Below are 56,076 nucleotides of genomic sequence, written 5' to 3'. Positions count from 1 at the left end.
AGACCGCCCGGCGTTCCGGCAATCGCGGGTCGCGTCGCCGCGTCGTCGGCGACAATCCGACCATGAACAGCATCCGATCCGGAGTCACGGCGGCTGTGCTCGCGCTAGCCGCCGCAGGTTTGTGCCTCGTGGCCGGAAGCGCGAACGCCGCGCCGTTCCCGGTGATCACGGATGCGCCGACCGCCATCGCCACTCGCTACCTGAGTCCGGCATCGGAGTCGCCCGCCGGCGCCAACCGCTTCGGCTGCCGCGACCGGGACGGACGCAATCCGGTCGTGCTATTGCACGCGACCGCCATGAACCAGAGCGCCAACTGGGCGTATCTCGCGCCGACCCTGGCCAACGCGGGGTACTGCGTGTTCAGCCTGACCTACGGCCAGACGAGCTGGAGCGGCAACACCGGCGGCCTGGGCAACAAGGAGCAGTCCGCCCGTGTGGTCCCGGCTTTCGTCGGACGGGTTCTGGCTGCCACCGGTGCCCAGAAGGTCGATGTCGTCGGCCACAGCCAGGGCGGCGCGATCGCACAGCTCGTCACCCAATTGCCCGGACGCGCCGAACAGGTGGGCACGATCGTCGGGCTGTCCGCGTCGAACCGGGGATACTCCCGCGTCGGGTCGATCACCGACCGCCTACCGGCCCGTGCCCCCGGTCAGAGCTACTGGGGTCCGACGCATCGCTCGATCCGATACGTGAACCTCGCGACGCGATTCGACGAGATCTCGACGCCGTACACCGTGACCTTGATGCCGCCCGGCCCCAACATCACCAACACGGTGATCCAGGACGTGTGCCCGGCGTCGAAGATCGGTCACGTCGGGATGGCCTACTCCCCGACCGTCGCTGCGCTCGTCCGCAACGCACTCGATCCGCAGCGTCGGGTGCCGGTCGTCTGCGGTTCCGACTTCCCGGGTTGACCTGGGCCCTCTGGCTTCGACGACCCGAGTTTTGTTCGATTCCCGACCCTCGCTAGACTCGTCTGCGCTGCCTCGCGTAGCACGCCGCCCTAGCTCAGTCGGTAGAGCAATTCACTCGTAATGAATAGGTCAGGGGTTCGATTCCCCTGGGCGGCTCCATCTCCTCCCGGCCACTCATGCCTCGGTTCTGGCCCACCCCTGCGTCGTCAGAAATCCGCCGCGCGGCCGCCTCGACGCACTGACCGCAGGCCGTTTAGTTCACTCGTTCAACCATGAACAGGCGGGCGTGTGGCAGCCCCGCGGTGCGCGACCCCCGTCGACCGACCCTGCGAACGCAGCCCTGGGCACCATTGGAACAATAGAGGCCACTCCGACTGTTCCTTATTTTATCTATCTCCGTCTCTGTATAACATAGGCCATACAGGCCACCCCGCTTTTGCGTATGGATGCGGAGATAGATCAAGTGTCATACAGAACGCTCAAGTCCGTCTTCCACCAGCACGATCAAGTCGGCGCCGACGCTGAGGAACGGGTCCGACGCGAGTCTCCCGCCGCCCTCCGCTGGGACTTGATGATCGGCGAGTACCCGATGTTCGCGCTGCTGACCCCCGAGATCGCAGTGCTGATCGAACGAATCATGAGCTTTGAGCCGAAGATTCAGTCCGAGTGGGAAGATCTGCCAGGACGAGCACGGACCCACTATCTCCATCGCATGGTCATCGACGAAATCCAAGCGACCAACGAGATCGAACAGGTCCGTTCGACCCGACAGGAGATCGGTGCTGCGATCAGGGCCGTCCGGGCGCGACAACCCATCGAGAACAAGCGCTTCGCGGAGATGGCGCGTCTTTACCTCGACATCGGCAACGACGAGGCCGAAAGTCCGCATACGCTGGACGACATCCGGGCTGTCTACGACGCGGTGACCGCGGGAGAGATCCGTGATGAAGACGCTCCCGATGGGCGGCTGTTCCGGCAGGGACCGGTATCGATCGAATCCGGGACCAAGATCGTGCATACCGGAGTCGTGCCCGAGTCAGCGATCGACGCAGCGCTCACCCTGATGCTGAGCCAGGCGCGCGACGATTCGGTCCCCCAACTCATCAGGGCCGTGGCTGCGCACTTCATCTTCGAGTACACGCACCCGTTCTACGACGGCAACGGCCGAACCGGGCGCTACCTTCTCGCACTCGACCTCCGACAGGTGATCGCTCCGTACGCGAGCCTCGCGCTGTCGGCGACCGTCGCCGACAACAAGGACCGTTACTATCGCGCGTTCGCGGACGTGGAGAATCCACTGAATCGCGGGGATCTGACGCCTTTCTTGATCAGAATGTTGGAGATCATCGCCGAGGCACAACATCGGCTGCTGCTCGACCTCTCCGAACGTCGGCAGAGGATCGAGGCGCTCAGGGCACGCCTTCGCGATCTGGTTGATGACGAACAGTTTCCGCTCAGCGTAGGGCTCGACCGCGAGTCGTCACCGCCGATAAGTCCTGACGACTTCGGCGCGATCTTGTACACCCTCGGCCAGGCCTACTACTTCGATGTGAACCGCGCCGTCCGATCGAACACCCTGGCCGACGTGCTGGGAAGATCCAGTCAGTTCGTCCGACCGCGACTCCAGCGCTTGGACGACGCCGGGATCATCGAGACCGTCACGAGGAAACCGCTGCGTTTCCGGCTCACCCAGCGGGTGGCCGCGCTGCTGGATCTGGAAGGACCTTGATCTCCAGTAGCTGACCCTCCGAGTAGATGTCCCGATTTGTGTCATTCAGACGACAGCGAGCAGCCCACTCGTCGTCTAATATCTGATCGACAAAGAGGGGGCCCAGGGGTGGCAGGATATCGGCGCGGCACGCGACGCGCCGTCGAGAACGACGGCGTCGGTCCTCTTCGACGACCCTCGGGCCTCTCCAACGCCTCTCTCACCCTCGGCGCGCTCTCGCTGGCCACCGTCATCCCGACCGCGGTCGCATCGATCAACGTGACCACCCTGGTCCACGCTCTCGCCACGCCGGACACCGTCCAGGTGGCCACCGAATCGACCACAGGGTGGAGCCAACCGATCCCGTTGTCGCCGGGCGCCGGCGGCCCCGCCGCCCCGTCCGTCGCTGCGACACCGACCGGCGGTCCGGCCGCTCCCATGACACGCGACCTGTCTTCCACGGGTACACCGAGAACGCTGGTCATCGACTTTCCGCACTCGGTCGGACCCATCATCGCCGGCGGTCCCCGAACCCGCGCAGTGTTGTCGACGGAGCTCGACGACGAACTCAAAGAACGTGCGGTGCAACAGAACCTGGCGGTCATGACCGTCATCGCCGGACTCGACGCGAACAGTCCGTTCGTCGTCTACACCGGCGACGCCCAGGGCTCCGGCGGGCCCGGCGCGCCCGGTGTACCCGAGGGCGGCACCAGCCTGACTCCTCCCCCGCCGGGTACCGACGGGCCGGTCATCGTGCTGGTGTCGGATCCGCGCGGGCCGTGGAGCATTCGAGTCTGGCTGGAGACCGTCCCGCTCGTCTCGGCACTCCTGAAGTCGATCGGATGGAAGGTCGACCCGCCCCGGACGGACCGCCCTGTCGAGACGCCACGTCCCGATGCCGGCACGGGCAGCGAGCCGGAGGTCACCGAACCACCCCGCGGCCGGCCCATCGAGCCGACCACCGACCGTGGCAACACCACATCCGACGCCGGAGCCGATGCCGAGACGCCCAGGGACACCGTCGAGACACGGGACGTGGGCCGGGAAACCCTGCGGGACATCGTGGTCGACGATGACCAGGACTTGCCGACCGAGTCCGCCGATGTCGACGACGACGGGGACACCGGATCGGACTCAGGCGAAGCGGGCGACGACGGTACGTCCGAGAGTTCAGGCAACTCCCGATCCGACTCGACGAGCGGTGACCGTTCCGGCGCGGGCGACGACAGCGACTCCTCCGACCGCGGTGGTTCCGGCAGCGAATCCTCGGACTCCGACGCCTGATTCGTCGTCGTAGATCAGGTCCTCAACCGAACACCGACGCGAGTGTTGCTGCCGAGTCGGGCGACAACGGCGAGGTCAGCATCACCGGCCCCTGCGCCATGAATCGTGGAGTCGCACCGCGATGTTCGTCGGCCGCGTGCACGGTGAACGGATGGACCACGTAGACGTCGCCGGGACTGCCGGTCGCGTAGGCGACGCGACGCTCGCGACTCGCGGCGTCCAGTAACGGACCGGCGTCGAAGGGGCTCATCCCATCGTTGTCGAGAACCGCGACAGCGTCGAGATGTGACCCCACCCGGATGCGGGTCGGTGCGTCGGTCGGTCCGACCTCGGAGAGCAGGGTCAGGATCAGCACGGTGTGGGGCCGTCGACTCACCACCCACGATCCGTCCTCGCGCGGTGTGTTGGCGTCGATGTGCCAGCCGCGGTCATCGACCGTCGGCGGCAGCGGGAAGCGGACCGGTATGTTGCCCAGGGCGCCGCGCGGTGTCCAACCGCCGACGCCACAGATCGCATCGAGCGCCTCGGTCAGCTCCGGACTGTTCGCGAGCAACCCGAATGGGCCGGCCCCCACCATGTCCGACGCCCAGCGCACCGGATCGGTCCAGGCGTCCGGGTCGTCCTCGGACAGACCCAGCTGAGCCCACAATCCTGCCCGCGCCCGGTCCGCGGCCTCGCGCAGCAACGGGCGCTCGATCTTGAGGAAACCGTCTGCGCTGAACCTGTCGACGTCGATCACCGTCGCAGCCTCCCACCATCGGGCGTCTCCCGCGAGCGATTTTCGCCGCACCGAGGGCGACAGATCACCAACCGTCGAGAAGCTCACGGCCGCAGCACTTCTGGAATCGACTACTGGAGAGCCTGGTCGATCAGGACTTCGGCGGCGGCTCGTGCATCGTCGGCGGCACGCACCGAGCCCGCGATCGCCGCCGTGGTCTGGGCCCCCTCGGCGAGGATTGACAGCTGCGCGCCGAGGCCGTCGGGGCCTCCCAACTCCGCCACCAGACCCGCGACGTAACGCTGGAAATCGGCCTTCTGCGCACGGACCGCGGCGGCGACCGAGGGCATCTCGGCCCCGAGTTCGCCGTAGGCGTTGATGAACGCGCACCCGCGGAACTCGTCGGTGCCGAACCACTGGAGCAAGAAGTCGAACACGGCGAGCAACCTCTCTCGCGGTGATGACAGCCCCTCCGCGCACGCGGCGATCCCGCTGTTCCACTGCCGGGTCCGATCGTCGAGCACCGCGAGGATCAACGCCTCCTTCGACGGGAACATCGAGTAGATCTTCTTCAGCGACACCCCCGCCGCATCGCGGACCTTGTCCATCCCCACCGCGTGGACCCCGTGCGCGTTGAACAGCTGGTCAGCGGCACGGACCACCTGCTCGCGCGGGTCCACGGCGTCGGTCACCTCGATCTCCTTCACTGCCGGTTCCCGGCTGGGGGTTGCGCGGGGAACGTTCGTTCTCTAGTGTATCAATCACCGGTGAGAACGACCGTTCTCCCGCCCGCCGCATCGATTCCGATCCCGATCGGGTCGCCTCAACAGAGAGAAGTGATCGCAATGGGCTACATCAAAGTCGGCACCGAGAACTCCACCGACGTCGAGCTGTACTACGAAGATCACGGCACCGGCCAGGCCGTCGTGCTGATCCACGGCTATCCGCTCGACGGGAACAGCTGGGAATTGCAGGCGCGCGAGCTCATCGACGCCGGCTACCGCGTGATCACCTATGACCGTCGCGGGTTCGGGAAGTCGAGCAAGGTCGGCACCGGCTACCACTACGACACCTTCGCCGCGGACCTGAACACCGTCCTGGAGACGCTCGATCTCCGCGACGTCATCCTCGTCGGATTCTCCATGGGCACCGGCGAACTCGCCCGTTACGCCAAGAACCACGGCACCGACCGGGTCGCGAAGTTCGCGTTCCTGGCGTCGCTCGAACCGTTCCTGGTGAAGACCGACGACAATCCCGAAGGCGTCGACCGGTCCGTCTTCGACGGTATTGCGGCGGCCGCCAAGGAGAACCGCTACGCCTGGTACACGCAGTTCTACAAGGACTTCTACAACCTCGACGACAACCTCGGCACCCGCATCACCCAGGAGGTCGTCGACGCGAACTGGAACACCGCGGTCGGCAGCGCGCCGGTCGCCGCCTACTCGGTCGTCCCCGCCTGGATCGAGGACTTCCGCGAAGATGTTGCCGCAGTCCGCGACTCGGGCAAGCCGACCCTCATCCTGCACGGCACGGCCGACAACATCCTGCCGATCGACGCCACCGGACGCCGCTTCCACCAGGCCGTTCCGGACGCCGAGTACGTCGAGATCCCCGATGCGCCGCACGGCCTGCTGTGGACTCACGCCGCCGAGGTGAACGAGGCGCTGCTGGGGTTCGTTCAGAAGTGAGCGACCCGGGGTGAGTTCGCCCAGCGAGCACACCCGCGTGACAGCAGGACGGCCGCCGGATGGATTCTCCATCCGGCGGCCGTTTGCCGTCTGTCCCTACCGGGCGTCGTCGTCGACCCGTTCCGCGTCCTCGGCGGTCTCGTCGGACGCCTCGGCGTCCTTGTTGTCGGCGAGGGGGTCGTAGCCGGGGACACCCTCGAGCACCGTCAGTTCCTGATCGATGGCGGCCGAGACGGCCTTGGCATCTTCCTTGATCTTGCGGATGAAGTCCGACATCGCTCGCTCCTCGCTCATCGTCCGGCCGCGGCACGCGACCGTGACCTCATGATAGGTCGAGGCCCGCGTCACCCTCCGGCGATCGGAGTCCGGGCGCGCGACCGATCAGTCCCGGAACATGTCCGCGTACGACGACGACAGCGCCGGGTAGTAGGCGTCCCAGTCGACCTCGGCGACGCTACGGCCGGCCTCGGCCGCCACCAGACGGTCGAGGTAGTACTCCCATCCCGGGCCCACGTTCTCGGCCATGTCGGCCCGTGGCAGTCCCTGGGCGAAGCTCAGTGTCGTCGTTCCGTGGGCCTCGGCCAGGTCCAGTTCCAGCCGCCACACGTCCTCATCCCCGTCCTGGGCCGGGGATTTCGATTCGACGACCAACCGGCGCGGCGGATCGCATTCCAGGATCGTGAACCGCTCCGGCTCCACGTCGTCGCCCTCGGCGGTCATCCGAAAGTCGACGAAACCGTCGACGGGGTCGCCGGCCCATGTTCCGATCCAGCGTTCGAGGCGCGCGGGTTCGGTGATCGCCGCCCATACGGCGTCGATCGGCGCGGCGAACGCCCGCTCGAGCACCACGTGCGGCACGCCGGCCCGCACCTCTCGGCGGCCGGTGGCCGCGATGTCGGCAGTCATCCTGTCTCCCTGTGTCGTTTGCCTGAATCGGGCTGTGCAAGAGGGGAGTCCGCGGATTCCTCATCGACGAACTCGCGCACGGTACGTCGCACCTCGAGGTCGAGCGCGTCGAGATGACGCTCGTCGAATCTCGGCTGCACGGCGTCCGAGTCCACGGTGTGCGAACCCGCAACCGCCGAGTCCACCGCGTCGAGCCACGCCCGGACCCTGGCCAGCGCGCAGGACGCCAGCTCGTAGTGCCGCTCACGGCCGTGGTCGACGGCCGTCGTCACGCCTGCTTCGCCGAGCACGCGGAGATGACGCGAGATCGCCGGTCGGCTGATCGGGTGGTCGGCCGCGAGATCGACGACGCGCGCCGACCCGCGAGCGAGCCGCTCGATCAGCGCACGACGCACCGGGTCGGCAATCGCCTCGAAGTCGTCCACGTCCTATTGGTAACACACGAGTTACCAATAGGGAAGGGTGAAGCTGTCTACGCCCCGGCCGGGCGCGCGAGCGCGAGTCCGATCCGCGCGACCATGTCGTCGACCGCGAACTTCGGCTTCACGTTCATGTCGAGGGCCTCCCGGCACGCGAGCACGGCTTCGACGCACTGCAGCAGCTGCTCGGGCTTGGCGTAGCCGGCGAGCGGGTTCGCGAGGTCGTCGGCCTTGTCCGGATGCATCGCGGTGACCTGGGCGCCCACGCCGACGACGAGCGCGTCGCGGAACAGCGCGGCGAGATCGACCAGAGCACGGTCGAGGACGTCGCGTCCGACCCGGGTCGCCCTCGACTTCTGCCGCTTCTCCAGTTCCTTGAGCGCGCCGGCACTTCCGCGCGGCATCCGCGCGGTGCCCTTGCCCGTGCCGCCCGCCCCGAGCGCGGTCTTCATCTCCTCGGTCTCGGCCGCGTCTAGCTCGGCACTGATCGCCTTGGCGGCCTCATCGGCCGACCGAACGAGCTCCTCGGCAGCGGCATAGGCGGTCGAGTCGCGGGCGGCGGCACGCGCCAGCCCGAGCGCCTTCTCGCGTTGCGTGCGCGCTTCGGGATCCGTCGCCAGCCGACGCGCGCGCCCGATGTGGCCGCCACACACCGACGCCGCCCACCGAGCCTGCTCCGGATCGAGACCGTCGCGCTCGACGAGCACCCGCTCGATGTCGGCGGTCGTCGGCGTCACCAGTGCGATGTGCCGGCAGCGCGACCGCAGGGTCACCGAGATGTCCTCGGGATCGACCGACGGCGCGCACAGCAGGAACACCGTGCGTGACGGCGGCTCCTCGACGACCTTCAGCAGCGCGTTCGCGGCCTGCTCGGTGAGCCGGTCGGCGTCCTCGACGATGACGATCTGCCAGCGTCCCGTGCCCGGCCGGCGCGCGGCGGCCTGCACGATGTCCCGCATCGCGCCGACGGCGAGGCTCAACCCCTCCGGCACGACGTGGCGGACGTCGGCGTGGGTCTTCGCCATCACCGTGACGCACGCCCGGCATTCACCACAACCGACGTTCGTGGCGTCGGGCGCCTGACACTGGAGAGCCGCGGCGAAGCACTGCGCGGCCACCGACCGACCGCTGCCCGGTGGTCCGGTGAACAGCCACGAGTGGGTCATCGACGCCCGCGACCACCCCGCATCGACGGCCGGGATCTCGTCGTCGGCGAGGAACAGATCGTCAGACGCACCCGCGTCGAGCCTCGCCGCGAGAGCACGCGCTGCCCGGGCGGCGGCCCGCAGATCGTCGGCGATGGCCTCTTGCCCGGTCAGCCGATCGAAGACATTTGTCACAGCAACACCCTAATCCGCAGTTCGGACACGCCTGAGGCGCGGAACCGTGTTTAACGATTGCAAGCAGCCAGCTACCGTGGTCTCCGTGGTTCAACAACGGTCGCGGTGGTCAAAGGGCCTGCATCTGGCCCGATGGCTCATTCATACGCCGTGGCCGATTCTCGCGCTGGACATGCTGCGGGCGAACCTCGTGGGTGCACTGTTCACCTTCGCGTTCCTGCGCTTCGGCATGCCGATCCAGGATTCGATCAGCCTCGACGAGATCACCGCGCTGAACCAGGTCATCTTCGCGGCCTACCTGTTGATCGCGATGGTCATCGGCGGCTTCGCCAGCATCCAGTTGTCGCTACCCGTGCTCATCTGGCATCGGCGTCGCACCCGACTCGACAACGAGGCCGCACGACGCCGCGCCCTCGCGCTACCGATGCTGCTGACCGCGGTGAACGCCGCGCTGTGGGTCGTGGGCGGCACGCTGTTCACGCTCGTCAACCTGACCGTGTCGTCGAAGAACGCCTTCATCGTCGCGATCGCCAGCACGATCGGCGCGATGGTCACGTGTGCGCTCAGCTACATGCAGGCGGAGAAGGTCATGCGGCCGATCACGGTCGCGGCGATGGCCAACAATCCCGACAATGCCATCGCGCCCAGTGTCACCACCCGCATCACCGCGTTCTGGGTGATCAGCGTGGTCGCCCCGATGCTGGTGATCATCGGGATGATCGTGCTGCACCGGCTCGGCATCATCGAGGCCGACTCCACCGGCCTGGAGCGGCCGATCCTGTGGATGGCGATCTCGGCGCTCGCGTTCAGCGTGATCGCGATCGTGCGCGTTGTCGCCGCCATCAACGACCCGATCAAGCAGCTGCGGCGCGCACAGTCCAAGGTCAGCGAGGGCGACCTCAACGTCGCGGTGAAGATCTACGACGGCAGTGATCTCGGCCTGCTGCAGGCCGGGTTCAACGACATGGTCGCCGACCTGCGCGAACGCCAGCAGCTGCGCAACCTGTTCGGCCGCTACGTCGGCGAGGACGTTGCGCGGCGGGCCATCGAGACCGGCACCGAACTCGGTGGCGAGGAACGCTACGTCGGCGTCCTGTTCGTCGACATCGTCGGCTCGACGCGCCTGGCGGTGAATCGGCCGCCCCGCGAGATCGTCGAACTGCTCAACGAGTTCTTCCGGGTCGTCGTCGGCGTGGTCGGTCGCCACGGCGGGTTCGTCAACAAGTTCCAGGGCGACGCGGCGCTCGCCATCTTCGGGGCGCCGCTCGACCTCGACGACTTCGCCGGCCGGGCACTCGCGTCCGCGCGCGAGCTGCGGGCCGAGCTCTACGAGACCCTGGGTGACACCGACATCGGCATCGGAGTATCGGCCGGCAAGGCCATCGCCGGGCACATCGGCGCCGAGCAGCGACTGGAGTACACGGTCATCGGCGACCCGGTCAACGAGGCGGCCCGCCTCACCGAGCTCGCGAAGGACGAACCCACCCGCGTCCTCGGGTCCGCACGCGCGGTGTTCCTGGCATCTCACGAGGAAGCCGAGCACTGGGAGATCGGCGAGGGCGTCGAACTCCGCGGCCGCGGGATCGAGACGCTCCTCGCGCGCCCGCACCTCGAGCCGGACCGGCGGGACTGAGCTACCACCCTCCCCTGCCCCTGAGGCGACTCGCCTTCGCTTGTCCCCAGCGTTTATTGGGCGCATTTACTCGGCGTCCGGCGTCGCCTTCTTGGCCGCCGTCTTCTTGGCGGTCGACTTCTTGGCTGCGGTCTTCTTCGCCGTCGTCTTCTTGGCTGCGGTCTTCTTCGCCGCCGTCTTCTTGGCCGCTGCCTTCTTGGCGGGGGCCTTCTTCGCCGCCGCCTTCTTCGTGGTCTTCTTCGCAGCCTTCTTGGCCGGGCCACGTGCCCGACGATCGGCGAGCAACTCCATCGCGCGCTCCGGCGTGATCGAGGCGACCTCGTCGCCCTTGCGCAGGCTGGCGTTGGTCTCGCCGTCGGTCACGTACGGTCCGAACCGACCGTCCTTGATGACCATCGGCTTGCCGCTGACCTCGTCGTCCTTGCCGAGCTCACGCAGCGGCGGCGCGGCGGCCTGACGACCGCGACGCTTGGGCTCCGAGTAGATCTTCAGCGCCTCGTCGAGGGTGATCTCGAAGAGCTGCTCCTCGGTGCCGAGGGACCGCGAGTCCGAGCCCTTCTTGAGATACGGGCCGTACCGGCCGTTCTGCGCGGTGATCTCGTCGCCCGACTCCGGGTCTACGCCGACGACGCGCGGCAGCGACAGCAGCTTCAGCGCGTCCTCGAGCGTGACCGTCGAGATGTCCATCGTCTTGAACAGCGAGCCCGTACGCGGCTTGGGACCGGCCTTCTTCGCCGCCTTCTTCGCGGTCTTCTTCGCCGCCGGCTTCGTCTTGGTGGCCGTGCCCCCGCCGGGCGAGTCGAGCGGGACGACGTCGCCGTCGGCGGTGTCCGAACCTCCGGTGCCGCCGCCCGACCCGCCGTCACGCGGCGTCGGGCCCGCGGGAATGGTTGCGGGCGTGTCCCCGTCGTCGTCATCGTCGTCCGACGGCAGGACCTCGGTCACGTACGGACCGAAACGTCCTTCCTTGGCGACGATCTCGTGACCGGTGACGGGGTCCGTACCGAGCGAACGTCCCTCTTGCGGTGTCGCGAAGAGCTTTTCGGCAACCGCGAGGGTCAACTCGTCCGGGGTGATGTCGGCGGGCAGGTTGGCGCGCTGCAGATCCTCTTCCGCACCGTCCGCGGCGACATTGCGCTCGAGATACGGCCCGTATCGGCCGACCCGCACATAGATCGGGCGGCCCTCTTCGTCGTTGAACAGACGGATGGAGTTGACCTGCCGCGCGTCGATCTCCTCGAGATTGACACCGACGAGCTTCTTCAGACCGCCGTATTGCGCGATTGCCGAGTGGGCGGAACGGGTTTCACCGTCGGCACCGGAATGGTCGTCGCCGAAGTAGAACTCCGACAACCACTTCGTGCGGTTCTCGTTACCCGTGGCGATCTGATCGAGGTCGTCTTCGAGGGTCGCGGTGAAGTCGTAGTCGACGAGGCTCTCAAAGTACGCCTCCAGCAGACCGACGACCGCGAACGCGATCCACGACGGCACCAGGGCGTTGCCCTTCTTGACCACGTACCCGCGGTCCTGAATGGTGCCGATGATCGACGCATACGTCGACGGTCGGCCGATCCCGAGTTCCTCGAGCACCTTCACCAGCGACGCCTCGGTGAAGCGCGCCGGCGGGTTGGTGGAGTGACCGTCTGCGGTCAGGTCGGTGGCCGTCAGCGACTGCCCCTCGGTGAGCTGCGGCAACCGGTTCTCGGCGTCGTCGGCCTGGCCGCCGCTGAGCTCGTCGACCGTCTCCACGTAGGCCGACAGGAAGCCCGGGAAGGTGATCGTGCGACCTGACGCGGCGAAGGTGCAGCGCTCTCCTGACGACGCGGTGCCGGCGATACGCAGGCTCAGCGTGGTGCCCTTGGCGTCGGCCATCTGCGACGCGACCGTGCGCTGCCAGATCAGTTCGTACAGGCGGAACTCATCGGCCTCGAGCTGCCCGGCCACCTGGCCGGGGGTACGGAAGGTCTCACCGGCGGGTCGGATCGCCTCGTGTGCTTCCTGGGCGTTCTTGACCTTGCGGGTGTACTGGCGCGGCGTCGAGTGGACGAAGTTGTCGCCGTAGAGCTCGCGGGCCTGGGCGCGGGCGGCGTTGATCGCCGACTCGCTGAGGCTCGTCGAGTCGGTACGCATGTAGGTGATGAAGCCGTTCTCGTACAACCGCTGCGCGATCCGCATCGTGCGGTCGGAGGTGAACCGCAACTTGCGGCCGGCCTCCTGCTGCAGCGTCGAGGTCATGAACGGCGCGTACGGACGGCGCGTGTAGGGCTTCTCCTCGACCGAGGTGACGGTCATCCCCGCACCTCGCAGGCCGGTGGCCAGACTCTCGGCGCGGTCGGCGTCGAGCACGATGACGCCGTCGGACCTCTTCAGGACACCCGTCGACTCGAAGTCGCGTCCCGTGGCGACCCGGGCTTCGTCGACGTTGACCAGCCGCGCCTTGAAGGTCTGCGGATTGGAGCTGTCCGCACTCTCCGCGCTCGCGTCCATCGTCGCGGAGATGTCCCAGTACTCGGCCGACACGAACGCCATGCGCTCGCGCTCCCGTTCGACGATGATGCGCGTCGCCACCGACTGCACACGGCCCGCAGACAGCTTCGGCATGACCTTCTTCCACAGCACCGGCGACACCTCGTAGCCGTAGAGGCGGTCGAGGATGCGTCGGGTCTCCTGCGCGTCGACGAGGTCGATGTCGAGGTCACGCGGGTTCTCGGCAGCCGCCCGGATGGCCGGCTCGGTGATCTCGTGGAACACCATGCGCTTGACGGGGATCTTCGGCTTGAGCGTCTCGAGGAGATGCCAGGCGATCGCCTCCCCCTCACGGTCACCGTCGGTGGCGAGGTAGAGCTCGTCGACGTCCTTCATCAGCGACTTGAGTTCGCTGACGGTCGACTTCTTGTCGGGCGACACCACGTACAGCGGCTCGAAGTTCTCGTCGACGTTCACGCCGAGACGTGCCCAGGACTGCCCCTTGTACTTGGCCGGCACGTCGGCGGCACCGCGCGGGAGGTCGCGGATGTGCCCTCGGGACGACTCCACCACATAGTTCGCCCCCAGGTACCCGGCGATCTTGCGGGCCTTGGTCGGGGACTCGACGATCACGAGGCGTCGAATACCCCTGTTCGAGCGGGATGCGGTGCTGGTCTCTGCCACCGGGGCGTCCTTCGGTTGACTGGGTGGAGAACGTTCCTGCGTGTCAGTTCAGGTGTGTTCGATGGGTTTGTACCTTATGTATAGCGCCGTTTGCACATCTGAATTCCGTCTCGGACCCGGCGAGGTGACCGATCCGACACCGTTCCGACCCGTTGTAGCAGCTCAACGGCTCGAATGCGGGATGACTAATGCTCGTCGACCGGAGGCCAGTCGGCGACGGCCTCGGCACAGGGCGGGACGCCGACGTACTCGTGCAACCGGGACAGGCGCCGGTGGCCTGCGATCCGCAGGGCCGGGGAATGCCCGCGCGTACCGACGAGGGTTGGTGCGATGCCGACCCGCATCAGCGCCGTGGCGAGTGCCGCGTGCGACTCCGGAGCGTGGGGATCCAATCCGAGCTGGTAGCGGCCGGCATCCGAGTGACCGGCGGCGATCACCCACAGGCGCAGGGCCCGGAAACTCGGAACCCAGCCGGGGGGCATCGCCTTGACCGCTCCCGCGGACCAGGCCGCGTGCAGGGGATCGAGTTCATGGCAGGGCGCGGTCCGGGCCAGCGGCGTGCCCTCGTCCGAGACCGTCGACTCGGCTTCGAGGCCGGCCGCACGCATCTCGACGACGATCTGCTCTACCCGCCAGCGGTCGGCGACCACGATCGAGACCCGCGTACCGGTTTCGGAGCGGACGGCCTGTCCGTGCGCCGCGAGCAGCCCCGCGAGGTCGGCGTACGCGGGCTGTTCGGTCTCCGCGGAGAAAAACGACAACTGGCCCACGATTCGAGACTAGTGCTGTGTCTCGGAAATAGGTGGGCGGTTCAGGTGGCGCGTTCGCGACGCGCGGAGCGCTGCGGAACGGGAGCCAGACAACAAACCGCTCCCGCCTCGACGAATCGAAACGGGAGCGGTGGTTTGCCCCGACTGCTTGGTGCAGTCACACGCGGGTCTTCTCAGACAGCGCGGACGCCGGTGGCCTGCGGCCCCTTGGTGCCCTGACCGACCTCGAACTCGACCCGCTGGTTCTCCTCGAGGGTGCGGAAACCGGATCCCTGGATCTCGGAATAGTGGACGAACACGTCGTCGGAACCCTCATCAGGCGCGATGAAGCCGAAGCCCTTTTCCGCGTTGAACCACTTCACAGTTCCCTGTGCCATTCTTGCAATCCTTTACATATCAACTGTCGCGACACGATGGGTCATCGTGTCGTGGCCGGTCGACCGCCATACCTCAAAGAGCCCCGCGAAGATCTGCATCGATCCGCCAAACTAACCTCAGTACCACGGCTGCAACATGCTTGTCGCCCACCGGGCGGTGGGTCGCGAAAGCTGCGGCCGGAACCAGTCAATCATGTTCGGCCCCCCAGCGATAGTCACACGAACCAAAGTGAGTCAAAACCTCGTCAAACTTCAGACCAACGACACCAGCCGGTAACATCGACGCAGGTCGGAGACCCGTCGCTGCAACACTATTTCGAAGAGTTCTCACCAGAAGATGCAGTACTCCACATTCGGGACAGGCCTGTTGGCCCGCACCCTCGCGGGGTCCGACGCCGACCCCTCCCCGCTCACCCACCTCTCGGTAATCCCATCGCGCTCACCATCTTTCGACGCCTGGCCGGAGTGGGTGCCGCAGCCCCTGATCGACGCCTACGCCGACAACGGCATCGAGAAGGTGTGGACTCACCAGGCGCGCGCGGCCGACGCCGCATTCCGCGGCAATCATGTGGCTATTTGCACCGGGACCGCATCGGGCAAATCGATGTCGTATCAAATGCCCATTCTCACTTCTTTTCTGAACGAAAAGAATGCGACCGCGTTATACCTCGCGCCGACAAAAGCTCTCGGGGCCGACCAGATCCGGGCGGTGTCCTCGATCATCGCCGGGCGACCGGAGTTCGGGCACCTCCAGCCGTGCGCATACGACGGCGACACCGACCCCGAGATCCGGCAGTGGGCGCGCGCCCATTCGCGCTGGATCTTCACCAACCCCGACATGCTGCACATCGGCATCCTGTCCCATCACCACCGATGGCGTCAGTTCTTCCGGCATCTGCGGTTCATCGTCGTCGACGAATGTCACCACTACCGAGGCGTGTTCGGGTCTCACACCGCCCTGGTGATGCGGCGTCTGCTGCGGATCGCGCGGGCCGCCGGTGCCGATCCGGTCGTCATCGGCGCGAGTGCGACGGTCGCCGAACCGGCCGAGGCGCTGGGCCGGTTGATCGGTGAACCGGCCGTCGCGGTGACAGAGGACGCATCTCCCCGCGGGGAGCGGACCGTCGCCCTCTGGGAGCCCGATTTCCTGCCGGTGGTCACCGGCGAGAACGGTGCACCCGTCCGACGCTCGGCCGGCGCTGAATCCGCCCGACTGCTGGCCGATTTCGTGGTGGAAGGTGCTCGTACACTGTGTTTCGCCCGGAGCCGGCGGGGCGTCGAACTGACCGCACTCAGCGCACGACACCTGTTGTCACAGAGCGCCCCCGAGCTCGAGTCCCGGATCGGCGCGTACCGGGCGGGATACCTGGCCGACGATCGGCGACGTCTGGAGAAGGCCATCTCCGACGGCGAACTGCTGGGCGTGGCCACCACCAATGCGCTCGAACTCGGCGTGGACATCAGCGGACTCGACGCCGTGATCGTCAGCGGGTACCCCGGAACGGTCGCCTCGTTCTGGCAGCAGGCCGGGCGCGCGGGACGCCAGCGCGAGTCCGGCGACTCACTCGTCGTGCTCGTCGCCCGCGACGACCCGCTCGACACCTACCTCGTGCATCATCCGGAGTCACTCCTCGGCAAACCCGTCGAGGCCACGGTCACCGACCCCGCCAACCCGTACATCCTCGGTCCGCACCTGCTGTGCGCCGCCATGGAGAAACCGCTGTCGGACAGCGAGATCGACGCCTGGAACGCCCGCGACGTGGCGCAGGACCTGGCCGCCGACGGCCTGCTGCGCAAACGTAAGTCCGGCTGGTACGTCACGGCCGGAACCGAACCCCACGCCGACGTCGACATCCGCGGCGGCATCGGCGGGCAGGTCCTGATCGTCGACACCACGACGTCGCAGCTGCTCGGTACCGTCGACACCGGCCGGGCCATGTCGACGGTGCACCCCGGCGCCGTCCACATTCACCAGGGCGAGACCTATCTCGTCGACGAGCTCGATCTCGACGACGGTCTCGCGCTGGCGCATCCGGAGGACCCGGACTGGACGACGTCGGCGCGGGAGACGACGGACATCAGCATCACCGCGACGCTCGCGAGCCGGCGATTCGGCCCGCTGACGGTCGCATTCGTGGAGGTCGACGTCACCCATCAGGTCGTCGGTTACCTCCGCACGTTGCGCACCGGAGAGGTGCTCGACGCCGTCGAGCTCGACATGCCCGAGCAGACCCTGAGCACCCGCGCCGTGATGTACACCCTCACACCGGAGGCACTCGCCGACGCCGGTGTCGACGAGACCCGGTTGCCCGGTTCGTTGCACGCCGCGGAACACGCGGCCATCGGCCTCCTCCCTCTCGTTGCGACCTGCGACAGGTGGGACATCGGTGGACTCTCGACCGACCTCCACCCGGACACCGGTCTGCCGACGGTCTTCGTCTACGACGGGTACATGGGCGGTGCCGGTTTCGCCGAACGCGGGCATTCGGCGTTCCTGACCTGGATCGACGCCACCCGAGACGCCGTGGCCAGCTGCGGTTGTGAGAGCGGTTGCCCGTCCTGCGTGCAGAGTCCCAAATGCGGCAACGGTAACGATCCGCTCGACAAGAATGGCGCAGTAGCCGTCCTGGATCTTCTCCGTCGGGAATACTTGGCCCATGCATGACGAGGCATCCGACCGGGGGACCCACACGTATCGTCAGGTCACCCGACCCTCTCGTGCCTTCTTCCTGCTCGCCCGCCCGACGCAGAACACCGACCAGTTGCCGTCGTCCATCGGCGAGCGCGACGTGTTCTTCTCCGAAGACGAGGCGCTCGACGCCCTGGACCTCCACTACGCCTGGTGCGCGGCCCGTTCCGGAGGTTTCACCGATGTCGTGACCACGGCACAGTGGTATCTGCAGACGGCGATGGTCGGTCCGCGGGTCACCGCCTCCCTCGGTGAGGTCTATCTGGCGTCCACCGATGCCCACTCCGGTGAAACCTGGGCAGCAGCAGGCGGTTTCCTCACCGAGGGGGAACTCATCCACTGGTCGTCGTTCGTCCGGGCCGCCCGATCGTGGATTCCGCTGAACACCGGGACCGATGCGCTCGAACTCGCCTATCGCGGCGACACCGACGTGCACTTCCACCAATTGTGGTTCGCGCCCATGCAGTCCATCCGGGTGTACCCCAAGCGGATCTCCGTCGAATCCGACGGTCTCGGGTAGGGCCGCCCTTCGGCACGGGGTCAGTCCACCGGTCCCGCGCGCGCCTGGACGGTGGCGTCGCTCGTCCCGAAACTCCCGAGCGCCACCGGCACCCGAACCGTCACCACCACATCGTCTCCGGCGGTACGGCACTCCACGAGCTCGGCCCCCGAGTCCTGTCGGCGGCTCAGATCTCGTGCCGCCGCGCATGGATTCGGCTCACCCGCCGCATGCTCGATCGCCGCGGCCAGAGCGGACAGATCGGCCGCCGACTGGGCGCGGTGGCGGGCGAGCACCGCTGCCCCGACATAGATCACCATCACGAGAACCGCAGCCAGCGCCGCGATCACGAATGCGCCCAACACCGTTGCGTGACCGCCGTCGTCGGCGATCAGCCCACGACGGCGCGTCATGGCCCCACCCCCGGCGCGAACACCACCTGATCCGCACCTGTCGGCTCCTTGGCCGCGACCGCCCGGGCCGACACCGTGAGACCCGGCAGCATCGCCACACCCGATCGGACCTCGACCACGACGACCCGATCGTCCGCATCCGAGATCGACACGCGCGCACCGTCTCCGACCAGCCGTTGCGCGACCTCGCGCCCCGAAGCATCACCCGCAGCGGACAGGCGAGCCACCTCGCGCGCCGCATCGGTACAGCGGATCTGGGTGGTCACCGCGGCGACCGCACCCACGGCGATGAGCACCATGACGACGATCGCGGCGATCGCGTACGCGGCCTCGACCGTCACCATGCCTGATTCGTCGGCGAGCAGGCGTCGCAGCCACTTTCGGCGGTTCATCAACCGACCGAGGTGTTGAGCGCCTTTCCGATGATGCCCGTCAGGGCACTCACGATGTTGTCACCGGTGACCACCGTGTAGAGGATCGCCCCGAACGCCGCCGCGGCGATGGTGCCGATCGCGTACTCCGCCGTGGACATGCCTTCCTCGTCGGTCATCAGGCGCGTCATGTGCGCGCCTAGACGTCCGATCACATCGCTTCGATCGTGCGGCGCCGCGGCCTGGGTGGCGTCGTGGGTCCGGAACATGGTGCGTGACATGGTCTCTCCTGGGAGTCGATGGAACCGAGTGAACGGTGTTGCACGTACTTGGACGCAGCGCGTCGCCGTTCGGATCCCTCGGATTTGCCGACCCTGCCGTTCCGGCGCAAACCCCGACGATTCCCGGCTAAGAGGTCGACCACACCCCGAGTTCGTTGCCGCTCGGATCCGTGAAGTGGAACCTACGACCACCGGGAAAAGCGTAGGGGCCGTTCACGATCTCGCCACCCGCCGCGCGCACCCGCTCCACTGAGGCGTCGAGATCGTCGGAGTAGAGCAGCACAAGGGGACCACCGCGTACGGCCGCGACCTCGCTCGTCGCGAGACCCCCGACCTCGGGCAGGTCCGGGCCGCCCGGATTCGCGATTCCCGCGTATACGGGACCGTAGTCGTTGAACTGCCAGCCGAACGCAGCCGCGTAGAACGCCTGCGCCGCGGCCGAGTCGGTGACGGTGAGTTCGATGTAGTCGATGGCATGGTGTCGGTGCCCGGAGTCGGTCATGGAGAACATTCTGCGTCGTCGCACCGACAAGCACGTCAGATCGAACCCAGAACCGACGAGGCGAGCCCGACGACGACCGGGACGATCCCGAGACAGATGAACGCGGGCAGGAAGCACAGTCCGAGCGGGCCGCTGATCGCGACACCGGCCCGTTCGGCGGCGGCGAGTGCGTCGTCGTGCGCCCGGCGTCGAACATCGTCGGCGAGTTCGGCGAGGCCGCCGGCCAGCGACGAGCCGGCCCGCGCCGACCGGCGCGCCATCGCGGCGAGTGCATCGAGATGGTCGTCCGACGTCTCGCCGTCCGGTCCGTCGAGCAGGGCCGACCATGCCGCGTCCGGATCGGCGCCCAGCTGCAGCAGGTCGGCGACATGAGCGAGGGGCGCCGCCATCGACGCCGGCGCGCGTTCGGCGACCACCGAGGCCGCGGTCCCCACCGGCAGACCGGCGCGTAGGCACACCGCGAACAGATCGAAGGCCGCCGCGACCGCGAACGGGTCGTCGGCGGAAGGGCCGGCACCGAGCCACCGCGGCGTGCGATCGGGCGGCGGCGGATCGGTCACCCGATAGAGCAGCCAGCGCGGCGCGGGCCAGATCCACAGCGCGGCCGCGAGCAGCACCGCCGAACACGCTGTACCGGTGAGGCCGCCGGACATCAACGTGCCAGCACCTTGCCGGTGATGCGCTCGGACCAGCCGATCCCCGCCGCGACCAGAGCACACCCGACCACCAGCAGGATCCCTCCCAGGCCACCGCCGAGGAGGACCTGGATCGGACCCGCACCGGTCGCCTGACCCAGGGCGATCCCGAGTAATGGCAGACCGGCGAGGACCGCTGCCGTCGCCCGCGGTCCCGACAGTCCGGCTCGCGTCCGATCCGCGAAGCCACGCCGCGCCTGAAGATCCGAACGCACCGCACCGAGCAGGTCGACCATCGGCAGGCCGCGGTCCTCGGCGATCTGCCAGGCCACGCCGATACGACGCCAGGACGCCTCGCCCGAGACCCTGCCCGCCAGGCCGGCCCCGGACACCGGGTCGATCACCGACCCGCCCAGGGCGGCCCGGAACGCCATCGACTCCAACCCGTTCGCGATCTCCGCTCCGGTGGCCGGGTCATGGGGCTCGCGACGACGGAGTTCGGCGACCGCGACCTCACAGGCCCGGACCGGTGGCGCACCCACCGACAGTTCGGCGATCATCAGCGACAGCCCCAGGAGCAAGTCATCCGACTGGCGGTCGAGGCGCTTCTCCGCCGACCGCCGCCGACGTACCCACAGCACGACCGTCACGACGATCGCGGCAGCGACGGCGGCCGGCAACCCGCCGACCAGGAGCGCCCCGAACGGGACCGTCATCGGGATCAGCACGGCCGGTGCCGATCTCCGGGCGGGGCGGGGTTGTTCGGACACCGTCTGGAGTCGGCTTCTCGCTCGCGGCGCGGCCGACAGCGGCACCGCGATTCCGACGGCTCCCAGGACCAGCGCGGCGGCGACCGGCGTCGACATCATCGTCGGTCCCCCGACACCGGCCCACGCCCGGCGACCAACCGGTCGAAGTGATCGCGCTCCGCCGTGAAACCGCTGTTCCGCAACCAGATCGGCACGATCGTCACGCGTCCGGCGTCGTCACGCCGGACGACCCCGATCTCGGCGAGTCCGCGGGTCCCGCCCGCGTTGCGCGCCACGCCTAGCACCACCTGCAGTGCGGCACCCAGCTGACTGTGAAGAGCGTCGCGGGCCATGCCTCCGAGGGCGGCGAGGGCCTCCATCCGCGCCGGCACCTCCGACGTCGAGTTCGCGTGGACCGTGCCGGCACTCCCGTCGTGCCCGGTGTTCAGCGCGGTGAGGAGGTCGATGACCTCACCGCCGCGAACCTCTCCGACGATGATCCGGTCGGGTCTCATCCGAAGTGCCTGACGGACCAGGGTCCGCACCGGCACCTCGCCCACGCCTTCGACATTCGACGCGCGCGCGACCAACCTCACCACCTGCGGATGGCGCGGGGCCAGTTCGAGCGCATCTTCGACGCAGACGACCCGCTCGCGCGGATCCATCGCTCCGATCAATGCGTTGAGCAGGGTCGTCTTGCCGGTCCCGGTACCGCCGATCACCAGGAATGCCAGGCGGTTCCGGAGGATGTCCTCGATGATCGGCACCACCTCGGACGGGATCGCGCCGCTCTCGACGAGGCTGGGCAGATCCTTGGACGCCGAACGCAGGACCCGCAAGGAGATACATGTCCCGTCCGCGGCAAGCGGTGGGATGATCGCGTGCAGCCGCACGGTGTAGCCGCGCCGACCGACGTTCGACAGCTGCCCGTCGACCCAGGGCTGGGCGTCGTCGAGCCGCCGCCCGGCGCCCAGGGCCAGCCGCCCCGCGAGGCGGCGTACCGACGCCTCGTCCGGGAAGCGGATCGTCGTCTGCTCGAGTCCGGAGCCGCGGTCGACCCAGACCTCGTCGGGACCGGCGACCAGGATGTCGGCGATGTCGGGTTCGGCGAGGAGTTGCTCGAGCTTGCCCGCCCCGGTCAGCTCGGTCTGCAGGAAACGGAGGGCGGCGAGCAGGTCGGTGTCACCCAGCACTCCCCCGGCCTCTGCCCGGATCGCGTCGGCGATGACGGCCGGACTCGGGTCGGCCGCGTCGGCGGCCAGTCGCGAGCGAACCCGGTCCAACAGCGCCTCGTCGGCCGGTCCGTCGATTCGCGCCTGGGTCACGACGCACGCTGGCGGCGCTCGGCGACCCTGGCGTGCACGGTGTGCGCCGCGCGTCCGAGCGGACTGCGAGGCCGCAACCGCAACGGACCACCCTCCAGCCGCCCCGCGAGACGGGGCTCCGGCCGATAGGCGGCGAGCAGTGGGAGTCCGATGGCATCCGCGACCTGTTGCGGACGCAACCCGCCGGGCGACGGGCCGCGCACCACCAGCTCGACGGCCACCTCGTCACCGACGACACGGTCGACGATGCGTCGAGCCGCGGCGCATCCGCCGACGGTGAGTGTGGTCACCACCACCACGACATCGGACGACGCGATCGCGGCGCGCACCACCGGCGCGTCGGACCTGGGCAGGTCGAGCACGACGAGATCACCATGAGTGTGCCCGGCGTCGATGACCGCGGTGACCGCGTCGACACTCAACCCGGCGCTCGGCAGGCGTTGTGAGGTCAACACCGCCAGGCCCTCGCCCGCGTTCGGCAGCGCCTGGTGGAGCGCCGTACCGCCGACGACGCCGCCGTCGAGCGAGAGATCCTGCCACCGCAGCCCGCGGCGGCGCTCGATGCCCAGCAGGAGATCGGCTCCGGCGCCCATGTCGTCGAGGTCGAGCAGAAGCGTGGGCGACTCGGCACCTGCCGACGTCAGCGCAACCGCCGCGGCCAGGGTCGACGCCCCGGCACCACCGTGAGCACCGATGAGCGCCACGACCCCCGCAGGTCGGCGTCTGGGCACCCGGCACTCCGTCAGTACCCGGACGAGGCGTCCTTCGTCGGCCGGGAGCGTCGACGCGTCCTCGATACCCAGTTCCATCGCCATCCGCCAGATGTGTGCTCCCGGTTCGGTCGCACTCACCAGTACGAGACCGGGTCGCCGAGGTGGGCGCACCCGGGCGAGAACGGCGATCGCGGACGGGTCGGCCGCGACGGCCCGGGCGGTCAGCCATTCGCGACGGCAGTCGTCCGCCGGCGCGCTGAGCACGTGGTATCCGGCTGCGGCGGCGCAGCGTGCGACGTCGTCGTGGAGGTCGGGGTCTACGAGAACCAGGAGTTCATCGGGCATGCGGCCGATCATCCGGCAGATGAGCGTTCCGACGGGCGGGATCGCGGGCGGTTGGGGATGGCGACGAAGGCTGTGGACAAACTCGCGCAACCGGCGGGGTCTCGGGATACAACAGACCCCAGACAGAGGACAACCCCGGCCAGGGGGGGAGGAGGCCGGGGTCGTCACGTTTCAGCCCCGGGGGGTCGGGCTGAAACGCACCGGTATGAGAACCGGGTACCGATGACTATACACACGGGTTTGGATTATTTGCAAGCACAACAATCCTATTCACTAATGTCCGTTCTACTGCGGAGTAACCAGGAGATCGAATGCGACGCCCGTTCCGGGCGCCTATTCGGGAATCGCGATTCAGGTCCGCGAATCGCGCAACGTCTTTGCAACGTTCCCGCTCGAGGCCGCCGAATGCCCTGACCGGACACCCACCACCCCCGAACCGCCGGCAAATTCCGTCGAAGATGCTGCGTCACAGAGTTATTCGTCGCCATCCGCAAGTTGTTCAACATTCCGACGCCGAACGCTTGATGTGATCGGCGTCACGGTGTAGAACAGTGGTTACGGAATCTCGGAAGGCCAAGTTCGATCCGGAAGAGAAGGAACGGACCCCCACGCCGAGCACTTCCCAGCACGGGCGGCAAGCACCCACGCGGAGCACGCCGCATATGGCAAAAGTGTTGTGCGCCTGCGACATCACAGTCAGGACGACCGACCGCCACCACTCGATGCGCCACCGCCTTCCTCTCGTGAGGCGCCAGGCCCGAGAGGAATGGCCCACAGCTGGCAGCACGTGGACGGTCAGTAATCCCGACTCGCGATCAATCGCCGAGGCGGTGACCACAACCCACCAAGCACGCTTGGTAACTTGAGTCCGTGCTACGCGGGCGGCAACCGCGTCGTTTACGACGCCGGCGGCCGCCCGCAGTGCTGTCCGGGCCGGGTTCGAGACCTCGCGAGACTAACCCGACCGGGCCGCGTCCGCAATCGACTTCGCCTCGGCCGCACCGGCTTCCAGAGCCTCGCAGCAGAAGATGATCCAGTCCCGCAGGCCCGACTCGGTACCCGCCCCGAAGTTCGTCGCCAACGTGCGGTACTCGCCTACCCGCTTGAACCAGGTCACCTCCGGCACGCCGAGGCAGTGCGGGTCCAGCCCGGTCGCGGCGCCGACGAGCCGGGACGCGGCACGGGCGACGACACCGTTGGCAGCGGGGAAGGCGTTCACCGCCAGCAGCTCGCCGTGCACCACCGCCACGAGCACCGGCGCCGGGACCGAGGTGGCGCCGGTTGTCAACTGCCCCAACAAGTTGAGACGTTCGGCGACATCCGTCCCACTTCGGGGCCGCCCGAGATCTTCCGGGTCGTCGACGAGGTCGGCGGCGGCGAGGGTGTGCAACCTCGCCAGCGCCTGTGCGGGTGCTCGGCGGATCACCGAGGTGAGTGTGAGCAGAGAATCGCCGTCGAGGGCCTGCGACACCCGCATCGCGCCGGCGAGGATCGGGTCGTCGAAGTCGCCATCGCGTCGGAGCTCGACACTTCCGCCGTCGATCGCGGCCGAGGACCGGCCCGCCCGCCACGACGCCTCGGTGGCGGTCTTGTCCCATCCCCGCAGGTTGGCGGGGTGCCGGTGCACTGCGGACAGGGCATCCCGTGCTCGATCGGCGGCGGCGGCGACGCCGGGCAGCTCCAGCAGGGGCAACAGTGGGTCGGTGGTCACGAACCGACGATAGTTGCGGCCGCGGACCGCTCACCAGGTCGCCCTCGGTTCGGTCGATCAGGGCTACCGATTCGAACACCCGCGGCGACAACCGAATAGATACCGATGATCCATTGTTAGTCACCGTTTCAGAAATTCCGCACCTGTAATTGTCCGTGACGTTCGTCAGTTGACTGACCGAAGCGCATCGCTCCCGACGTCGGTGCGGTCCAGAGACCATCGCGACCGCTCGTCGCCGCTTACCCGCCGTTCGTCGCCAATCGGCCGCGCTCACATACCGGACGGTTCCAGCCTAGACCGCGACGTGACTACGCTCACACTGATTGCCCGTTCTGACGCCAGGTCACCCTACTGTTGGGTGACCGCCGTCGACAGCGAAAGGCCCTTGTCACCGATGTCCTCCACCGTCCAGGCATTTCCTCCCTCCGACGAGTTCGTCGCCCAGGCCAACGGCACCGCCGAGATGTATGACCAGGCCGATGCCGATCGCCTCGAGTTCTGGGCCGAGCAGGCCCGGCGGCTGGACTGGGCCACCGAATTCACCACCACCCTCGACTGGTCCGACGCCCCGTTCGCCAAGTGGTTCGTCGGTGGCAAGCTCAACGTCGCGGTCAACTGCGTGGATCGGCACGTCGCCGCAGGCAAGGGCGATCGGGTCGCCATCCACTGGGTCGGTGAACCCGGCGACACCCGCGACCTCACCTACAGCCAGCTGCTCGCCGAGGTCAGCAAGGCCGCCAATTACTTCTCGTCCATCGGGCTGGTCGCCGGTGATCGTGTCGCCATCTACATGCCGATGGTCCCCGAGGCCCTGATCTCGATGCTCGCCTGCGCCCGCCTCGGCCTCACCCACTCCGTGGTCTTCGCCGGCTTCTCCTCCGGAGCGCTGCGCTCCCGCGTCGACGACGCCGAGGCCAAGCTCGTCATCACCACCGACGGGCAGTACCGCCGTGGCCAGCCGGCGCCGTTGAAGACCCAGGTCGACGAGGCGCTCGGCACCGGCGACGACGCGGCGGAATCCGTGGAGAAGGTCCTCGTCGTGCGTCGTACCAACCACGACCCCGACCTGAACTGGGTCGAAGGCCGCGACGTGTGGTGGGAAGACACCGTCGACGAACAGTCGGACACCCACGACGCCGAGGCCTTCGATGCCGAACACCCACTCTTCCTGCTCTACACCTCGGGCACCACCGGCAAGCCCAAGGGCATCGTCCACTCCTCCGGCGGTTACCTCACCCAGGTCAGCTACACGTTCCACTACGTCTTCGACCACAAAGAAGGCCGCGATGTCTTCTGGTGTGGCGCCGACATCGGCTGGGTGACCGGCCACTCCTACCTCGTCTACGGTCCGCTCTCCAACGGCGCGACCGAGGTCGTCTACGAGGGAACCCCCAACTCCCCCAACGAACACCGCCACTTCGAGATCATCCAGAAGTACGGCGTCACCATCTACTACATCGCGCCGACCCTGATCCGCACCTTCATGAAGTGGGGACGGGAGATTCCCGACGCCCACGACCTGTCCAGCATCCGGCTGCTCGGCAGCGTCGGCGAACCGATCAACCCCGAGGCCTGGAAGTGGTACCGCGAGGTCATCGGCGGCAACTCCGCGCCCATCGTCGACACCTGGTGGCAGACCGAGACCGGCGCCATCATGATCTCGCCGCTGCCCGGCGTGACCGCGACCAAGCCGGGATCGGCGATGAAGCCCCTGCCCGGTATCAGCGCCAACATCGTCGACGACCAGGGCAACCCGGTCGGCGCCGGTGAGCAGGGCTACCTCGTGCTCGACCAGCCGTGGCCGTCGATGCTGCGCGGGATCTGGGGCGACGACGAGCGTTTCCGCGACACGTACTGGTCACGTTTCGCCGAGCAGGGCTGGTACTTCGCCGGCGACGGCGCCCGCTACGACGAGGACCACGCACTCTGGGTCCTCGGACGCGTCGACGACGTCATGAACGTCTCCGGCCACCGCATCTCCACCGCCGAGGTCGAGTCCGCGCTCGTCGGGCACTCCGGAGTCGCCGAAGCCGCGGTCATCGGCGCCGCCGACGAGACCACCGGCCAGGGCATCGTCGCCTTCGTCATCCTGCGCGAGGGCGTGGAGAACACCGGCGACCAGCTGATCGCCGAACTGCGCCAGCAGGTGTCGGTGGAGATCTCGCCGATCGCCAAACCCCGCGAGATCAACGTCGTCCCCGAACTGCCCAAGACACGCTCGGGCAAGATCATGCGCCGCCTGCTCAAGGACGTCGCCGAAGGCCGCGAACTCGGCGACACCTCCACCCTCGTCGACCCCTCGGTCTTCGAAGCGATCCGCGCGAAGAAGGCCTGAGGCCGTTCGAGTTCTCCAGGGCCTGCCGACCTGAGGTCGGCAGGCCCTGCCCGTCTTCGCGCCACTCCATTCGACGGGTGGCTCGCCACCCCATTCGACGGGTGGCTCGCCACCCCATTCGACGGGTGGCTCGCCACCCGGACCGCCCGCGCATGGCAACATATGGCCATCAGCCGAACAACGGAGGATTCTGTGAGCCCCAACGAGCACGGCCTGCCCGACGCGGGCCGGGACTCCGTCCCGTCGATCCCGCTCTCCGACGCCAACGCCGGCCGCAACGGCGAGCCGACGATCGGAAGCCTGGTCAAGGACGCGACCGCCAGTGTCTCCACCCTGTTCCGATCTGAGGTCGCGCTCGCCAAGGCCGAGCTGGTCACCGAGGCCAAGAAGGCCGGCGCGGGCACCGGGCTGCTCATCGTCGCCGGTGTGATGGCGCTCTACGCGAGCTTCTTCTTCTTTTTCTTCCTCGCCGAACTGCTCGACGAGTGGGTCTGGCGCTGGCTGGCGTTCCTCATCGTGTTCCTCATCCTGGTGGCGGTCACGCTGATCGCCGCGTTCGTCGGATACCTGTTCTTCAAACGCGTGCGCGGACCCGCGAAGACGATCGAGACGGTCAACGAGCTGCCGACCGTCCTGCCCCACCGGGCCGCGGCGCACGACACCACCACGCACCCGAGAATCCCGCCCGCCCGCGAAGGGTGATCCGTGAGCGAGGAGCCCGACCCCTCGACCGTTCGTCTCCCGGGTGATTGGGAGCATCTCGACGTCCGCGCCAACGGAGTCCGTTTCCACGCCGTCCAGCCCGCCGGCGTTCCCGCCGATGACCGCCCGCTGGTACTGCTGCTGCACGGTTTCGGGGAGTTCTGGTGGAGCTGGCGACATCAGCTGACCGCGCTCACCGACGCCGGCTTCCGCGCCGTCGCCGTCGACCTCCGCGGCTACGGCGACACCGACAAACCGCCGCGCGGCTACGACGGCTGGACCCTGGCCGGCGACACCAACGGCCTCGTCCGCGCGCTCGGACACACCCGGGCCACCCTGATCGGACACTCCGACGGCGGCCTGGTCTGCTGGGCGACCGCCACGCTGCACCCACGCGTCGTCGATCGGATCGTCGTCATCGCGTCCCCGCACCCCCGCGCCCTGCGTCGACGCGTGTTGCGCGACAAGGCACAACGCACACAGTTCCTACCTCTGTTCCTGCGCAACCAGATCCCCCGCCTCGGTGAACGGCAGGTCACCCGCGACGACGCGGCCTTCGTGTCCGACTACTTCGCGGAACGGTCGTCGGCTCCATGGCGCGGTGAACCCGACTACGCGCACACCGTCGAACTCAACCGGTCGGCCATGCTGATCCCCAACGTCGCGCACTGCAGCCTGGAGTACCGGCGCTGGGCGTTCCGTTCGCAGTTCCGACCCGACGGCGCCCGCTTCATGGAACTGATGGACCAGCGGCTGCATCTCCCCGTGCTGGCCCTGCGGGGCCGCGACGACCCGTACATCCTCGACGACGCGATGGCCGACAGTCACCGATGGGCCGCGCACCAGACGTATCGGCAGGTCGAGGGCAGCGGCCACTTCGTCCATCAAGAACAACCGGCCGCGGTGACCGAGCACATCCTCGAGTTCCTACGCCACGAACCCGCACCCACGGCCGACGGCGCGCGCCGCTCGGCCCGCAAGGTCAGGCGAGGACGCAACGTTGCGTACTCACCCGCTCGCTTCGTCGCTCGGATTCGTCGAAGTCGGAGCGCACCTGACGGGCGGTGAGCACGAAACCGGTCTCGTCGGCGGCATTCTCGGCCGCACCGAAGACCACACCGAGCACCTCGCCGTCCGAATTCAGCAGCGGTCCACCCGAATTGCCCTGCCGGATCAGACCACGGACGGCGTAGACCTCACGGGTCACCTGCCCGGTCCGGTAGATGTCGTCACCGGTGTGGGCGAAGACCGCACGCACCCGCAGCGGGCTCACGTAGAACGGTCCGGCCTCGGGGAAACCGAGTGCGATGGCGTCGTCCCCGGTCGACGCGGGGCGTGAGGCGAACCGCAGGGCCGGCGCCCGGAGGCCCGGGACGTCGAGAACCGCGATGTCGTTCTCGCTGTCGAAGAGCACGACGCGCGCCGGGAGCTGCGCCCCCGTCGAGGTCTGGACCTCCAGCCGTTCGGTGCCCGCGACCACGTGCGCGTTCGTCATGACGCGCTCCGGAGAGACGACGAACCCGCTCCCCTCGAGAGCCTGCCGGCAGCTCGGTGCCACGCCTTCGATCTTCACCACGCTGGGACGCGCCTGCGTCACCACCGGCAGTTCGGCCAGCGCCTGATCGGGAGGGTCGACGTTCGTCGACGGGGTGCTGACGAACGGGAGCTTCGGGAGTCCCGAACTGTCCAGGAGCGCCTTGAAGTCGTCCGGGATGTCGTCGACCCACTGCGGCGACACCGCGTCGACCCCGGTGAGCACCTTCGAGTCCCGAACCGCCCCGGCGATCGCCGGGTCGGCGGACTCGCGCAGCGGGATCGCCAGCAGGCCCGCGGCCAGCAACACCGCGACCACCTGCAAGAGCGAGCCGACTCCGCTGTCGACGGCGCGCAGCCCGGGCGACCGGATGCCACCGCGAGCCGCACGTCCCAGAACCATGCCGGCCACCTCGCCGACGACCACGAGCACGACCAGCACCAGAATCCCGGCGAGCACCCGCACCTGCAGATCGTCGAACTGCTCGATCAGGCGGGGCGCGAGCAGCAGACCGGCTACGGCGCCGAGTGCGACTCCGATGAACGCCAGGGCCGAGGCGACCGCACCCGACCGGTACCCGCTGGCCGCCGCGAGCAGGGCTATGCCGATCACGATGATGTCGACCCACGTCGAGCCGGTCATCGGGTACCTCCGGGCTCGGCGTTACCGGCGTCGACCACGTCGCGGTCGTCCGGGTGCAGCTCCGCGAACCCGGATTCCTGCCGGCTCCCGGCGAGCTCGATCATCTTCTCCAACGAACGAACGTCGGCGGAGTCCCACGGACGGTCCCAGCCGGACACCTCGCTGATGGCGGCGATGAGCCCACCCGTGAATCCCCAGACGAGCAGCTGTTCGACGAAGAACGCGGGCCCCTTGTAGACGATGCCGACCGCCTTGCGGCGGACCTGGAACCGGTTGTCCGGGTTCAGCAACTCGCGCAGTTTGATCCGGTCCACGCGCGCGGTCTCGCCCTGGTCGACGACGCGCACCTCGCTCGGGCGGTGCCAGTAACCGATCACCGGGACGACGTCGAAGCCCGAGACCCCGACGGGAAAGCTCGGCAGGGTCGCGAGGATCGTCACCCCGGATGCGTCGAGGCCGGTCTCCTCCGCCGCCTCGCGCAGCGCGGTGCCCACCGGGAAGTCGTCGCCGGGATCGGCCGCGCCCCCGGGGAACGCGACCTGCCCGCTGTGCTGGCGAAGTGTGGGAGCGCGCTCGGTCAGCAGGACCTCGGCGTCGGCCGGCACCCCGCCGGGATGATCGTCGGCCGACTCCCACGAACCCGAGAACAGGATCAGAACGGCCGCCGACCGGGAGTTGGTCGGCAACATCGACGCCCAGCGCGATCGATCCCCGCCGCGGTTGTCGACGCTTTTCCTGACGGCGCTGACATCGTCGGTCAACGCCCGCAGCCACGGCGGGATCTCGTCCCTCGGGACCAGCGGTCCCGCATCGGCGCGCGAACGCCCGCTCATATCCGCACGCCCAGATGCTCGGCCACCGAATCGGCGATCTCCTCCGGACTGTCGAAGACACCGGGATAGACCTCGGCAACCGTGCCGTCGGGTCGAAGAAAGACGGTCGAGGGGAACACCCTGGGCGCGTTGATGGCCGCGGCCACCTTTCCGTCGAGGTCGAGCACGGACGGCAAGCGGACTCCGATCTCGGTGAGCAGCGTCAGCGGGAAGAACGGGTTGCTACCGCCTTCCTTGGCGTGCAGGGCCAGCACGGTGACCCGGTCGCCGGCCCGCGCGGCGAACTCCTCGAAGTAGGGCAGCTCGGTCTTGCACGGACCGCACCACTGCGCCCAGACGTTGATGACGAGCGGCCGGCCGGCCGTCGAGGCACCGAGGTCGTAGGGCGCTCCGGTACTCAAGCAGGGTTCGACGACGCCGTCGAGGACGGAGTCCGGCGACTCCGGCAGTCCGGTGACCGGGCAGTCCGGCAGGTCGGCGGTGCTGCGCGCCTCCGCCAGACGCGCCTCGTCCACCGGCGCATCGATCGGGCGGACTCCACTCGACGAGGGCGGTGCGCTCGACATCGGCGACGGATCGTCCCCGCGCGGCCAGATCGCCACGATCAGCGCGATCATCACGACCACGAAGACCACGGTCCATCGCGCGGCGGGCGGGAAACGAGAACCCCGGGGCGACGCCGGGCCGCTTGGTTCGCTCACGGGGCCGCGATCCCGGCCAGCGCGAGGAGATGCTCGGTCTCCGGCCCCTTCACCAGGGCCGCGGCCTCGGTCTTGTCCATCGGTCCGGTGCCCACCGACGGACAGTCCTTGGCGAGGACGCACACCCCACACGCCGGCTTGCGCGCATGACACACCCGTCGGCCGTGGAAGATCACCCGGTGCGACAGGTCCGTCCACTCCCGCCGCTCGATCAGCTCGCCGACCGCGTGCTCGACCTTCACCGAATCGGTCTCCTCGGTCCACTGCCAGCGCCGGACCAGGCGGCCGAAGTGGGTGTCGACGGTGATGCCGGGCACACCGAACGCGTTGCCCAGCACCACGTTCGCGGTCTTGCGCCCGAACCCGGGCAGCGACACCAGATCCTTCAGATTGTCCGGGACCTCCCCGTCGAACCGCTCGACGAGCGCCTGCCCGAGTCCGATGATCGAGTTCGCCTTGTTCCGATAGAAGCCGGTGGGACGGATCATCTCCTCGAGCTCGGTGCGGTCCGCCCCGGCATAGTCCGCGGCCGTCCGATACCTGGCGAACAGCGCGGGGGTGGTCATGTTCACACGCACATCGGTGCACTGCGCCGACAGGATCGTCGCCACCGAGAGCTCGAGCGGGTCGGTGAAGTCGAGTTCGCAGTACACGTGCGGGAAGGCGACCTGGAGGGTCCGATTCATCCGCCGAGCGCGCCGGACCAATCCGAGATGGGTCTCCTGCTTGCGTGCCGGGGTCGGTCCCGCGGCCGCAGACTTGCGTGCGCTCACCTGATTCAGGTTAGCGATGCGCACGGCGAAGCCCGATTCCGCTGGCCCCCGACACGGGGCGAAGCACTCTCACACACCCCCTGAATGGAACATCACCGCAGGTCAGAACCGCGTGTTCGCCCTGGGAGAAGGGCTGGTCACGGCCACATCGGCGTGCTCACGCGCAACCTACGGTCAGGTAACAAGTCAATGACGGCGGCCCTCTCGATGCGGTTCCGGGCGGGTCGATTGTGTTTACTTGTCCCCATGCACGGTCTCGCGGCGCTGCTGTTCCCGGCTGTACTCATGTTGTTCGCCATGGGCATGGACAAGGTCCAGTCCCGGATCGACCGCTCGGCGGTCTCACGCGATGAGGTGGAGGACTTCCTCGACTCGGCCGACGCCCAGAACGTCCAGACCCTCGCCCGCGAGGGCATGCCGGCCGCGCTCGACGAACTCCGCGACCGACGGGTCACCCGTCACGAATCAGCGGTGTCCGGCCACACCGAATCGCCGCAGCGGGCCAGCTGACCGGCCGTCGCCGCCCCCGCTTCCGTACCGCCCGACCACCGCGTCGACACTCCGCCAATCGGACACACCCGCAATGAGCTTCCAGTGACCCATCCAACACATATGCTTGTGCGCGGGGTAGCGTAGCCAACGGCGCGATCTGACGCGGGCTGTAGAGAGATTCGAGAAAGGTTCCCTAGGTGGAAGAAGTACTGGCGCGGGCGGGCATATTCCAGGGCGTCGAGCCCTCCGCCGTCGCGGCGCTGACCAAGCAGCTTCAGCCCGTCGACTTCCCTCGCGGACACGTGATCTTCCACGAAGGCGAGCCCGGCGATCGGCTCTACATCATCATGTCCGGCAAGGTGAAGGTCGGCCGACGCTCGCCCGACGGACGCGAGAACCTGCTGACGATCATGGGCCCGTCCGACATGTTCGGCGAACTCTCCATCTTCGATCCCGGCCCCCGTACCTCGTCGGCGACGACGGTCACCGAGGTCCGCGCGGTGTCGATGGACCGTGACGCGCTGAAGGCGTGGATCAAGGACCGTCCGGAGATCGCCGAGCAGCTGCTGCGCGTGCTGGCACGCCGCTTGCGCCGCACCAACAACAACCTCGCCGACCTCATCTTCACCGACGTGCCCGGTCGCGTCGCCAAGCAGCTCCTGCAGCTTGCGCAGCGCTTCGGCACCCAGGAGGGCGGCGCGCTGCGCGTCACCCACGACCTGACCCAGGAAGAGATCGCCCAGCTCGTCGGCGCGTCGCGCGAGACCGTCAACAAGGCGCTCGCCGACTTCGCCCAGCGCGGATGGCTGCGCCTCGAGGGCAAGAGCGTGCTCATCGCCGACTCGGAGCGTCTCGCGCGCCGCGCGCGCTGACTCGAGTTCATCACGAAGCCGCTCGCTCCTCCGGGAGCGGGCGGCTTTGCTTCTCCCCGCTCCCGGAGGTGCGAGCGGCGTTGCTTCTCCCCGCTCCCTGAGGTGCGAGCGGCGTTGCTCCTCCCCGCTCCCTGAGGTGCGAGCGAAGCGAGCCTCGAAGGGTCAGGCCTCGCGCAAATACTCCAACTGTGCCTTCACCGACATCCGCGCGGCGGGCCACAGCTTCTTGTCGACGTCGGAGTACACCTTGCGCACCACCTTCATCGGCTTCGCGTCGCGGGCCGAGACACCCATCGTGTCCAGAGCGGCGACGATCTGGTCGATCCGCTCCTCGCGATGCGCCTTGTAGTACCGCGCGACGGGGCCCAGATCGGGATGGTCCGGACCGTGCGCCGGGAGCAGTGCCGCTCCTTCCCCTTCGACGATCAGACGGTTCAGCGAGTTCAGATAGTCGCGCAACCCGCCGTCGGCGGGATCGAGCACGGTCGTGCCACTCCCGAGGATCGTGTCGCCGGTCAGGACCGCACGTTGTCCGTCGTGTTCGACGAGGAAGCTGACGGAATCCCCCGTATGTCCCGGGGTGAACAGCACCGTGATCCGCAGACCCGCGGCCTCGATCACCTCACGATCCCGCAGTGGCGCCCCGTTGCGGCAGTGCTTCTCCAACCGAGCGCGTACCGGCGCACCCGTGCGCTTGTGCAGGCGCGACACCCCGCCGGTGTGGTCGAAGTGCCGGTGGGTCACCAAGACCAGTGCGACCCCGGGCAATTCGGCGAGGCGCCGGGCGTGGTGTTTGTACTTCGGCGGTCCCGGGTCGATGACCACGCATTCCTCGCTGCCGGGAGCGCGCAGCACGTAGGTGTTCGTGCCGTCGAGTTCCATCATCCCCGAGTTGTCGCACAGCAGGACCGACGCGAAGGGGGTCACTTCCCGCAGCACCCCGTAGGCAGGGTGCGTGGGTGCGGCGTCGTTCGGTGAGCTCATGGTCCCCGAGCCTATCCACTCGGTGCGAGGAACCGGGCGAAGCCCGACGATCCGACCATGCCGAGTCGATCCCCGGGTCAGACCCCGCCGACCGTTGCACCGTTCACGGACTGCTCGCTGGCCGACCCGTCCACCACCGTGGGCGCCACCTGATCCTGCAGGCTGCGCAGCAGCGCGGCGCCCTGGGTGATCACACCGGTCATGATCTCGTTGACGCCCTCGGCCCCGTTGTACACGGTGAGGTTCGCGGTGCTGAGGCCCTTGGCGACCTCGCCGACAAGCGTGGGCAGGGCCTCGATGAGCTGCTGATCGAGGGCGATGCGGTTGTGCTGTGCGGCGGCCGCCGACTGGATCTCGACCGCCTTGGCCTCCGCCTCGGCGATGATCTGTCGTCGTAACGCCTCGGCCTCGGCCGGTTTCACCACTTCGGAGATCAGCTCCTGCTCACGCAGTTCGGCCTGCGCCTGCGCGAGCACGGACTGTTCGCGGATGACCTCCTGGTTGACCCGCGCCTGCGCGAGCGGACCGGCCTGGGCGGCTTCGGCATTGGCCTTGTCGGTCTCGGCCTTGATCGCAGCCCGCTTGATCGCGGTCTCCCGCTCGTAGTCGGCCTGGTTCCGCAGCGACTCCTGCTGCGCCTTCGCCGACTCCTGGTCGGCGCGAGCACGTTCGACCGCCGCCTCGCGCTGCACCTTGGCGATGTTCGGGGCAGCCAGCGCGTTGATGTAACCGGAATCCATGTCGTCGATCGACTGGATCTGGAACGAGTCGACGACGAGACCGATCGATCCCATCTCACGCTTGGACGCGTCGAGCACCTGACGGGCCAGGGTGTCGCGCTCGCGGATGATCTGCTCGACGGTCATCGAGCCCACGATGGAACGCAGGTGACCCGAGAAGATCTGTCCGGTCAGTTGATTCATCTCGTTCTCCTGCTCGGAGATGAAGCGCTGTCCGGCGTTGACGATCGACGCCACGTCATTGCCGACCTTGTGGGCGATGACCGCCCGCACGTTGAGTTGGATGCCCTGGGTCGTCACACAGACCTCTCGGATAGTCGCCTCGTGCAACGCCATCGACAGGAAACGGACCTTCCGGAAGAAGGGCATGACCCACTTCCCGTGCCCGACGACGACCACGAATGGCGCATCGTCGAAGTCGGACTTGGCGCCGGAGATCAGCATCGCCTCATCGGGTTCGGGAACGTAGTAGCCGAGCATGGTCTCTCCTCGAGCGGCAGGCGATATGTGTCGACGTCAGATCCTGCCGCATCCGGGACCTTTCGACGATCGGTTGTTCACATGGTTCGGTTCGCCGTGCCGGGGACCGGTACCCATGGCTCGACATCGACGACTCGGCCGGAACGTTCGGCGATGACCAGAACGGGCGCGTCGAGCCCGATCGGTGCGGCGGCGCGGGCGAGGAACCGCTCGGTTCCGCCGGCCAACGGCAGTTCGATCTCCCCGAGGAGTTCGCCGCCCGGTATCGACATCGTCACCGTCCCGGTACGCCCGACGAGTTGCGATGCTGCCATCCGACGGCCTCCCCAGTGTCCCCGATCCGTGTGTCGAACCCTAGGCCATGGCGGTCCGTCGTCGGTCGCGGACACCGTCGAGCACCACGTAGGCCGCCGTGAGCACCGCGATCACGGCGGCGCCGAGCACCAGAACCCCGTAGCCGAAGGCCCCGACGACGAGTCCGGAGAGCGCGCCCGCGGCCGCGCCGGCCAGACTCATCGCGGTGTCCGAAACCCCCTGCGCCGGTGCGCGTCGCGCGGTGTCGACACTGTCGGTGAGGAGCGTGGAGGCCGCCACCGTCGACGCCGACCATCCCACGCCGAGCAGGACCAGCGCGACGACGAGACCCGTCTGCGATTCCGCGAAGACGAATCCGACGACGCAGCTGACGACGAGTGTCGCCTGACCGCCGAGGATCACCGGGATCCGGCCGGTCCGGTCGGCGAGCAGGCCCATCACCGGTGCGAGCGCGTACATCCCGGCGATGTGCGCGCTGATCGACAGGCCGACCAGCGTCACCGAGGCGCCCCCGTGATGCATGTGGACCGGCGTCAGCGCCATCACCCCGACCATGACCGCGTGCGCCGACACCACCGCGGCCATCGCGGCCCGCGCCGGCGGCGAGTGCGTGATCGCCGAGAGCCCCTCGGCCAGCGACACTTTGACACGACCCCCGTCCGTTTCGCAGGTCACCACGACCAGCGGGTCGGGGCGGAGGCCGACGAACAGCCCGGCCGCCGCCCCGAGGCACCCGACCGCACCCACGAGGAACGGACCCGACAGATCGGCCATCGCGAACCACCCGGCGACGGTGGCGCCGATCGGGACCACCGCCGGCCCGATCACCGCGCCGACCATCGTCGTCCACACCACGAGCGAGAGGTCGCGGCCACGAGTGCCGGCCGACGACAGATCCGTTGCCGCGAAACGTGCCTGCAGGCTCACCGCGGTGCCCGACCCCACCCCGGCCATCCCGACGAGCATCAACGCGAACCAGCCGCGATCGACGGCGGCGGCCACGACCAGCGAACCGGCCCCGGCGATCACCAGGCCCGTGGTCAACGCGGGACGCCGCCCGCGTCCGGCGGCCAGGGACGCCAACGGGAGACCGGCGGCCGCGGCCCCCAGCGTGACCACGGTCGTCGGTATGCCGGCGAGGGACGCCGTTCCCGACAGTTCCTCACCGAGGATCGCCCCAAGCGCCAGGGCTCCGCCCATCGACAGGCCGGCCAGGATCTGGGCCGTGCACAGCAGGACGATGGTCCGCCGTTGCAGAGCGACGTTCTCACTCATGATCGCGGACGACCGGGTCTGCTCCGCATCCGCAGCGAATTGATCGTGCCGAGAACACCCGCAGCGAGTGGGACCACCAGCGCCACCTGTAGCGCGACCGGCCGGACTTCGGTGTTGATCCGGATGATCTCGTCGCTTACGTCCGTGGGCTGCCCGGCCAGCAACTCGGTCAGTTGTGTATTGCTCATGACCTGTGCGTCGTCGTCGAGCACCTGCGCCACCCGCTGCTGTTCCGCGGGCGCCAGGACCTCGCTGGACTCTGCCTCGCGCGCGAATCCGAAGGCGAGCGAGGCCAACAGGATCGCACCGGCACTCGCGAGTCCGAAGGACAGACCGAATGATCCGGCCGCAGAGTTGGTTCCGGCCGCCTCGCTCACACGCTCGTCGCTCATCGGCCCGAGCGTGTAGTCGTTCAGCTGCGAGACGAGCAGCCCCAGGCCGGCACCCGCCACGACGAGTGGCACGACGAGACCCCAGCCGAAGTCCGCCCGCGGCACGATCGGGAGCAGAACCGCGACCCCGAGCGTGAGCAAGCCGAAACCGATGAGCACCAACGTCGACGGGGGCCGGGTGTGTGTCCGCCGACCGGCGACCAGCGCGACCGCGAACATGCTGAGCGACAGGGGCGCCAGGGACAACCCGGCCTCCATGGCGTCGTACTCGAGGACCATCTGCAGATAGATCGGCAGCGAGATCATGATGCCGCCGAGAGCGATCTGCTGCAGCAACTGCTGGCTGACGCCCAGGCGGAACGGCTTGGAGCGAAACAGGTCCGGGTCCAATAGCGTGGGCCGCCCGGCGCGCCGCCGGCGGGTCAGCCACCAGGTCAGTCCGCCCAGACCCGCGGCACCCAGGACCAGCAGGATGCCGACGGCCTCACCGCCCTCCTGCCAGACGAGGATCCCCAGCACGATCCCACCCATTCCCAGCACCGAGAGCAGAGCACCGACGGGGTCGACTCCCCGTGGACCCGTGTACTCGACGTCGCGGACCAAACCGATGCCGCACAACACGATCGCGATGATGACGACCTCACCGACGAAGGCGATCCGCCAGGACAGGTATGTGGTGATGAAACCGCCCAGGAGCGGGCCGACGGCGGCCGCGATCGCGGCGGCGGCGCCCACGAGGGCGTAGACCCGCTTCTGGTCGCCGCCGTGAAAGTTGCCGTGTACCAGCGACTGCATCGCGGGCAGGAGCAGGGAAGCCCCTATCCCGCCGACGATCGCCCAGAAGACGATGATCGTCGTGAGACCTTGTGCGAGCGCCATGGCCGACGCGCCCACGGCATAGGCGAGCAAACCGATCACGTAGGCCCGCCGGCGACCGATCAGATCCCCGACCTTGCCCCCGATCAGGATGAACGCGGCGGACACCAACGCCTCGAGCGCAATCGCCGACTGCACACCGCTCACGGTCGTGTCCAGATCACGGACCACCGCCGAGATCGACACATTCATGAACGAGGTGTCCACGACGAGAACGAACATCGCCATCGCGAGGAGCAGCGCGAGGACCCGCTGCTTTCCCGACAGCGGCGTCGCGGCCTCGGAAGCCGTCGAATCGCTGATGATGCACCGCCTCTACGACGATCGGGTCGCGACCCGTCCGCTGCGGGGTCGACGAGGAGAGCATAGTTCGGCCGATGCCGTTCCACAGCGCTGTCCGCCGAGTCCGGCCACCTCAGCCGACGATCAGGTCGTACCCGAGCTTTCCCACCATCACGACGACGACGGCCAGCAGGACCCACCGCACGAACGAACTGCCGCGGCCGATCGCCATGTGCGAGCCGATCTGGGCGCCGACGATGTTGGTGATGGCCAGGCCGAGACCCAAGAGCCACAGCACATTTCCCTGCAGGCCGAAGACCGTGAGGGCGCCGAGGTTGGTACCGGTGTTGATGACCTTCGCCATCGCCGAGCTCTCCAGGAAACTCGTCCCGACCAGCGCGGTCAGGCTGATGATCAGAAAGGTACCGGTCCCAGGACCCATCACCCCGTCGTAGAAGGCCACGACGACACCGGCCAGCACCAGACCCGCGATCGTCGAGACGCGCGAGCGCGGTCCCGTCGACGCGTCGGTCCCGAAGCCGGGATTGAGAGCGACGAACAGTCCGACCCCGACCAGCATGACCAGCACGATCGGCGTGAAGATCTCGGTGGGCAGGACGACGGCCACCGTCGCGCCGAGGGCCGAGAAGACGAGCGCCGCAACGAGCACCGGGATCAGGCGACGAAGATCGATCCGGACGTGCCGCACGTAACGCCACGCTGCCGACGCGGTCCCGAAGACCGCCGCCAGCTTGTTGGTCCCCAGGGCCGTCGCGATCGGCAACCCCGGCTGGGCGATCAGCATCGCCGGGATCAGCACGAGGCCACCGCCGCCGACCACGGCGTCGACCCACCCGGCCGCGGCGGCCGCCGCGATCAGCAGCGCGACGTCCAACGGAGACGTCAGGCCACTTCGACGATCAGTTCCACCTCGACCGGTGCACCGAGCGGGAGTTCGGCGACCCCGACAGCGGACCGGGCGTGCACGCCGGCGTCGCCGAAGATCTCACCGAGGACGTCCGACGCCCCGTTGATCACCGCCGGCTGCCCGGTGAAACCCGGTGCGGACGAGACGAACCCCACGACCTTGACCACCCGGACGACCGAGTCGATCCCGACCAGCGCGTGGATCGCGGCGAGGGCATTGAGCGCACAGACCCGAGCTGCCGCAGTCGCCTCGTCCGGCCGAACGACGCCTTCGGCGCCCTCGTGGACCTTGCCCCGCGCCGACAGTTCGCCGTCGACGATGGGCAGCTGTCCCGAGGTGTAGACGAGGTTGCCGGTGCGCACGGCCGGGGTGTAGCTCGCCACCGGTGGCACCACCGACGGGAATTCGATGCCCAGTTCGGCCAGACGATCGGTCCACGTGGTCGCCATGGTCAGCCCTTCGGTCGCTTCAGGTAAGCGACGTGCTGCTCGCCGGTGGGACCGGGCAGAACCGAAACCAGTTCCCAACCGTCTGCGCCCCACTGATCGAGGATCTGCTTCGTGGCGTGCGTCAGCAGCGGCACGGTCACGTATTCCCACGCGGTCACTTCACTCATGGACTCACCCTATCTGGCGACGGTCAATGGATAAGGTGTTGCGGTGGCCAACGAACAGGGCTCACGATCCGGGTCGGGCGAGGCGCTCGATTCCGGCGTGACAGACAACTCCTCCGTCGCGCGCGAGAACGAGTGGCCGGCGGCCGCCGCGCGCGCTCGCCTGCACTTCGTGACGGGCAAGGGCGGCACCGGCAAGACCACGATCGCCGCGGCGCTCGCACTCGCGCTCGCCGCCGACGGCAAGAAGGTCCTCCTCGTCGAGACCGAGGGTCGCCAGGGCATCGCGCAGGTCTTCGACATCCCGCCGCTGCCACCCACCGACACCCGCATCGCGACCGCCGAGGGCGGTGGCGAGGTGTCCGCGCTGGCCATCGACATCGAGCACGCCCTTCTCGAGTACCTCGACATGTTCTACAACCTCGGCTTCGCCGGCCGCGCGATGAAGCGGATCGGCGCGATCGACTTCGTGACGACCGTCGCTCCCGGACTCCGCGACGTCCTGCTCACCGGCAAGATCAAAGAGCGCATCATCCACACCGACAAGCAGGGCAACCGCGTGTACGACGCGGTGGTCGTCGACGCGCCGCCGACCGGCCGGATCGGCAATTTCCTCGACGTCACCCAGGCCATGGCCGACCTCGCCAAGACCGGCCCGATCCGCAACCAGAGCGAAGGTGTCGTCCGCCTGCTCCACTCGGAGGAGACGATCATCCACCTGGTGACGCTCCTCGAGGCGATGCCGATCCAGGAGACGATCGAGGCGATCGACGAACTGCGGGGCAAGAACCTCAACCTCGGCAGTCTCGTCATCAACCGCGTCAGCGAACCCCACCTGCCGGCCGAGGTGATCGACGAGATCGCCGAAGGTCGGGTCGACGCAGGGCGTGTCGAGGACGGCCTCACCGCCGCCGGACTCAAGCTCGCCGACGGGGACCTGGCCGGCCTGCTCACCGAGACGATCGAGCACGCGACCCGCCTGCAGGCGCAGCAGATCGCCAAGGCGCAGCTCGACGAGGTGGAGATGCCGACACTCGAACTGCCGTCCGTCGGTGACGGCGTCGACCTGGGGTCGATCTATGAGCTGGCCGACCTCCTCCAGAAAGCGGGTGCGTGATGCCACTCGACCTCAAGATGGGCGCGGTGCTCATCGACCCCGCGACCCGCGTCGTGATCTGTTGCGGCGCAGGCGGAGTCGGCAAGACGACGACTGCTGCCGCGATGGCGATGTACGCCGCCGAACAGGGCCGGACCGTGGCCGTGCTGACGATCGACCCGGCCCGGCGCCTGGCGCAGTCGCTCGGGATGTCCGAACTCACCAACGACCCGCAGCCGGTCGCGATCGACGGCAAGGGCACGCTCGACGCGATGATGCTCGACATGCGACGCACGTTCGACGAGATGGTGCTCGAGTACTCCACTCCCGAACGCGCCGAGGCGATCATGCAGAACGCCTTCTATCAGACGGTCGCCTCGTCGTTCTCCGGGACGCAGGAGTACATGGCGATGGAGAAGCTCGGCAAGCTCCTCGAGCAGGACCACTGGGACCTGATCGTCGTCGACACCCCGCCGTCGCGCAACGCACTGGACTTCCTCGACGCCCCGCAGCGGTTGGGGTCGTTCCTGTCCGGGCGTCTGATGAAGGTGCTGGTCGGCGGCGGTCGCGGCGTCGGCCGGATGGTGACCGGCGCGATGAGCCTGGCCATGCGGGGTGTCTCGACGATCATCGGCGGCGAGATGCTCCGCGACGTGGCGACCTTCGTGCAGTCACTGGACTCGATGTTCGGCGGCTTCCAGGACCGCGCCGCGAAGACCTATGCCCTGCTGAAACAGCCGGGCACCCAGTTCGCGGTGGTGGCTGCGGCCGAGGCCGATGCCCTGCGGGAGGCCGCGTTCTTCGTCGACCGCCTGTCCGAGGAGTCGATGCCACTGGCCGGACTGATCCTCAACCGGACCCACCCGAACCTGACGTCGATCCACGAGGAGGCGGCGCTGGTCGCCCTCGAATCGGTCACCGACGAACTGGCTCGCGGTGTACTCCGGATTCACGCGGATCGGGCCGCCACCGGGAAGCGCGAACTCCATCTGCTGCAACGGTTCACGGCGTCGCACCCGCGGGTGCCGATCGTCGGGGTCCCGGCGCTGCCGTTCGAGGTGGCCGATGTGACCGCCCTGCGCGCGGTGGCCGAGCAGATCACCGGCCGCGGCTGATCACCGAGCGCGACGAGCCGTCCCCCGCTGGTTGAGAAGGCGAGGAGCGTGCGACGAGCCGCCTCCCGCTGGTTGCAGGCGAGGAGCGTGCGCCGAGCCCCCCCCCTGCTGGTTGAGCAGGCGAGGAGCGTGCGACGAGCCGTGTCGAAACCACTCGACACGGCTCGGCGGAGAAGAGGTCAGACGGCGTCGCGATGACGCCGGCGCTGCGCGGCGAAGAACGCCGACCAGGACGTGACCTCGGGGTGCTGGCGGAGGAGTGCGCGACGCTGACGTTCGGTCAGTCCGCCCCAGACGCCGAACTCGACGCGGTTGTCGAGTGCATCGGCACCGCATTCGAGCTGCACCGGGCAGTGGCGGCAGATCGTGGCGGCCTTGCGCTGGGCCGCGCCCCGCACGAACAGATCATCGGGGTCTCCCCCTCGACAACGCGCCTGAGCAACCCACGCCAAGCGATCCTCTTCGTTGAAAACTGCCGCTGTCGCCATCCGCCACCCCTACCTGTCGTATCTGCGTAGCTGCGAGAACGTCTCGACCTCGCTGCTCAAGCCACATTTGCAGCGAACTGTTAAGTGAGTCACATTCTGCACTCAATCTAGGGATCTGTGCTTGGGGGCGCAACCCCTGGAGCGAACAAAGTGGGACAACCGTGCAAACTCACCCGAACGGACGGCCCGCGGACGGTGGCCGCCGTCGCATCCGCCCGGCGACCCGCGGGGACCCCGACCGTCGGCTCGGGACCACGCTGCGCCGATGCCGCGGGCGAGGCAGGACGATGTTCGGAACGAACGCACGTATCCTGTCGGGGTGATGTCGAAGAAACTGTGGTCGCTGGCGTGGGCGAGCCTGCTGGCCGGAGTTCTCGTCGCCGGCCTGCTGTACCCCGTGGCCAGCGGAATCGGCGTCGTCTCCAACCGAGCGGCGGCCGCTGTCGAGAACGTGTCCTCCGAACTGCTCAACGGCACGTTGCCGGAGGTCACCACGATGACCGACGTCGACGGGAAGCCGATCGCGGTGCTGTTCGACCAGTACCGGTATCAGGTGGGCTACAACGACATCTCCCCCGACATGATCCGAGCGATCATCTCCGTCGAGGACCGGCGGTTCCTGGAACACGACGGCGTCGACTGGAAGGGCACCATCCGTGCCGCTTTGAAGAACTCGTCGTCGGGCGAGGTCCAGCAGGGTGCGTCGACGCTCGACCAGCAGTACATCAAGAACTATCAACTCCTGGTCCTCGCACGGACCGAGGCCGACCGCCAGGCCGCGATCGAGACCACACCCGCGCGCAAGCTCCGCGAGGTGCGCATGGCGCTCACCCTCGAGCAGACCCTCATCGATCAGGCCAAGCGCGACAAGGGGCTCGACGACGCCGCCGCCAAGCAGGAGGCCAAGAAGCAGATCGTCACCCGGTACCTGAACGTCGTGCCGTTCGGGAACAACGCCTACGGCATCGAGGCCGCCGCGCAGACCTATTTCGGCATCCCCGCCAAGGACCTGCGGGTCGAGCAGGCCGCGTTGCTGGCCGGCATGGTGCAGTCCAGCTCTGCGCTGAATCCGTACTCGAACCCCGAAGCCTCCCTCGCGCGCCGGAACGTCGTGCTGGACACGATGATCGACAACTTCCCGGAACGGCGCGCCGAGCTCGTCGCGGCCAAGGAGGCACCCCTGGGCGTGCTCCCGAGTCCGCGGACCCCGACCCAGGGCTGCATCGCGGCCGACAACAACGGCTTCTTCTGCGACTACGCCCTTCAGTTCCTGGCCGAGAACGGCATGTCCCGCAACTCGGTCCTGCGCGGCGGCTACATCATCCAGACCACGCTCGACCCCGAGGTCCAGCGGTCCACGGTGCGGGCGGTGAAGAGTCAGGCCAGCCCGACCGCCGACGGCGTCGCCGACGTGATGAGCACCCTGCGTCCGGGCAAGAAATCGCACGACGTGCTCTCGATGGCGTCGAGCCGCGACTACGGTCTCGATCTCAACCGCGGCGAGACGATGCAGCCGCAACCCTTCTCGATGGTCGGCGACGGTGCCGGCTCGGTGTTCAAGATCTTCACCGTCGCCGCCGCGATGGAGAAGGGTCTCGGCGCCGGTTCCACCATCCCCGTCCCCGGGTCCATCGCCGTCGAGGGCATGGGCAACAGCGGCGGGGCCAACGGGTGTCCCGCCAATGCGTACTGCGTCAAGAACGACGGCCGCTACCCGGCGTCGATGTCGGTGACGAACGCCCTGGCACAGTCGCCGAACACCGCGTTCGTGAAGCTGCTGCAGCAGGTCGGCGTCAAACCGGCGGTCGACATGGCGGTCCGCCTGGGCCTGCGTTCGTACACCATCCCCGGGTCGTCGGGTTACGGCGAGAAGAGCATGGCCCAGTACGTCAAGGACGGGAACTTCGGCTCCTTCACCCTCGGCCCGCTGCCGCTCAACGGCCTCGAGCTCGCCAACGTCGCCGCCACCATCGCGTCGGGTGGCACCTGGTGCCCGCCCAACCCGATCAAGTCGATCAGCCAGATCAAGCGGGACCAGTACGGCAACCCGGTCATGGGACCGGACGGCCGGCGCGCCCTGACCGCGGTGCCGTTCACGCCACCGCCGTGCGAGCAGGTCGTGGACGAAGGCCTGGCGCACTCGCTGGCCAACGCCATGAGCAAGGACGACGTGGGCGCCGGCACCGCGGCCGGTGCCGCGGGCTCCGCGGGCTGGACGCTGCCGATGTCGGGTAAGACCGGCACGACGGAAGCGCACCGCTCCTCGGCATTCGTCGGGTTCACCAACCAGATCGCCGGCGCCGCGTACGTCTACAGCGACGGCCCGAACCCGCAGGGCGTTTGCAGCAGTCCGCTGCGCTCCTGCTACGACGGCGACCTCTACGGCGGCATGGAACCGGCGCGCACCTGGTTCCAGGCCGTCAAACCGGTGGCGACGAAGTTCGGCCCCGTCAACCTGCCCCCGATCGACCGCGAATACTGGAACGGCAGCGACCGGGGCCGCATCCCGCAGGTCAGCGGCCTGCCCGCGAGCGAGGCCACATCCCGCCTGCAGGGTGCCGGGTTCAAGGTCAGCGAGCTCGACGTGGACAGCGGACGCCCGCAGGGAACCGTGGTCTTCACCGCACCGTCCGACTCGGCCATGCCCGGCAGCACCGTGACGATCTACGTCAGCAACGGCCGCCGCGCCGACGGTGACGAGGGCGGCCCCACCGAGACCACCGTCGTGGTGCCCGGTGTCGGCCCGGTGGTGATCCAGCTACCCGGCTGACCCGCGGTGTGGGTACGGCCCGCTCCGCAAACCGGGGCGGGATCGTCGTCGGGGATGCGTATTCTGGGGTGATGCAGCACTCCGAACTCGACATCGCACGCCTCGGCATCTCTCGCCTCGGTCCGTCCGGTTCCGGGGTACCCGCGCGCGCTCTGGCCGGCGTGGCGGGGCTCGCCGCCGCCGGTCTGCTCTACTCGACGGTGATCGAGCGCAACGCCTTTGCGTTACGACACACGACGCTGTCCGTTCTCGAACCGGGCGCCTCGCCGTTGCGTGTCCTGCACATCAGTGACCTGCACATGATGCCCAACCAACGGCTCAAGCAGGCGTGGATCGCCGAGCTCGAGGCGCTCGAACCCGACCTCGTCGTCAACACCGGGGACAACCTCGCGCACCCGCAGGCCGTGCCGTCGGTCATCCAGTCGCTGGGTGGGTTGTTGTCGCGGCCCGGCCTGTTCGTCTTCGGGTCCAACGACTACTTCGGTCCCAAACCGAAGAACCCTCTCAAGTACTTCAAGAAGGACCATCAGCGCACCCAGGGCGATCCCCTGCCGTGGCAGGATCTGCGTGCGGCGTTCACCGAGCGTGGATGGCTCGACGCGACGCACACGGTCCGCGAGCTGGAGGTCAGCGGCGTGCGGGTCGTCGCGGCCGGCGTCGACGATCCCCACATCGAGCGAGACCGCTACGAGACGATCGCGGGCCGCCCGAACCCCCTGGCACACTTGCGGCTCGGACTCACCCACTCCCCCGAACCGCGGGTCCTCGACCGGTTCGCCGCGGACGGCTACGACCTCGTGATGGCCGGACACACGCACGGCGGCCAGCTCTGCCTGCCGTTCTTCGGCGCTCTGGTGACGAACTGCCAGTTGGATCGCTCCCGGGTCAAGGGTCCGTCGAGCTGGGGATCGTCGATGAAGCTCCACGTGAGTGCGGGCCTGGGCACGTCCCCGTACGCCCCGGCACGCTTCTGCTGCCGCCCCGAGGCCAGCCTGCTCACCCTCACACCTGTGTCGCACGGTGATGCCGACTACGACGCCGACCAGTCGCTCCCGCAGCTGGCCCGGGAGACCATGTGAGCGTTGACCTTCATCCCCGCGTGAAGGTCCTGGCGTTCGACACCTTCGGGACGGTCACCGACTGGTTCACCGGGATCTCCGGCGCCGTCGGCGCGATCGCACCGGAGGTCGACGCAGCGGCGTTCGCCAAGAAGTGGCGACGCCGGTACTCGCCGATCCTGGCTCGCGTGGAATCCGGCGAACTGCCGTGGCGTCGCCTCGACGACCTGCAGACCGAGACGCTGCACGACGTCGCCTCGCTGTTTGCACTGACACTCGACGACGATCAGGCCCGCACCCTCGTCCGTGCGTGGCGGACGATTCCGGCCTGGCCGGACGCGGTCGAGGGTCTGCAACTCCTCAAACGCGATCACATCGTCTGCGCACTGAGCAACGGCACTGTCGCACTGCTCACCGACATGGCCCGGTACAACGCGTTCCCCTGGGAAGTGATCGGCGGGTCCGACCTCTGGCGGCACTACAAACCTGCGCGCGAGACCTACTGCGGGCTGGCGGATCTGCTCGAGGTGGAGCCCGCCGAGGTGATGATGGTGGCCACCCACCAGAGCGATCTCGACGCCGCGCGCTCCTTCGGCCTGCGGACGGCCTTCGTCGAGCGGCCGGACGAGTGGGGCGGGGACGAGAAGGATGATTCCGGCTCGCCGGACAACGACTTCCACGCGACGGATCTCCTCGACCTCGCGCGGCAGCTGAGCCCGTCGGTGACCGGCCCGTCCCGATGACACTCGACGACCTGCTGCGCTGGGAAGATTCGGGGGCGTCGTGGCGGGTGGTCCATCACGGACCGGATGGAATCACCCTGGGTCTGCTGCGCTGCGACGGCGGCGAGGAGGTCGACCGCGTCGTGACCGACGACCCGATCATCCTGGCCCACATCGGTGGCCGGTCGTCGTCGGACGAGGACCCGGAGTGACCCCGCAGAGACGAGGAGACCCCGACCGGATTTCTCCAGGTCAGGGTCTCTTCTGCAATCTCAACCTTGCGTCGGGGTGGCGGGATTCGAACCCACGACCTCTTCGTCCCGAACGAAGCGCGCTACCAAGCTGCGCCACACCCCGTGTGTAGCCTGCGATAGCTTATACCCCGCCCCCGCCGACTACTAAATCGCCTGGTCAAAGATGTGCCCGGTGTGGCTGAAACCCGTGCGAAGTAGCGTCGCACATCCCATCCTTGATGTGGTCCATCCGTACCAGTGCCGCCGCGCCGTCGGTCGGGACCAGGGAGTCGGCGTACAACCACTGAAAGGACACGCCAAACAATGAGCGCTTCCCCCGATCAGCAGGCCAACTCGTCGGCCAAACAGGGTTTCGCCTTCGGTATCGCGATCGTGGCCGCCGCGCTGCTCTTCGTGGCCGGCTTGGTCTCGATCTTCCAGGGCATCTCGGCGATCGCGAACGACGACCTGTTCGTCGCCGGGCAGAACTACATCTTCGAGTTCGACCTCACCACCTGGGGCTGGATCCACCTGATCCTCGGCATCGTCGGAGTCCTCGTCGCCGGCGGTCTCGCGGTGGGCGCCGACTGGGCGCGGATCTCTGCGATCATCATCGCCTCGCTGTCGATCATCGCGCAGTTCCTGTGGCTGCCCTACTACCCGGCCTGGGCCATCCTGATCATCGTGCTGGACCTGATCGTGATCTGGGCTGTCTCCACCTGGAACCCCAACAACGAATACAACCTGTGACCGACCGCTCTGACGCAGTGACGACAGTTCGCTGAGACGAGGGCTGCGGGGAACCAATCCACGACGCGCATCCGGTCCGAATCGTCTGGTGACGCTGCTCCACCTGGGCGGCGCGACGACGAACCGCCCGAAAGGAACACATGCGCATCACCCGGTCCCTCGCAGCCCTTGTCGCCGGCGTCCTCCTCAGCGTCGGCTTCGCCGCCGGGACGGGTCCGGCGCAAGCCGCACCGCTGGCCCCCGTGGCGAAGGTCGAGGTGGATCGCTACCTCGGCAAGTGGTGGCAGCTCGCCACCGTGCCGTCTTTCTTCGGGGTCACCTGCGCCCGGGATACCAGCGCGACCTACACCTACATCGACGCCAAGACGATCGGCGTCGATAACCAGTGCACCGGCCCCACCGGCATGCGTGGTGGCGTCGTCGGCCGTGCGACGGTCGTCGACCCGCAGACCAATGCCCAACTGAGCGTTCGGTTCCCACAGACACCGGGCAGCATCAACCCGGGCGGCGCACCGAACTACATCGTCGCCTACCTCGAAGACGGGCCGGATCCCGCCGGGCCGTACCGGTACGCGGTCGTCGGGGACCCCTCGCGCGGATCGGGATTCCTGCTGTCGCGCGACAAGGTGGTCCCCAACTCGGAGTTGCGTCGCCTGACCAAGGAGATCGAGAAGGTCGGGTACAACCCGTGCACGTTCCTCGTCTCGCCGACCACCGGTGGTCGCAGCGACTATTCACCGCTCTGCACCGTGTGACGGTCAACGCCAGACGATGACGAAGACTCCGGCGCAGACATGAAAAGGTCTGCGCCGGAGTTGTTTCAGCTGGCCTCGGCGTCCGGTCCCGACGCCGGCGCCATCCGGCGGAACTCGTCGGGGGTGCACCCGAACTTCGACCGGAAGCGGTTGCGCATCGTCGCCGTCGAGGCGAATCCCGACGCGTGGGCGATGGCCTCGAGTTTCAGGTTGCCCGGACCCATGAGCAGCCCCTCCGCCCACTGAAGGCGTCGATCGGCGATCATCTCGGCGAGCGACGTGGTGCCACCGGCGAGCACCCGGTACAGGTGCCGGCGGCTCACGTGCAGGTGCCGGGCGACAACCTCCACACTGAAGTCGGGATCACGAAAATTCTGTTCGATGAGGTCGGCGACCGCGGCACGCAGGTACCGCTCACTCGTCCGGACGTCCGACCGTACTACACTCGAAACCGATTCCGGCACAACACGTATCGACTGAACGTCACGACCATTGAGGACTGCGGTCACCTGGGTTCCTTCCACGCGAGAGAATGCTCCCACCCGATACACGAGTTTATCGACGGTCACACCTGCGGTCTTGGGCCTTTGGTCCCACTTTCAAGGATCCCGGTCCCGCGATTGTGCTGCGCGACGCGAACTTCCGTGAACGGCCGCGACGGCGGAGTCGGTCAGTCGTCCAACTTCCCTGCCGGCCCGGACACTCGTCGTACTGTGAGAGTCGTGACCACCCAGGACGCCGGAGGCGAGCGACGAGCCGAGTTGCGAACAGCAGCGCTCAGGGTGGCCGACGAGGTCCTGTTCCCGGCGGCCGGCGAGGTGGACCGCACAAGAGCGGTCCCCGAATCCCACTGGCGAGCGCTGGCCGACGCCGGCCTGTACGGCATCGCGGCGCCGGTCGAGGCCGGCGGGCCGGGACTCGAATTCGGTGAGGTCACCGAGATCCTCGAAGTGCTCACCAGTGGTTGCCTCGCCACCGCTTTCACCTGGATCCAGCACCACGGCGTCGTCCTGTCCCTCGCCCGGAGCACCAACGACGAGCTACGTGGCGAACTCCTCGACGCGACCGTGAGCGGACGTCTACGCGCGGGCGTCGCCTACGCCGGAGTCGTCCCCACGCCACCACGGATGGTCGCGACGCGCACCGACGACGGCTGGCTCCTGAACGGGCACGCGCCGTTCGTCAGCGGCTGGGGTGTCGTCGACCTGCTCCAGATCTCGGCGCGCGACGCCGCGACCGATGACGTCATCTCCGCGATCCTGCGCATGCCCGATCTGGTCGGCGGCAGGTCGTCCGCAGCGGTCCGGGCAACACCCGTGGATCTGTCCGCCGCCGCCGCGACGACCACGGTGTCCCTCCGGGTCGACGGTCTGATGGTCCCGTTCGATCGCGAGGTCACGCGCGTAGGCCTCGCGGAATTCTTCGCGACCCAGAACGTCGGCGTCCGATTGAACGGCACCCTCCCGTTCGGCCTGGTGCGGCGCTGTGCGGCACTGCTCGATGTCGGCGGCCATCACCGGGAGGGGCGGGCGCTGCGCGAGCGCGCCGACGTCGTCCGAACCGCGCTCGACGCCGGGATGGCGGATGCCACCGCACTGCTGGTGGTACGGGCCGACGCCGCGGCTCTGGCGCTCGATGCCGCGGCCGCGTTGGTGTCCGCGGACGGCGGCCGCGGCGTCGTGCGCGGAAGTGATTCCGAACGGTTGTTCCGCGAAGCCGCGTTCGTCCTGGTGGCCGCGAGCCGCCCGGAACTCAAAACAGCTCTGCTACACCGCTTCAGCGGTACCTGAAGTCGCGCAGGAAGAGTGCCTCGGCCAGGGCGATCCGCTCGATCTCGGACGGGTCGACGCTTTCGTTGGGTGCGTGGATCAGGCACCGCGGTTCCTCGACGCCGAACAGCATGATCTCGGCGTCGGGGAACAGCGACTGGAGAACATTGCACAACGGGATCGAGCCACCCTGCCCCTGGATCAACACCTCGCTGTCGTAGGCGGTCGACAGGGCGCCGGTGAGCGTGTCGTACGCCGGACCGCGGGTGGATCCGACGAAGGGCGCGCCCACCGCCTCGCGCTCGAAGGAGACCCGTGAGTTCCAAGGCGCGACCTTGCGGAGATGCTCGACGAGCGCGTCCTGCGCAACCATCGGGTCCATCCCCGGTGGCACGCGGAGGTTGATGCGCGCCCGCGCCCGCGGCTGCACCGCCGCCGACGATCCGACCACCGGCGGGCAGTCGATGCCGAGCACCGTCGCGGCCGGGCGCGCCCACACCATGTCGGACACCGATCCCGATCCGACCAGGTCGACCCCGTCGAGAACCGTTGCATCGCTGCGAAATCGGTCGGGTGGGTAGGACACACCCGACCAGCGGGCGTCGGCATCGAGTCCGGCGACGGTGGTGTTGCCGTGCTCGTCACGCAGGGTCGCGAGCATCGAGATGAGCGCCGCGAGTGCATCCGGGGCGGCCCCGCCGAACATTCCGGAGTGCATCGCCGACCCCAGCGTCTCCACGGACACGACGACGTTCGCGATGCCGCGCAGCGTCGTCGTCAGACTCGGTTTCCCGACCGCGAAGTTGCCGGAGTCCGCGATCAGGATCGCGTCGGCGGCAAGCAAGTCCGGATTGCGGACCGCGAAGTCCTCGAGGCCTCCCGTCCCCTGCTCCTCGGACCCCTCGCCGATGATCTTCACCGTCACCCCGGCCTGGCCGGCGAGCGCGCGCAGCGCGGTGAGGTGCACGGCGATGTTGCCCTTGCAGTCGGCAGCTCCGCGGCCGTACCACCGCCCGTCCCGCTCGGTCAGTTCCCAGACGGGAGAGTCCCATTCGTCGTCACCGAGCGGCGGTTGCACGTCGTGGTGGAAGTAGAGCAGGACGGTCGGAGCCCCCTCCGGGCCGGGAATGGACCCGGTGATCGCCTTGCTGCCGTCGCTGGTGACATGCGCGGCGGCGTCGTCGACGCCGACGGCACCGAAGGCCGCCAGCAGCCAGTCGACCATCCCGTCGCACTCCTCGACGGGGAACTGCTGTGGGGCGTGCACCGACCGGAACCGGACCATTTCCGCGAGATCCGATCTCGCCTGCGGCATCAGCGCGGCGACCTGCTCCCGCAACGACGTCTCATCCTCGCGCGCAGTCGGTTCCACCGGCGACCTTCCCTGTCGGACTCAACTCTTGCCCTCGGCCGCCAGGTCGTACACCTCGAGCTCACCTCGACCGATGGCCTCCATCATCCGGGTGTGGTCGGAGTCGTTGAGATCCGCGTACGCGAGCGAGAACTCGGCGATGGCGTCACTGAAACCCTTGGTGGTCCCGAGGTACTCGGCGATCCGGAACCGGCTCGCGGTCCGGGCATGTGCCTGACCGAGAACCAGCCCGCACAGCTGTGCGTACAACTTCATCCCCTCCGCGCTCAGGGCCTCGACGACGACCGAGCCCTTTCCGTCGCGGAGCTGTCTTACGTAGAAGTCGCGTCGCTCACCGTTCTCGTCGATCCCGGTCGACCAGCCGAGGAAGAGGTCGCTCGTCGCCTGGAGCAGGCGCTGCCCCTCGACCACCCGCTGCCCTTGGTTGTCGAAGCCCGATGCCGGCACATGGTCGGCGAGCACCGACCGCTGCGCTTCCTTGACCTGCAAGAACAACGGATCACCCAGTTCCTTGCCGGTGAGCAGGATGATCCACGCCCGCGTGCCGACACTGCCGACGCCGACCACCTTGAACGCGATGTCGACGATCGCGAACTGGTCGAGGAGCGCCTGCACGTGCAAGGGCACGGTGTCGCGGTAGGCGCTGACCCGCTCGCGGACCCGTTCGGCCACGATCTCGGCGGTCTCGGCCGGGAACCGCTCGTGCAGCGGCACCAGCAGCGGCGGGTCGCTGCGGATGTGCGCGGAGCCGTCGGCGCCGATCACACAGAGCTTCGCGAGGGCCTGCGCACTGTCGCGGTGCCGCGCCTTCTTCAGCGCCTTCTGCGTCCGCTCGCTCATCGACGTGTCCAGCTTGGGCCCGAACTCCGCCAGGAAATGGTCGACGTCGATCCCGGCGTACCAGTTCTCCAGAGTCGTCTTCGACGCGCTGCGCACGACCGCCCGCCGGTACGCCTTGGCAACGGTCTTGGCGACCCTACGATTGGTCGCGTCGTCGAGTCCGTTGTTACGTCCCGCGATCGCGAAGCTCGCGGCGAGACGCTTGACGTCCCACTCGAACGGTCCGATGTGCGTCTCGTCGAAGTCGTTCAGGTCGAACACCATTCGACGCTCCGGGCTGAAGAAGAGGCCCAGATTGCTCAGGTGCGCGTCGCCGCACAGCTGGGTGATGATCCCCGTGTCCGGCGTTCTCGACAGGTCGTCGGACATCACCGCGGCCGCACCACGATAGAAGGTGAACGGCGTCGCCGACATCCGCGCGTGCCGAACCGGGATGAGATCCGCGACCCGGGTCTGCGCCTGCGCTTCCAGGATGCGCAGAGGGTCGGCCCGCTCCGTCGGCGTCGGGCACGCGGCGAGTTCGACAGCGGTGGGCGGAGTGGACAGAAGTGTCGACACGGAGTGCTCCTTCACGTCGATGCGGCCCCGCCACAGGCAGAGGTCCGTGTGTCCGGGCCCGGTCGGAACCCGCGGGTGAACGCCGCCGAAAACGAAGTCCTCCGAGAGAGAATTCTTCCAGCCCGTCGGTAGTTCCGCCGATGGATCGGTGATCAATCTGCGCCACGTTCCCTCGGTCGCGTCCGGGTCGCGTCCACCGGGATCTGCCGACCGCCGCCCAGGGCGTGTGACCCGCTTCACGGCTGCAACAGGTTCTAGTTGTAGCGTGAACGTCGTGGATTACTGGGGTGTGATGGTCGGGTTGGGGCTCGTGGCGACGGCGCTCGGCGTCATCGGGTTCGTGCGGTACCGCGAGCGGGAATCGACGAGTCTGCAGCGTCAGACCCAGCTGGCGCGCGAACTGCGTGACCTCGCCGGCGGCGACGAGGTCCGGCTGGCCGCGGTCGACGAGTTCTCGCTGACCATCTACCAACGGCTGTTCTACGTCTCGGTGGTGGCCCCGTGGATACGGAGTGCCGCGTGGGCTCTGCTCGGCGCGGCGCTGGCCGCTGCGGGAGCGCTCGCGACCGGGCCGCTCGACGGGGTGTTCGCGACCGTCGCACACATCGCGGCGATCCTCGTGTCCGCGGTGTTCGCGGTGGCCGCCCTGGTGTACGTCGGCATCGCGCTGTACCACTCGGCGACCACGCCTCGGGTGTCCTTCAGCGACTCCTATGCCGACGATGACGCCGATCCCGCCGTCGACGCCCCCGATCCCGGCACCTCCGATCCCGGCACCCCCGAGTCTGCTCGGTCTGTTGACTGATCAGGCCCCCGGGACACAACGAACCCCCGTCGCGAGTCGACGGGGGTTCGTTGCTGTGAGAGGGTCAGGCGTACTCGCTCACGCGATCTGCGCCTGCCACATCCAGTGCAGCTGCTCGAGTTTCGACGCGAACGAGATCAGCAGGTCCTGAGTGACCGGATCGGCCTCCTCGGTGACCCCGATTCGCTCGCGGAGACCCGCGACCACTGCCTTGAGATTGTCGACGATCGACTCGACGACGTCGCTGTCCTTGGTCCATCCCTCACCGAATCCCTTGGTGTGGGCGGTCTTGGCGACGGTCTCGGCACGGCCGTCCGGGCTCACGCCGATCGCGGTGGCCCGCTCGGCGGCCGCGTCGGTGAACTCCCTGGACACCGTGACCAGTTCATCGAGGTCGAGGTGTACCGACCGGAACTGCTTGCCGACGACGTTCCAGTGCGCCTGCTTCGCGATGAGCGACAGGTCGATGAGGTCGACGAGGGTGTCCTGCAACGCCTTTCCGGCGACGGACTGCTGCTCGTCGGTGAGCGTGCTGGTGATCGGGTTGGTCATGATCAAGAACTCCCTTCTTGTCCTATGGATTACCTCTGCTCCCTGAGGTGCGAGGAGCGATAGCGACGAGCCACGAAGGGCGCCGACACCGACACCCCGCACGGCTCAACGATCAGACGCGTACGGTGACCGACGAGTCGATGTTGCCCTTGGTCGCCTTCGAGTACGGACAGAATGTGTAGGCGAGGTCGGCGAGTTCCTTGGCCTTGGCCTCGTCGAGGCCGGGCAGCGAGACCTCGATGGCGACGGTGAGACCGAATCCGTTGTCCGCCGGGTCTTTTCCG

General features: G+C 68.1%; 58 protein-coding genes, 2 tRNA genes and 1 pseudogene (2 of these 61 running past the window's edge). 24 read left to right on the top strand and 37 right to left on the bottom strand.

Annotated features, from left to right (window positions below; all coding sequences use genetic code 11):
• The 5 genes and pseudogenes from M4D77_RS00580 to M4D77_RS00560 all read left to right on the top strand — a co-directional run.
• Nucleotides 1-2, top strand: a pseudogene (locus M4D77_RS00580) (VOC family protein); its annotated part reaches 109 nt to the left of the window's first position; the annotation flags it as partial.
• Nucleotides 3-62: 60 nt separating this feature from the next.
• Nucleotides 63-914: a triacylglycerol lipase gene (locus M4D77_RS00575; RefSeq protein WP_065630522.1), complete on the top strand. Its 852-nt coding sequence runs from the start codon at nt 63-65 to the stop codon at nt 912-914.
• An 83-nt stretch (nt 915-997) separates the two neighbouring features.
• Nucleotides 998-1,073 (top strand) — tRNA-Thr (locus tag M4D77_RS00570).
• Nucleotides 1,074-1,377: 304 nt separating this feature from the next.
• Nucleotides 1,378-2,643, top strand: a complete 1,266-nt coding sequence (locus tag M4D77_RS00565) for a Fic family protein (protein ID WP_259935302.1) — start codon at nt 1,378-1,380, stop codon at nt 2,641-2,643.
• Nucleotides 2,644-2,751: 108 nt separating this feature from the next.
• Nucleotides 2,752-3,906 (top strand): hypothetical protein, encoded by a 1,155-nt coding sequence (locus tag M4D77_RS00560; protein WP_205333179.1) that lies wholly within the window; start codon nt 2,752-2,754, stop codon nt 3,904-3,906.
• A 22-nt stretch (nt 3,907-3,928) separates the two neighbouring features.
• Here M4D77_RS00560 and M4D77_RS00555 read toward each other — a convergent pair whose 3' ends face one another.
• Together M4D77_RS00555 and M4D77_RS00550 are read right to left on the bottom strand one after the other, a co-directional pair.
• Nucleotides 3,929-4,645 carry a phytanoyl-CoA dioxygenase family protein gene (locus M4D77_RS00555; protein ID WP_205333178.1) on the bottom strand — a complete coding sequence of 239 codons (717 nt, stop codon included), beginning with the start codon at nt 4,643-4,645 and terminating at the stop codon, nt 3,929-3,931.
• 110 nt (nt 4,646-4,755) lie between these two features.
• Complete coding sequence (locus M4D77_RS00550; RefSeq protein ID WP_205333177.1) at nt 4,756-5,316, bottom strand: TetR/AcrR family transcriptional regulator; 561 nt, start codon at nt 5,314-5,316, stop codon at nt 4,756-4,758.
• Between the two features lie 153 nt (nt 5,317-5,469).
• Between M4D77_RS00550 and M4D77_RS00545 the strand changes: the two genes are divergently transcribed.
• Entirely contained in the window at nt 5,470-6,312 is an 843-nt protein-coding gene (locus tag M4D77_RS00545) for an alpha/beta fold hydrolase (protein ID WP_226512313.1), read from the top strand.
• Between the two features lie 96 nt (nt 6,313-6,408).
• Here the strand turns inward: M4D77_RS00545 and M4D77_RS00540 are convergent, their stop codons facing one another.
• The 4 genes from M4D77_RS00540 to M4D77_RS00525 form a co-directional block, all read right to left on the bottom strand.
• Nucleotides 6,409-6,588 (bottom strand): hypothetical protein, encoded by a 180-nt coding sequence (locus M4D77_RS00540; protein WP_078111764.1) that lies wholly within the window; start codon nt 6,586-6,588, stop codon nt 6,409-6,411.
• A gap of 105 nt (nt 6,589-6,693) precedes the next feature.
• Complete coding sequence (locus M4D77_RS00535) at nt 6,694-7,218, bottom strand: SRPBCC family protein (RefSeq protein WP_259935301.1); 525 nt, start codon at nt 7,216-7,218, stop codon at nt 6,694-6,696.
• Entirely contained in the window at nt 7,215-7,643 is a 429-nt protein-coding gene (locus M4D77_RS00530; protein ID WP_259935300.1) for a helix-turn-helix transcriptional regulator, read from the bottom strand. Before M4D77_RS00530 ends, M4D77_RS00535 begins: the two co-directional genes overlap by 4 nt.
• 47 nt (nt 7,644-7,690) lie before the next feature.
• Nucleotides 7,691-8,977: a DNA polymerase III subunit delta' gene (locus tag M4D77_RS00525; RefSeq protein WP_259935298.1), complete on the bottom strand. Its 1,287-nt coding sequence runs from the start codon at nt 8,975-8,977 to the stop codon at nt 7,691-7,693.
• 172 nt (nt 8,978-9,149) lie between these two features.
• Between M4D77_RS00525 and M4D77_RS00520 the strand changes: the two genes are divergently transcribed.
• A complete protein-coding gene (locus M4D77_RS00520) occupies nt 9,150-10,610 on the top strand; it encodes an adenylate/guanylate cyclase domain-containing protein (protein WP_078111767.1) in 1,461 nt (486 codons plus the stop codon).
• Nucleotides 10,611-10,676: 66 nt separating this feature from the next.
• Here M4D77_RS00520 and topA read toward each other — a convergent pair whose 3' ends face one another.
• The 3 genes from topA to M4D77_RS00505 form a co-directional block, all read right to left on the bottom strand.
• On the bottom strand, nt 10,677-13,760 hold the full coding sequence (gene topA / locus M4D77_RS00515; protein ID WP_165630693.1) for a type I DNA topoisomerase: 3,084 nt from the start codon (nt 13,758-13,760) through the stop codon (nt 10,677-10,679).
• Between the two features lie 185 nt (nt 13,761-13,945).
• Nucleotides 13,946-14,530 (bottom strand): hypothetical protein, encoded by a 585-nt coding sequence (locus M4D77_RS00510; protein WP_068970204.1) that lies wholly within the window; start codon nt 14,528-14,530, stop codon nt 13,946-13,948.
• A gap of 173 nt (nt 14,531-14,703) precedes the next feature.
• Nucleotides 14,704-14,907 carry a cold-shock protein gene (locus M4D77_RS00505; RefSeq protein WP_004022110.1) on the bottom strand — a complete coding sequence of 68 codons (204 nt, stop codon included), beginning with the start codon at nt 14,905-14,907 and terminating at the stop codon, nt 14,704-14,706.
• Nucleotides 14,908-15,244: 337 nt separating this feature from the next.
• On the opposite strand from M4D77_RS00505, the gene M4D77_RS00500 reads away from it, so the two are divergent.
• Together M4D77_RS00500 and M4D77_RS00495 are read left to right on the top strand one after the other, a co-directional pair.
• The gene (locus M4D77_RS00500; RefSeq protein WP_068970205.1) at nt 15,245-17,572 is read left to right on the top strand and encodes a DEAD/DEAH box helicase; all 2,328 of its coding nucleotides are present in this window, start codon (nt 15,245-15,247) and stop codon (nt 17,570-17,572) included.
• A complete protein-coding gene (locus M4D77_RS00495; protein ID WP_065630533.1) occupies nt 17,565-18,116 on the top strand; it encodes a hypothetical protein in 552 nt (183 codons plus the stop codon). Before M4D77_RS00500 ends, M4D77_RS00495 begins: the two co-directional genes overlap by 8 nt.
• A gap of 20 nt (nt 18,117-18,136) precedes the next feature.
• Here M4D77_RS00495 and M4D77_RS00490 read toward each other — a convergent pair whose 3' ends face one another.
• From M4D77_RS00490 to M4D77_RS00450, 9 genes are all read right to left on the bottom strand, one after another.
• The gene (locus M4D77_RS00490; protein WP_165630695.1) at nt 18,137-18,508 is read right to left on the bottom strand and encodes an Rv3654c family TadE-like protein; all 372 of its coding nucleotides are present in this window, start codon (nt 18,506-18,508) and stop codon (nt 18,137-18,139) included.
• Nucleotides 18,505-18,900: a TadE family type IV pilus minor pilin gene (locus tag M4D77_RS00485; RefSeq protein ID WP_065630535.1), complete on the bottom strand. Its 396-nt coding sequence runs from the start codon at nt 18,898-18,900 to the stop codon at nt 18,505-18,507. Before M4D77_RS00485 ends, M4D77_RS00490 begins: the two co-directional genes overlap by 4 nt.
• On the bottom strand, nt 18,900-19,160 hold the full coding sequence (locus M4D77_RS00480; protein ID WP_078111772.1) for a DUF4244 domain-containing protein: 261 nt from the start codon (nt 19,158-19,160) through the stop codon (nt 18,900-18,902). The genes M4D77_RS00485 and M4D77_RS00480 overlap by 1 nt, the downstream gene beginning before the upstream one ends.
• Before the next feature lie 127 nt (nt 19,161-19,287).
• On the bottom strand, nt 19,288-19,662 hold the full coding sequence (locus tag M4D77_RS00475) for a VOC family protein (protein ID WP_165630696.1): 375 nt from the start codon (nt 19,660-19,662) through the stop codon (nt 19,288-19,290).
• 35 nt (nt 19,663-19,697) lie between these two features.
• On the bottom strand, nt 19,698-20,315 hold the full coding sequence (locus M4D77_RS00470; RefSeq protein WP_159371800.1) for a type II secretion system F family protein: 618 nt from the start codon (nt 20,313-20,315) through the stop codon (nt 19,698-19,700).
• Nucleotides 20,315-21,166: a type II secretion system F family protein gene (locus M4D77_RS00465; protein WP_165630698.1), complete on the bottom strand. Its 852-nt coding sequence runs from the start codon at nt 21,164-21,166 to the stop codon at nt 20,315-20,317. The genes M4D77_RS00470 and M4D77_RS00465 overlap by 1 nt, the downstream gene beginning before the upstream one ends.
• Nucleotides 21,163-22,371, bottom strand: coding sequence for a TadA family conjugal transfer-associated ATPase (locus M4D77_RS00460; protein WP_159369934.1), 1,209 nt, complete (start codon nt 22,369-22,371; stop codon nt 21,163-21,165). Before M4D77_RS00460 ends, M4D77_RS00465 begins: the two co-directional genes overlap by 4 nt.
• Nucleotides 22,368-23,429 (bottom strand): septum site-determining protein Ssd, encoded by a 1,062-nt coding sequence (gene ssd / locus M4D77_RS00455; RefSeq protein ID WP_065630697.1) that lies wholly within the window; start codon nt 23,427-23,429, stop codon nt 22,368-22,370. The genes M4D77_RS00460 and ssd overlap by 4 nt, the downstream gene beginning before the upstream one ends.
• A gap of 955 nt (nt 23,430-24,384) precedes the next feature.
• Nucleotides 24,385-25,140: an oxidoreductase gene (locus M4D77_RS00450; RefSeq protein ID WP_165630699.1), complete on the bottom strand. Its 756-nt coding sequence runs from the start codon at nt 25,138-25,140 to the stop codon at nt 24,385-24,387.
• A gap of 394 nt (nt 25,141-25,534) precedes the next feature.
• Here M4D77_RS00450 and acs point away from each other — a divergent pair, with 394 nt between their 5' ends.
• From acs to M4D77_RS00435, 3 genes are all read left to right on the top strand, one after another.
• Nucleotides 25,535-27,475 (top strand): acetate--CoA ligase, encoded by a 1,941-nt coding sequence (gene acs, locus M4D77_RS00445; RefSeq protein WP_068970209.1) that lies wholly within the window; start codon nt 25,535-25,537, stop codon nt 27,473-27,475.
• Nucleotides 27,476-27,667: 192 nt separating this feature from the next.
• Entirely contained in the window at nt 27,668-28,177 is a 510-nt protein-coding gene (locus M4D77_RS00440; protein ID WP_165630700.1) for a phage holin family protein, read from the top strand.
• 3 nt (nt 28,178-28,180) lie between these two features.
• Nucleotides 28,181-29,245, top strand: coding sequence for an alpha/beta fold hydrolase (locus tag M4D77_RS00435; RefSeq protein ID WP_137808647.1), 1,065 nt, complete (start codon nt 28,181-28,183; stop codon nt 29,243-29,245).
• Here M4D77_RS00435 and M4D77_RS00430 read toward each other — a convergent pair.
• The 4 genes from M4D77_RS00430 to nth form a co-directional block, all read right to left on the bottom strand.
• The gene (locus M4D77_RS00430; protein ID WP_065630682.1) at nt 29,160-30,353 is read right to left on the bottom strand and encodes a MarP family serine protease; all 1,194 of its coding nucleotides are present in this window, start codon (nt 30,351-30,353) and stop codon (nt 29,160-29,162) included. The two genes, M4D77_RS00435 and M4D77_RS00430, sit on opposite strands and share 86 nt — an antisense overlap.
• Nucleotides 30,350-31,186 (bottom strand): CoA pyrophosphatase, encoded by an 837-nt coding sequence (locus M4D77_RS00425; RefSeq protein WP_137808648.1) that lies wholly within the window; start codon nt 31,184-31,186, stop codon nt 30,350-30,352. Before M4D77_RS00425 ends, M4D77_RS00430 begins: the two co-directional genes overlap by 4 nt.
• Nucleotides 31,183-31,803, bottom strand: coding sequence for a TlpA disulfide reductase family protein (locus M4D77_RS00420; protein ID WP_240199209.1), 621 nt, complete (start codon nt 31,801-31,803; stop codon nt 31,183-31,185). Before M4D77_RS00420 ends, M4D77_RS00425 begins: the two co-directional genes overlap by 4 nt.
• 80 nt (nt 31,804-31,883) lie before the next feature.
• Nucleotides 31,884-32,573 carry an endonuclease III gene (nth, locus tag M4D77_RS00415; protein WP_249356304.1) on the bottom strand — a complete coding sequence of 230 codons (690 nt, stop codon included), beginning with the start codon at nt 32,571-32,573 and terminating at the stop codon, nt 31,884-31,886.
• A 333-nt stretch (nt 32,574-32,906) separates the two neighbouring features.
• Between nth and M4D77_RS00410 the strand changes: the two genes are divergently transcribed.
• Both M4D77_RS00410 and M4D77_RS00405 read left to right on the top strand, forming a co-directional pair.
• Nucleotides 32,907-33,170: a hypothetical protein gene (locus M4D77_RS00410; protein WP_058251089.1), complete on the top strand. Its 264-nt coding sequence runs from the start codon at nt 32,907-32,909 to the stop codon at nt 33,168-33,170.
• Nucleotides 33,171-33,349: 179 nt separating this feature from the next.
• On the top strand, nt 33,350-34,024 hold the full coding sequence (locus M4D77_RS00405) for a Crp/Fnr family transcriptional regulator (protein ID WP_004022089.1): 675 nt from the start codon (nt 33,350-33,352) through the stop codon (nt 34,022-34,024).
• A gap of 162 nt (nt 34,025-34,186) precedes the next feature.
• Here the strand turns inward: M4D77_RS00405 and M4D77_RS00400 are convergent, their stop codons facing one another.
• From M4D77_RS00400 to M4D77_RS00365, 8 genes are all read right to left on the bottom strand, one after another.
• Nucleotides 34,187-35,008, bottom strand: coding sequence for an MBL fold metallo-hydrolase (locus M4D77_RS00400; protein ID WP_065630678.1), 822 nt, complete (start codon nt 35,006-35,008; stop codon nt 34,187-34,189).
• A gap of 77 nt (nt 35,009-35,085) precedes the next feature.
• Nucleotides 35,086-36,228 carry a flotillin family protein gene (locus M4D77_RS00395; RefSeq protein ID WP_065630677.1) on the bottom strand — a complete coding sequence of 381 codons (1,143 nt, stop codon included), beginning with the start codon at nt 36,226-36,228 and terminating at the stop codon, nt 35,086-35,088.
• Between the two features lie 77 nt (nt 36,229-36,305).
• Complete coding sequence (locus tag M4D77_RS00390) at nt 36,306-36,542, bottom strand: hypothetical protein (RefSeq protein WP_058251086.1); 237 nt, start codon at nt 36,540-36,542, stop codon at nt 36,306-36,308.
• 40 nt (nt 36,543-36,582) lie between these two features.
• Nucleotides 36,583-37,818, bottom strand: coding sequence for an MFS transporter (locus M4D77_RS00385; RefSeq protein WP_259935297.1), 1,236 nt, complete (start codon nt 37,816-37,818; stop codon nt 36,583-36,585).
• Nucleotides 37,815-39,314, bottom strand: coding sequence for an MFS transporter (locus M4D77_RS00380; protein ID WP_311199281.1), 1,500 nt, complete (start codon nt 39,312-39,314; stop codon nt 37,815-37,817). Before M4D77_RS00380 ends, M4D77_RS00385 begins: the two co-directional genes overlap by 4 nt.
• Before the next feature lie 187 nt (nt 39,315-39,501).
• On the bottom strand, nt 39,502-40,263 hold the full coding sequence (locus tag M4D77_RS00375) for a TSUP family transporter (RefSeq protein ID WP_068969830.1): 762 nt from the start codon (nt 40,261-40,263) through the stop codon (nt 39,502-39,504).
• 8 nt (nt 40,264-40,271) lie between these two features.
• On the bottom strand, nt 40,272-40,745 hold the full coding sequence (locus M4D77_RS00370; RefSeq protein WP_068969831.1) for a RidA family protein: 474 nt from the start codon (nt 40,743-40,745) through the stop codon (nt 40,272-40,274).
• Between the two features lie 2 nt (nt 40,746-40,747).
• On the bottom strand, nt 40,748-40,912 hold the full coding sequence (locus M4D77_RS00365; protein WP_004022081.1) for a DUF4177 domain-containing protein: 165 nt from the start codon (nt 40,910-40,912) through the stop codon (nt 40,748-40,750).
• 43 nt (nt 40,913-40,955) lie between these two features.
• Between M4D77_RS00365 and M4D77_RS00360 the strand changes: the two genes are divergently transcribed.
• Complete coding sequence (locus M4D77_RS00360) at nt 40,956-42,026, top strand: ArsA-related P-loop ATPase (protein ID WP_068969832.1); 1,071 nt, start codon at nt 40,956-40,958, stop codon at nt 42,024-42,026.
• Nucleotides 42,026-43,120, top strand: coding sequence for an ArsA family ATPase (locus M4D77_RS00355; RefSeq protein ID WP_068969833.1), 1,095 nt, complete (start codon nt 42,026-42,028; stop codon nt 43,118-43,120). Before M4D77_RS00360 ends, M4D77_RS00355 begins: the two co-directional genes overlap by 1 nt.
• A 179-nt stretch (nt 43,121-43,299) precedes the next feature.
• Here the strand turns inward: M4D77_RS00355 and M4D77_RS00350 are convergent, their stop codons facing one another.
• Entirely contained in the window at nt 43,300-43,608 is a 309-nt protein-coding gene (locus M4D77_RS00350; RefSeq protein ID WP_068969834.1) for a WhiB family transcriptional regulator, read from the bottom strand.
• A gap of 322 nt (nt 43,609-43,930) precedes the next feature.
• Between M4D77_RS00350 and M4D77_RS00345 the strand changes: the two genes are divergently transcribed.
• The 4 genes from M4D77_RS00345 to M4D77_RS00330 all read left to right on the top strand — a co-directional run bounded on the left by M4D77_RS00345 (nt 43,931) and on the right by M4D77_RS00330 (nt 48,370).
• The gene (locus M4D77_RS00345) at nt 43,931-46,378 is read left to right on the top strand and encodes a penicillin-binding protein (protein WP_068969835.1); all 2,448 of its coding nucleotides are present in this window, start codon (nt 43,931-43,933) and stop codon (nt 46,376-46,378) included.
• A gap of 71 nt (nt 46,379-46,449) precedes the next feature.
• A complete protein-coding gene (locus M4D77_RS00340; protein WP_068969836.1) occupies nt 46,450-47,457 on the top strand; it encodes a metallophosphoesterase in 1,008 nt (335 codons plus the stop codon).
• Nucleotides 47,454-48,179 (top strand): haloacid dehalogenase type II, encoded by a 726-nt coding sequence (locus M4D77_RS00335; RefSeq protein ID WP_068969837.1) that lies wholly within the window; start codon nt 47,454-47,456, stop codon nt 48,177-48,179. Before M4D77_RS00340 ends, M4D77_RS00335 begins: the two co-directional genes overlap by 4 nt.
• Nucleotides 48,176-48,370 carry a hypothetical protein gene (locus tag M4D77_RS00330; protein WP_065630670.1) on the top strand — a complete coding sequence of 65 codons (195 nt, stop codon included), beginning with the start codon at nt 48,176-48,178 and terminating at the stop codon, nt 48,368-48,370. The genes M4D77_RS00335 and M4D77_RS00330 overlap by 4 nt, the downstream gene beginning before the upstream one ends.
• Nucleotides 48,371-48,441: 71 nt before the next feature.
• Here M4D77_RS00330 and M4D77_RS00325 read toward each other — a convergent pair.
• Nucleotides 48,442-48,515: transfer RNA gene (locus tag M4D77_RS00325), tRNA-Pro, on the bottom strand.
• Between the two features lie 200 nt (nt 48,516-48,715).
• On the opposite strand from M4D77_RS00325, the gene M4D77_RS00320 reads away from it, so the two are divergent.
• Together M4D77_RS00320 and M4D77_RS00315 are read left to right on the top strand one after the other, a co-directional pair.
• A complete protein-coding gene (locus M4D77_RS00320) occupies nt 48,716-49,141 on the top strand; it encodes a hypothetical protein (RefSeq protein ID WP_058251076.1) in 426 nt (141 codons plus the stop codon).
• Nucleotides 49,142-49,281: 140 nt separating this feature from the next.
• Complete coding sequence (locus M4D77_RS00315; RefSeq protein ID WP_068969838.1) at nt 49,282-49,896, top strand: lipocalin family protein; 615 nt, start codon at nt 49,282-49,284, stop codon at nt 49,894-49,896.
• A 65-nt stretch (nt 49,897-49,961) separates the two neighbouring features.
• On the opposite strand, the gene M4D77_RS00310 is transcribed toward M4D77_RS00315, so the two are convergent.
• Nucleotides 49,962-50,405 carry a helix-turn-helix transcriptional regulator gene (locus M4D77_RS00310; RefSeq protein ID WP_068969850.1) on the bottom strand — a complete coding sequence of 148 codons (444 nt, stop codon included), beginning with the start codon at nt 50,403-50,405 and terminating at the stop codon, nt 49,962-49,964.
• A gap of 213 nt (nt 50,406-50,618) precedes the next feature.
• Between M4D77_RS00310 and M4D77_RS00305 the strand changes: the two genes are divergently transcribed.
• Nucleotides 50,619-51,686, top strand: coding sequence for an acyl-CoA dehydrogenase family protein (locus M4D77_RS00305; protein ID WP_068969839.1), 1,068 nt, complete (start codon nt 50,619-50,621; stop codon nt 51,684-51,686).
• Here M4D77_RS00305 and M4D77_RS00300 read toward each other — a convergent pair.
• Together M4D77_RS00300 and M4D77_RS00295 are read right to left on the bottom strand one after the other, a co-directional pair.
• Nucleotides 51,673-53,037 (bottom strand): dipeptidase, encoded by a 1,365-nt coding sequence (locus M4D77_RS00300; protein ID WP_068969840.1) that lies wholly within the window; start codon nt 53,035-53,037, stop codon nt 51,673-51,675. The genes M4D77_RS00305 and M4D77_RS00300 overlap by 14 nt on opposite strands.
• A 21-nt stretch (nt 53,038-53,058) precedes the next feature.
• Nucleotides 53,059-54,435, bottom strand: coding sequence for a DUF2252 domain-containing protein (locus tag M4D77_RS00295; RefSeq protein ID WP_068969851.1), 1,377 nt, complete (start codon nt 54,433-54,435; stop codon nt 53,059-53,061).
• 274 nt (nt 54,436-54,709) lie between these two features.
• Between M4D77_RS00295 and M4D77_RS00290 the strand changes: the two genes are divergently transcribed.
• Nucleotides 54,710-55,240: a hypothetical protein gene (locus tag M4D77_RS00290; RefSeq protein ID WP_396266467.1), complete on the top strand. Its 531-nt coding sequence runs from the start codon at nt 54,710-54,712 to the stop codon at nt 55,238-55,240.
• A 78-nt stretch (nt 55,241-55,318) separates the two neighbouring features.
• Here the strand turns inward: M4D77_RS00290 and M4D77_RS00285 are convergent, their stop codons facing one another.
• The gene (locus M4D77_RS00285; protein ID WP_068969841.1) at nt 55,319-55,792 is read right to left on the bottom strand and encodes a Dps family protein; all 474 of its coding nucleotides are present in this window, start codon (nt 55,790-55,792) and stop codon (nt 55,319-55,321) included.
• Between the two features lie 112 nt (nt 55,793-55,904).
• Nucleotides 55,905-56,076, bottom strand: partial view of an organic hydroperoxide resistance protein gene (locus tag M4D77_RS00280; protein ID WP_065630665.1) — the 3' end only. 260 nt of this gene lie beyond the right edge of the window; 172 of the gene's 432 nt are visible here — the last part of the coding sequence; the start codon falls outside the window, past its right edge; it ends in the stop codon at nt 55,905-55,907.

It is taken from the genome of Gordonia sp. p3-SID1431, from assembly GCF_025143765.1.
In the GTDB taxonomy this organism is placed as follows: Bacteria; Actinomycetota; Actinomycetes; order Mycobacteriales; family Mycobacteriaceae; genus Gordonia; species Gordonia hongkongensis.
Note: the sequence above shows the minus strand (reverse complement) of the source record. Positions and strands in the feature narration are given on the sequence as shown.

Bases quoted from the DNA above. Each gene is read 5' to 3' on its own strand.
- M4D77_RS00575 (WP_065630522.1), top strand. From the start codon at position 63: ATGAACAGCATCCGATCCGGAGTCACGGCGGCTGTGCTCGCGCTAGCC.
- M4D77_RS00545 (WP_226512313.1), top strand. From the start codon at position 5,470: ATGGGCTACATCAAAGTCGGCACCGAGAACTCCACCGACGTCGAGCTG.
- M4D77_RS00540 (WP_078111764.1), bottom strand. From the start codon at position 6,588: ATGTCGGACTTCATCCGCAAGATCAAGGAAGATGCCAAGGCCGTCTCG.
- M4D77_RS00535 (WP_259935301.1), bottom strand. From the start codon at position 7,218: ATGACTGCCGACATCGCGGCCACCGGCCGCCGAGAGGTGCGGGCCGGC.
- M4D77_RS00520 (WP_078111767.1), top strand. From the start codon at position 9,150: ATGCTGCGGGCGAACCTCGTGGGTGCACTGTTCACCTTCGCGTTCCTG.
- M4D77_RS00505 (WP_004022110.1), bottom strand. From the start codon at position 14,907: ATGGCACAGGGAACTGTGAAGTGGTTCAACGCGGAAAAGGGCTTCGGC.
- M4D77_RS00500 (WP_068970205.1), top strand. From the start codon at position 15,245: ATGCAGTACTCCACATTCGGGACAGGCCTGTTGGCCCGCACCCTCGCG.
- M4D77_RS00495 (WP_065630533.1), top strand. From the start codon at position 17,565: ATGCATGACGAGGCATCCGACCGGGGGACCCACACGTATCGTCAGGTC.
- M4D77_RS00490 (WP_165630695.1), bottom strand. From the start codon at position 18,508: ATGACGCGCCGTCGTGGGCTGATCGCCGACGACGGCGGTCACGCAACG.
- M4D77_RS00485 (WP_065630535.1), bottom strand. From the start codon at position 18,900: ATGAACCGCCGAAAGTGGCTGCGACGCCTGCTCGCCGACGAATCAGGC.
- M4D77_RS00480 (WP_078111772.1), bottom strand. From the start codon at position 19,160: ATGTCACGCACCATGTTCCGGACCCACGACGCCACCCAGGCCGCGGCG.
- M4D77_RS00475 (WP_165630696.1), bottom strand. From the start codon at position 19,662: ATGACCGACTCCGGGCACCGACACCATGCCATCGACTACATCGAACTC.
- M4D77_RS00470 (WP_159371800.1), bottom strand. From the start codon at position 20,315: ATGTCCGGCGGCCTCACCGGTACAGCGTGTTCGGCGGTGCTGCTCGCG.
- M4D77_RS00465 (WP_165630698.1), bottom strand. From the start codon at position 21,166: ATGATGTCGACGCCGGTCGCCGCCGCGCTGGTCCTGGGAGCCGTCGGA.
- ssd (WP_065630697.1), bottom strand. From the start codon at position 23,429: ATGCCCGATGAACTCCTGGTTCTCGTAGACCCCGACCTCCACGACGAC.
- acs (WP_068970209.1), top strand. From the start codon at position 25,535: ATGTCCTCCACCGTCCAGGCATTTCCTCCCTCCGACGAGTTCGTCGCC.
- M4D77_RS00430 (WP_065630682.1), bottom strand. From the start codon at position 30,353: ATGACCGGCTCGACGTGGGTCGACATCATCGTGATCGGCATAGCCCTG.
- M4D77_RS00425 (WP_137808648.1), bottom strand. From the start codon at position 31,186: ATGAGCGGGCGTTCGCGCGCCGATGCGGGACCGCTGGTCCCGAGGGAC.
- M4D77_RS00420 (WP_240199209.1), bottom strand. From the start codon at position 31,803: ATGATCGCGCTGATCGTGGCGATCTGGCCGCGCGGGGACGATCCGTCG.
- nth (WP_249356304.1), bottom strand. From the start codon at position 32,573: ATGAATCGGACCCTCCAGGTCGCCTTCCCGCACGTGTACTGCGAACTC.
- M4D77_RS00410 (WP_058251089.1), top strand. From the start codon at position 32,907: ATGCACGGTCTCGCGGCGCTGCTGTTCCCGGCTGTACTCATGTTGTTC.
- M4D77_RS00400 (WP_065630678.1), bottom strand. From the start codon at position 35,008: ATGAGCTCACCGAACGACGCCGCACCCACGCACCCTGCCTACGGGGTG.
- M4D77_RS00395 (WP_065630677.1), bottom strand. From the start codon at position 36,228: ATGCTCGGCTACTACGTTCCCGAACCCGATGAGGCGATGCTGATCTCC.
- M4D77_RS00390 (WP_058251086.1), bottom strand. From the start codon at position 36,542: ATGGCAGCATCGCAACTCGTCGGGCGTACCGGGACGGTGACGATGTCG.
- M4D77_RS00385 (WP_259935297.1), bottom strand. From the start codon at position 37,818: ATGAGTGAGAACGTCGCTCTGCAACGGCGGACCATCGTCCTGCTGTGC.
- M4D77_RS00380 (WP_311199281.1), bottom strand. From the start codon at position 39,314: ATGGCGATGTTCGTTCTCGTCGTGGACACCTCGTTCATGAATGTGTCG.
- M4D77_RS00370 (WP_068969831.1), bottom strand. From the start codon at position 40,745: ATGGCGACCACGTGGACCGATCGTCTGGCCGAACTGGGCATCGAATTC.
- M4D77_RS00365 (WP_004022081.1), bottom strand. From the start codon at position 40,912: ATGAGTGAAGTGACCGCGTGGGAATACGTGACCGTGCCGCTGCTGACG.
- M4D77_RS00355 (WP_068969833.1), top strand. From the start codon at position 42,026: ATGCCACTCGACCTCAAGATGGGCGCGGTGCTCATCGACCCCGCGACC.
- M4D77_RS00350 (WP_068969834.1), bottom strand. From the start codon at position 43,608: ATGGCGACAGCGGCAGTTTTCAACGAAGAGGATCGCTTGGCGTGGGTT.
- M4D77_RS00345 (WP_068969835.1), top strand. From the start codon at position 43,931: ATGTCGAAGAAACTGTGGTCGCTGGCGTGGGCGAGCCTGCTGGCCGGA.
- M4D77_RS00340 (WP_068969836.1), top strand. From the start codon at position 46,450: ATGCAGCACTCCGAACTCGACATCGCACGCCTCGGCATCTCTCGCCTC.
- M4D77_RS00330 (WP_065630670.1), top strand. From the start codon at position 48,176: ATGACACTCGACGACCTGCTGCGCTGGGAAGATTCGGGGGCGTCGTGG.
- M4D77_RS00320 (WP_058251076.1), top strand. From the start codon at position 48,716: ATGAGCGCTTCCCCCGATCAGCAGGCCAACTCGTCGGCCAAACAGGGT.
- M4D77_RS00315 (WP_068969838.1), top strand. From the start codon at position 49,282: ATGCGCATCACCCGGTCCCTCGCAGCCCTTGTCGCCGGCGTCCTCCTC.
- M4D77_RS00285 (WP_068969841.1), bottom strand. From the start codon at position 55,792: ATGACCAACCCGATCACCAGCACGCTCACCGACGAGCAGCAGTCCGTC.